Source organism: Longibaculum muris, assembly GCF_004343035.1.
In the GTDB taxonomy this organism is placed as follows: domain Bacteria; phylum Bacillota_I; class Bacilli_A; order Erysipelotrichales; family Coprobacillaceae; genus Longibaculum; species Longibaculum muris.
Window position 1 is genome coordinate 1 of the sequence record NZ_SMCQ01000027.1, and the last position, 42,341, is coordinate 42,341.

General features: G+C 28.5%; 39 protein-coding genes. 32 read left to right on the forward strand and 7 right to left on the reverse strand.

Annotated features, from left to right (window positions below; all coding sequences use genetic code 11):
* The first annotated feature begins 314 nt into the window (after positions 1-314).
* The 13 genes from EDD60_RS13680 to EDD60_RS13740 all read left to right on the forward strand — a co-directional run bounded on the left by EDD60_RS13680 (position 315) and on the right by EDD60_RS13740 (position 11,394).
* Positions 315-959, forward strand: coding sequence for an HAD family hydrolase (locus EDD60_RS13680; protein WP_066448479.1), 645 nt, complete (start codon positions 315-317; stop codon positions 957-959).
* A complete protein-coding gene (locus EDD60_RS13685; protein ID WP_066448476.1) occupies positions 952-1,641 on the forward strand; it encodes an AzlC family ABC transporter permease in 690 nt (229 codons plus the stop codon). The genes EDD60_RS13680 and EDD60_RS13685 overlap by 8 nt, the downstream gene beginning before the upstream one ends.
* Positions 1,634-1,948, forward strand: coding sequence for a branched-chain amino acid transporter permease (locus EDD60_RS13690; protein ID WP_066448472.1), 315 nt, complete (start codon positions 1,634-1,636; stop codon positions 1,946-1,948). The genes EDD60_RS13685 and EDD60_RS13690 overlap by 8 nt, the downstream gene beginning before the upstream one ends.
* Positions 1,949-1,999: 51 nt before the next feature.
* Positions 2,000-2,647: an SGNH/GDSL hydrolase family protein gene (locus EDD60_RS13695; RefSeq protein ID WP_066448469.1), complete on the forward strand. Its 648-nt coding sequence runs from the start codon at positions 2,000-2,002 to the stop codon at positions 2,645-2,647.
* 12 nt (positions 2,648-2,659) lie between these two features.
* Entirely contained in the window at positions 2,660-3,229 is a 570-nt protein-coding gene (locus tag EDD60_RS13700) for a hypothetical protein (RefSeq protein WP_066448467.1), read from the forward strand.
* 2 nt (positions 3,230-3,231) lie between these two features.
* Positions 3,232-3,783, forward strand: coding sequence for a hypothetical protein (locus EDD60_RS13705; protein ID WP_132226503.1), 552 nt, complete (start codon positions 3,232-3,234; stop codon positions 3,781-3,783).
* Between the two features lie 10 nt (positions 3,784-3,793).
* Positions 3,794-4,531, forward strand: a complete 738-nt coding sequence (locus EDD60_RS13710; protein ID WP_132226504.1) for an alpha/beta hydrolase — start codon at positions 3,794-3,796, stop codon at positions 4,529-4,531.
* A gap of 166 nt (positions 4,532-4,697) precedes the next feature.
* Positions 4,698-6,236 (forward strand): prolyl oligopeptidase family serine peptidase, encoded by a 1,539-nt coding sequence (locus EDD60_RS13715; RefSeq protein WP_132226505.1) that lies wholly within the window; start codon positions 4,698-4,700, stop codon positions 6,234-6,236.
* 148 nt (positions 6,237-6,384) lie between these two features.
* Entirely contained in the window at positions 6,385-7,149 is a 765-nt protein-coding gene (locus EDD60_RS13720; protein WP_066450034.1) for a MurR/RpiR family transcriptional regulator, read from the forward strand.
* Positions 7,139-7,846 carry a hypothetical protein gene (locus EDD60_RS13725; RefSeq protein WP_066450036.1) on the forward strand — a complete coding sequence of 236 codons (708 nt, stop codon included), beginning with the start codon at positions 7,139-7,141 and terminating at the stop codon, positions 7,844-7,846. The genes EDD60_RS13720 and EDD60_RS13725 overlap by 11 nt, the downstream gene beginning before the upstream one ends.
* 153 nt (positions 7,847-7,999) lie before the next feature.
* Positions 8,000-9,823 carry a translational GTPase TypA gene (gene typA / locus EDD60_RS13730; protein WP_066450038.1) on the forward strand — a complete coding sequence of 608 codons (1,824 nt, stop codon included), beginning with the start codon at positions 8,000-8,002 and terminating at the stop codon, positions 9,821-9,823.
* A 237-nt stretch (positions 9,824-10,060) separates the two neighbouring features.
* Positions 10,061-10,279 (forward strand): DUF6465 family protein, encoded by a 219-nt coding sequence (locus EDD60_RS13735; protein ID WP_066450040.1) that lies wholly within the window; start codon positions 10,061-10,063, stop codon positions 10,277-10,279.
* Positions 10,280-10,401: 122 nt separating this feature from the next.
* A complete protein-coding gene (locus EDD60_RS13740) occupies positions 10,402-11,394 on the forward strand; it encodes a LacI family DNA-binding transcriptional regulator (protein ID WP_066450042.1) in 993 nt (330 codons plus the stop codon).
* 15 nt (positions 11,395-11,409) lie between these two features.
* Here the strand turns inward: EDD60_RS13740 and EDD60_RS13745 are convergent, their stop codons facing one another.
* Positions 11,410-11,949, reverse strand: a complete 540-nt coding sequence (locus EDD60_RS13745; RefSeq protein ID WP_066450043.1) for a nitroreductase family protein — start codon at positions 11,947-11,949, stop codon at positions 11,410-11,412.
* 101 nt (positions 11,950-12,050) lie between these two features.
* Between EDD60_RS13745 and EDD60_RS13750 the strand changes: the two genes are divergently transcribed.
* The 7 genes from EDD60_RS13750 to EDD60_RS13780 all read left to right on the forward strand — a co-directional run bounded on the left by EDD60_RS13750 (position 12,051) and on the right by EDD60_RS13780 (position 18,456).
* Positions 12,051-13,547, forward strand: a complete 1,497-nt coding sequence (locus EDD60_RS13750; RefSeq protein ID WP_066450044.1) for a lipoprotein — start codon at positions 12,051-12,053, stop codon at positions 13,545-13,547.
* A gap of 9 nt (positions 13,548-13,556) precedes the next feature.
* Positions 13,557-14,609 (forward strand): class I SAM-dependent methyltransferase, encoded by a 1,053-nt coding sequence (locus EDD60_RS13755; protein WP_102135716.1) that lies wholly within the window; start codon positions 13,557-13,559, stop codon positions 14,607-14,609.
* A gap of 126 nt (positions 14,610-14,735) precedes the next feature.
* Positions 14,736-15,005, forward strand: coding sequence for a phosphocarrier protein HPr (locus EDD60_RS13760; RefSeq protein WP_008787146.1), 270 nt, complete (start codon positions 14,736-14,738; stop codon positions 15,003-15,005).
* A gap of 172 nt (positions 15,006-15,177) precedes the next feature.
* A complete protein-coding gene (locus EDD60_RS13765) occupies positions 15,178-15,447 on the forward strand; it encodes an autorepressor SdpR family transcription factor (RefSeq protein ID WP_066450046.1) in 270 nt (89 codons plus the stop codon).
* Positions 15,444-16,088, forward strand: coding sequence for an SdpI family protein (locus tag EDD60_RS13770; protein WP_066450047.1), 645 nt, complete (start codon positions 15,444-15,446; stop codon positions 16,086-16,088). The genes EDD60_RS13765 and EDD60_RS13770 overlap by 4 nt, the downstream gene beginning before the upstream one ends.
* A gap of 66 nt (positions 16,089-16,154) precedes the next feature.
* Complete coding sequence (locus tag EDD60_RS13775) at positions 16,155-16,868, forward strand: ABC transporter ATP-binding protein (protein ID WP_066450048.1); 714 nt, start codon at positions 16,155-16,157, stop codon at positions 16,866-16,868.
* Positions 16,861-18,456: a hypothetical protein gene (locus EDD60_RS13780; RefSeq protein ID WP_066450054.1), complete on the forward strand. Its 1,596-nt coding sequence runs from the start codon at positions 16,861-16,863 to the stop codon at positions 18,454-18,456. Before EDD60_RS13775 ends, EDD60_RS13780 begins: the two co-directional genes overlap by 8 nt.
* A 14-nt stretch (positions 18,457-18,470) precedes the next feature.
* Here EDD60_RS13780 and EDD60_RS13785 read toward each other — a convergent pair whose 3' ends face one another.
* The 4 genes from EDD60_RS13785 to EDD60_RS13800 form a co-directional block, all read right to left on the reverse strand.
* Positions 18,471-20,618 carry a sensor histidine kinase gene (locus EDD60_RS13785; protein WP_066450056.1) on the reverse strand — a complete coding sequence of 716 codons (2,148 nt, stop codon included), beginning with the start codon at positions 20,616-20,618 and terminating at the stop codon, positions 18,471-18,473.
* A gap of 3 nt (positions 20,619-20,621) precedes the next feature.
* Positions 20,622-21,332, reverse strand: coding sequence for a response regulator transcription factor (locus EDD60_RS13790; protein WP_066450058.1), 711 nt, complete (start codon positions 21,330-21,332; stop codon positions 20,622-20,624).
* A gap of 73 nt (positions 21,333-21,405) precedes the next feature.
* Positions 21,406-22,095 carry a TVP38/TMEM64 family protein gene (locus tag EDD60_RS13795; protein WP_066450060.1) on the reverse strand — a complete coding sequence of 230 codons (690 nt, stop codon included), beginning with the start codon at positions 22,093-22,095 and terminating at the stop codon, positions 21,406-21,408.
* A gap of 111 nt (positions 22,096-22,206) precedes the next feature.
* The gene (locus tag EDD60_RS13800) at positions 22,207-22,788 is read right to left on the reverse strand and encodes a hydrolase (protein WP_066450062.1); all 582 of its coding nucleotides are present in this window, start codon (positions 22,786-22,788) and stop codon (positions 22,207-22,209) included.
* Between the two features lie 234 nt (positions 22,789-23,022).
* Between EDD60_RS13800 and ybaK the strand changes: the two genes are divergently transcribed.
* The 12 genes from ybaK (at position 23,023) to EDD60_RS13860 (ending at position 35,712) form a co-directional block, all read left to right on the forward strand.
* Entirely contained in the window at positions 23,023-23,502 is a 480-nt protein-coding gene (gene ybaK, locus EDD60_RS13805; RefSeq protein ID WP_066450064.1) for a Cys-tRNA(Pro) deacylase, read from the forward strand.
* A 5-nt stretch (positions 23,503-23,507) separates the two neighbouring features.
* Positions 23,508-24,797 (forward strand): L,D-transpeptidase family protein, encoded by a 1,290-nt coding sequence (locus EDD60_RS13810; RefSeq protein WP_066450065.1) that lies wholly within the window; start codon positions 23,508-23,510, stop codon positions 24,795-24,797.
* Between the two features lie 96 nt (positions 24,798-24,893).
* Positions 24,894-26,588, forward strand: a complete 1,695-nt coding sequence (locus EDD60_RS13815; protein WP_066450066.1) for a phospho-sugar mutase — start codon at positions 24,894-24,896, stop codon at positions 26,586-26,588.
* 78 nt (positions 26,589-26,666) lie between these two features.
* Positions 26,667-27,344 carry a response regulator transcription factor gene (locus EDD60_RS13820; RefSeq protein WP_066450068.1) on the forward strand — a complete coding sequence of 226 codons (678 nt, stop codon included), beginning with the start codon at positions 26,667-26,669 and terminating at the stop codon, positions 27,342-27,344.
* Positions 27,334-29,085, forward strand: coding sequence for a sensor histidine kinase (locus tag EDD60_RS13825; protein WP_066450070.1), 1,752 nt, complete (start codon positions 27,334-27,336; stop codon positions 29,083-29,085). The genes EDD60_RS13820 and EDD60_RS13825 overlap by 11 nt, the downstream gene beginning before the upstream one ends.
* Positions 29,086-29,155: 70 nt before the next feature.
* On the forward strand, positions 29,156-29,851 hold the full coding sequence (locus EDD60_RS13830) for a response regulator transcription factor (RefSeq protein WP_066450071.1): 696 nt from the start codon (positions 29,156-29,158) through the stop codon (positions 29,849-29,851).
* Positions 29,823-31,601, forward strand: coding sequence for a HAMP domain-containing sensor histidine kinase (locus tag EDD60_RS13835; protein WP_066450073.1), 1,779 nt, complete (start codon positions 29,823-29,825; stop codon positions 31,599-31,601). Before EDD60_RS13830 ends, EDD60_RS13835 begins: the two co-directional genes overlap by 29 nt.
* Before the next feature lie 110 nt (positions 31,602-31,711).
* Complete coding sequence (locus tag EDD60_RS13840) at positions 31,712-32,251, forward strand: RNA polymerase sigma factor (RefSeq protein WP_066450075.1); 540 nt, start codon at positions 31,712-31,714, stop codon at positions 32,249-32,251.
* Positions 32,241-32,927: a hypothetical protein gene (locus EDD60_RS13845; RefSeq protein ID WP_066450077.1), complete on the forward strand. Its 687-nt coding sequence runs from the start codon at positions 32,241-32,243 to the stop codon at positions 32,925-32,927. The genes EDD60_RS13840 and EDD60_RS13845 overlap by 11 nt, the downstream gene beginning before the upstream one ends.
* Positions 32,918-33,790, forward strand: a complete 873-nt coding sequence (locus tag EDD60_RS13850; RefSeq protein WP_066450078.1) for an ATP-binding cassette domain-containing protein — start codon at positions 32,918-32,920, stop codon at positions 33,788-33,790. The genes EDD60_RS13845 and EDD60_RS13850 overlap by 10 nt, the downstream gene beginning before the upstream one ends.
* Entirely contained in the window at positions 33,783-35,243 is a 1,461-nt protein-coding gene (locus EDD60_RS13855) for a G protein-coupled receptor family protein (RefSeq protein WP_066450079.1), read from the forward strand. The genes EDD60_RS13850 and EDD60_RS13855 overlap by 8 nt, the downstream gene beginning before the upstream one ends.
* An 85-nt stretch (positions 35,244-35,328) precedes the next feature.
* The gene (locus EDD60_RS13860; protein WP_066450080.1) at positions 35,329-35,712 is read left to right on the forward strand and encodes a hypothetical protein; all 384 of its coding nucleotides are present in this window, start codon (positions 35,329-35,331) and stop codon (positions 35,710-35,712) included.
* A 25-nt stretch (positions 35,713-35,737) separates the two neighbouring features.
* Here EDD60_RS13860 and EDD60_RS13865 read toward each other — a convergent pair whose 3' ends face one another.
* Positions 35,738-39,349: a UvrD-helicase domain-containing protein gene (locus tag EDD60_RS13865; protein ID WP_066450083.1), complete on the reverse strand. Its 3,612-nt coding sequence runs from the start codon at positions 39,347-39,349 to the stop codon at positions 35,738-35,740.
* The gene (locus tag EDD60_RS13870; RefSeq protein ID WP_066450087.1) at positions 39,339-42,029 is read right to left on the reverse strand and encodes a PD-(D/E)XK nuclease family protein; all 2,691 of its coding nucleotides are present in this window, start codon (positions 42,027-42,029) and stop codon (positions 39,339-39,341) included. The genes EDD60_RS13865 and EDD60_RS13870 overlap by 11 nt, the downstream gene beginning before the upstream one ends.
* Between the last annotated feature and the right edge of the window lie 312 nt (positions 42,030-42,341).

Genomic DNA, 42,341 nt, shown 5'->3' on the forward strand with positions numbered 1-42,341 from the left:
AAAAAAGTATCTCAGATAACTAAAATACTAGATATAATCAACACATTGAGGAGATGGTCTAATTGGTTTTGCAAAATTATGCTTCGAAACTCGGGTGATATTTCATTATAAGTTCACAACAATTACAAATAATGTTCATACATGGTTCATATTGACACGGTATATTAAAAGTGTAAAGAATAATAGAATTCATAAAATCTCCCTTAAAAATATGTATTCTAAAAAAGAGTCGAAATGTTTCGATTCTTTTTTTGTACGAAGTTATATTATTATATAAAATTATGCTATAATGAATTAAAAAAAGAGGTGAGCTTATGAAAAATATATTATTTGATTTAGATGGAACAATAACGGATCCTTTTTTAGGAATTACGAAAGCTGTTGCTTATAGTTTAAATTCATTTGATATTAGAATTAATGGTTTAGATGAATTAACAGTTTTTATTGGTCCGCCATTAGATGAATCATTTCAAAAGTATTATGGAATGAATGAAGAAAAAAGTTGGCAGGCAGTAGAAAAATATCGTGAATATTATTCTCAGATAGGTTTGTTTGAAAATGAAGTTTATGAAGGAATGGAAGATTTTTTAAAATCTCTTATTGATAGTGGAAAAGATTTATATATTTGTACAAGTAAGCCTTATATTTTTGCTAAAAAAATAATTGAGCATTTTGGTTTGACGAAGTATTTTAAAGGAATATATGGGGCTGAGTTGGATGGTACGAGAAAGAATAAAAAAGATGTCATAGCTTATTGTTTACAACAAGAGCAACTTAATGTTGATGATTGTTTGATGGTAGGAGATCGTAAACATGATGTGATTGGAGCACATTTGAATCGAATACAATGTGTTGGTGTTTTATATGGTTATGGAAGTAAAGAAGAATTTGAAAATAATGATTGTGAATATATTGCAAAGAATTTAAAGGAATTAAAGGAAGTTATAGAGAATGTATAAAAAGGATATGCGAGAAGCTTTTTTGACAACTATTCCAGTAATGATGGGATATATTGTTTTAGGAATGGCGTTTGGAATGTTATTGGAGAGTAAAGGATATGGTGTGATTTATGCTTTGTTAATGAGTTGTTTTATATATGCTGGAAGTATGCAATTTGTTGCGATTAACTTATTAACTTCCGGAGCAACACTTATTAGTGGAGCGATTATGACACTACTTATTAATGCGAGACATTTGGTTTATGGTCTATCAATGATTAAGAAGTTTGAAGGAATGGGTAAATTAAAACCTTATATGATTTTTTCTTTAACAGATGAGACTTACTCACTATTGGTTGCCTCTCAAACACCGGAGGGTTGTCATGAAAAGATTTATTTATTTTTAATTTCTTTCTTTGATCAATGTTATTGGGTTGTTGGAAGTTTAGTTGGTTCATTGATTGGTTCTTTGATTACAATCAATACAACTGGATTAGATTTTGCTATGACGGCTTTGTTTGTTGTTATTGTTTTAGAACAATTTTTAACAAATGAGAAACATCTTTATACATATATTGGTTTTATCATAAGTATTTTATGTTTAATTATTTTTGGTAGTGAATCTTTTATTATTCCTTCAATGATAGGGATATTATTGAGTTTAATTATCCTTTATCAAAAAGGGGGAAAAGAAAATGCATGATTTATTATTAATTGCAGTGATTGCTTTTGTTACTTTATTAACACGTTTACTACCATTTCTTTTATTTAAAAATCATACTCACCCTATTATTGAATATTTAGGAAATGTTTTACCTTTTGCAATTATGGCAATGCTTGTTGTTTATTGTTTAAAGGGTGTTGATTTATTAAGTGGCAATCATGGTATTTGTGAGATATTAGGGGTTTTAGCTGTTATTGGTTTACATTTGTGGAAAAGAAATACTTTGTTATCTATTTTTGGTGGAACAATTGTTTATATGTTATGTGTTCAGGTTTTATTTATTTAAGTGTCTTTAGGACACTTTTTTGTTATAATAGAAACATAAGGAGTGAAGCTTGTGAGAGAAAATATGAAATATGATACAAATCAGTATCAATTAAGAGAGTCAATTCTTAAAAGAATGTTACAAATTATAGCTGGACATAAATATATTGAACCTCATGGAATTGTTTTTTATGGAGATTCTATTACTGAATATTGTCATCTTAAAAAATGGTTTGGTGAGTTTGAGAATACCCATAACTGTGGGATTGGTGGAATCACATCAGATATGTTATTGCATTTCATTGATGAAGGGGTTATCAAATATCAGCCAAGTCAAGTCTTTTTAATGATTGGAACAAATGACTTAGGAAATACAGTTATGTCAAGTCCAAGAGATATAGCATTAAATGTTAAAGAAATGGTAGAGATTATTCATTATAATTTACCAGAATGTCAAATTCATTTGGTAGGTTGTATACCATGTTTAGAAAATGTTCATGGTTATCAGGTATTAAAACAAGGAATCCGTAGTAATGATATATTAAAGATGATTGAACAGGAGTATCAACGTGTTATTCCTTATGAATATGTTCATTTTATATCAGTTTATCAAGCATTATGTGAAAATGGACAACCATTGGAAAAATATTATATCGATGGATTACATATCAATGATGATGGTTATAAAGCTTTAAGTGATGAAGTAAAAAAACAATTGTAAGGGGTGTTTGAGATGGGAAAATGGATAAAAGTTGTTATTGCGTTGGTAATGGCAATTGGATTGATTGGTGCAGGTGTTTATATGAAACTTGAATCAGGATATACATTAGATACTGATGAAAATATAAAGAAAGCAATTCAAGAAGTTTTTCATGTTAATGTGGATGATGAAGAAATTTCATATTCTGCTGCAATTGATAGTGATAAGTCGTTATATTTTATAATTACTTTTTATAAAAATACATATAAGCTATTTACTTTTGAACAAAATAGTAAAGGTAAATATGAGAGTGATTTTCATTATGTATCTTTTCCTGATAGTTCAGAAAATGCATATGTGATTTCATTATCACCAATGGATAACATTGTTTGTATTCCTAATGTGTTTGGGATGATTAATAGTATTGATATAACAGCAGGTAATTATGAAATAGGAGGAGAGGTCGTGTCAAATCAAAAATTTATTATTGAATATTTGGGAGAAAATCAGGATGTTCAAATAGAAGCTTACGATTCATTTGGCGATCATGTTGATTTGAATCCGGAATTAATTAATATTGTATATAATTACACGACTCAATAATTATGAAGAAAAATTTAAAAATAATAATATATCTATCAGCTGCATTATTTATTTTAGGTGCTGGTTTATATATGAAGCAACAGACTGGATATGTTTTTGATACACAACAACAAGTTTTAGATACAATTGCCGATATCAAAAAGACTTCATCAAATAAGATAACAATTGTTGCATGGGATAAACTTGAATGCAAGAATCATAGTTATTGTATGGTTGTTGGAAATTATGAAAATGATAAGTTTTTATATATTTTTAAACAAATAAGAAATACGTCTAGATTTGAAGATTATTATGAAACTTCTATAAATAATAGTGAAAATGAATGTATAAGTATTCATGCAGATAAAGATTTGCTTCAATTTATTTTTGTAGATAATACATTACAAAAAATTGATCTATTACGTTCTAGTCATCATGTTATTGATGATATCCCAATCAATAATGAACAATATATTTTTAAAATTATTGATAGTGACACGGTTAATTTTAGTCCATTTGATAAAAATGGAGAATATTTAGATGATTGTATGATGCAATCCATATCTTTTTCTTAAAGGAGTTATTATGCAAAAATATTATGAAATACCCACATCTAAAGGAATAATGAGAGGATTTATTCATATTCCTAATGTACCTAAATATCCAATATGCATTATTTTTCATGGTTTTACTGGCTGTAATACAGGAACAAAGTTTTCTTATACAACTTTATCCAGAATTTTAGAAAAACACTCAGTTGCAAGTATAAGAATGGATTTTCTAGGAAGCGGAGAATCTGATTTGAGTTTTAAAGATATGACTTTCCAAGATGAGCTAACATGTGCCAAAATGATTTTAAATGAAGTGAAAGCATTAGATGCTGTTACTGATATTTATTTATTAGGTCATTCAATGGGTGGAGCAATTGCTAGTGAATTGGCAAAACTTTATCCTCAAGATATTTCTAAGATGTGTTTATGGGCACCTGCATTTAATCTGCCACAAGCTGTAGAATATTTAAAAGGGAATGTTGTAGAAGCTGATTTTTATGATCATAATGGATTTGAAATATCTCATGAGTTTGTGGAGGATATAACAGCAAGAGATTTTTATCAGAATTTAGATACTTATCAAAATCAATTAATGATTATTCATGGTACAAATGATACAACGGTGCCTTTTGAAATATCAAAAAAGTATTTAAAAGGTTTTCATCAAGCAGCTTTTTATCCTATTCAAGGAGCTACTCATAATTTTGATAAGTTAGAACATATTCAAGAAGTTATAGATTTATCTTATCATTTTTTGACAGATACAAAATAGTATCTGTTTTTTTTAATGGATATACCCTTATGGTTGGAAAAAGAATCATTTTGTGACACTTTTTATAGAAATTTAAGTTATATATCTAAATGAGAAACGAGATATCAATTATGGAATAATCAATATCTGTAAAAACTGATATACTTTTATCAGGAGGAGAAAGGTCATGAAAAGATTGAAGAAATTATTTGCATTGGTTGTTAGTACAGCAATTGCATTAACAACATTTTTAAGTGTTCCTGTTAAAGCTGATAATAGCTATAAAGCCCAATTATACGCTAGAATTACAGATGCAGGTCAAGTCGTTAATAAAATGATTATTGATTTTGGAGCAGACAAACGTGTATCAGGTGTTGATAAGGATACATTCACAGTTCATGCAAAATCAATTGTTCAAATTGGAGAAAACAAAGGAAATGCTTATTACGATTTAGATCGTAAAATTGTTAAGGTAGAAACAAAAGGAAGTCAAGTGACTGTTTACTTCGATGAATCTGAAGGAGCAACATTGACTTGGTTAAGTGAAGGTAGAAACTATCCAGCTAAACTTGAGTATACAATCACTCAAAACAAACCAATCAAAGCAACAGCTGTTGATGGTAGAGATTTAGCTGATATCAATGCTACATACACTTGTGATAACAGTGTCAAGGATGCAGAAACAGAAAAATTCAAATCAGTTAAAGTCAAAGATGGTATCAACTATCAATTCTATGAAGCAAAAGATTCTGATAAGTTAATCGTTTGGTTCCATGGAAATGGTGAAGGAGATTTAAACGGTACTGGGAATAACGTTGCACAAATGTTAGCCAACCGAGGAACTGTTGCATGGGCAAGCGATGAAGCACAAGAAATCTTTGGTGGTGCAAATGTCATGGCATTCCAAGCACCAGAAACATGGTATTATGCACAAAGCGATAAATTATTAGAGAAAGCTTACAATGAAATCAAGGATGTTATGAAAGCATATAACATCGATCCAGAAAAAGTTGTCGTATCAGGATGTTCAGCAGGAGGATACATGACAACAAGAATGTTAATTGCATATCCAAATTTATTCCAAGCAGCAATGATTAACTGTCCAGCATTGGATGTTGCAAGATTAAGAGGTGGAGAAACACCAACAGATAAAGAACTTGCAGGAATCAGAGACTCAAAGACAGCTATCTGGCTAGTTCAAGGAGAAACAGATGGAAGTGTAGAATCAGAAGCATGTTCACAACGTATGTTCAAGATTCTTACAGAAGGACAAAAATTAACAACAACAAAAGTAGCACAAAAATTAAATTCAGATTTCACAACTCAAGAAACAGCAGATGGAAAATATAAATTATCATTATATAAGACAGTTGATCAAGAAAACAAAGCAGATTCATTTGGTGTAGAAAGACCAGTCGGAAAATTAGAATTTGCTGAAGATTATGATCAAGACGGAGTAGAAACAGTAGTAAAATATAGTGATCACTGGTCATGGATTTATACATTAAACAACAATCCAAAAGATGCCAAAGGTCAACATATCATGAATTGGGCAGCAACTTATGTTCAAGATAAAAAAGCTGAAAACAATCAAAAACCAACTGATAATGTGAAACCTGGAAAAGTAGAAACAAGCGATAACAATTCAATTGCTATGTATGGTTTATTACTTGTTGTAGCTATGGGTGGATTCGTAGCAGTTAAAAGAAAAAGTAAAGAAAATTAATGTAGAAAACTTAGGAGAAAAATCCTAAGTTTTTTAGTAAGGAAAACAAACATATTGTCGAATGCTGTCAAAATAAATATATCTTGAAATAAATATGTGAAAATGTATATAATGTATACATATTAAAGGGATAGTAGAGGACAATATTATGAATAACTTTATAACAACACTTTTGCAATTTGTTAATAATCCAGATGAACGTGATACAAATTATAATATAGCTTATTGTTTAATTTCACATTGCCATGAATTAGATAAAATGAGTGTTCAAGATTTAGCTGATGAATGTTATGTATCTGTTTCTACTTTTAATCGTTTTTTTAAACTTTTTGGGTTTAAAAAGTTTGTTATTTTTAAACAATTAATTGCTAGTCATGTTGTGATTAGATTGAGTCAAATGCAATATCGTATTAAATTGAAAGATTATAAACAAGTTGAATCAACATTTTATTCATTTTTAAGTTCAAATGACTATCAAACAGTTGTGAATGCATCAGCTTTTATTATTCAACAATGTTGTGAAACAATTTTAAAATCAAAAAGAATTGTATTAATTGGTTCTGATGAAATGATTTCTAATGCATTAAGATTTCAAGGTGATTTTTGTGTAATGAAAAAAATGACAATTAAAGATTCTATTTATTTAGAAAGATTTTTTGTTCCTAATGAAGATGATTTTGTTATTATTATGACAATGAGTGGGAGGATTGTAGATCTTAATGATGATTTAATGGAACATATAATGGCTCGTCATCCCAAAGCATTAATGATTGGAAATAAAGATTATATAAAAGAAAATGGGATGTTTTTACAAATACCAATGGGACTTGATGAAGTTTTAGAAAATATGATTTTAGATTATTATTTACAAGAAATTGTCTATACATATGCGAGGGATTATTATGATTGTTGAGCAATTAAATACTTTACTAACAATTAGTGATCATGATAGTAATGAATATTTGATTAGTACTTATTTATTGAATAATTGGAAGAATATTGTGAATTATAAAATGAATGAGGTTCTCATGGAAATTCCAGTTTCCAAATCGACTTTATCAAGGTTTTGTAAAACTTTAGGATATCGTAATTTTACTGATGTTCAATATCAGTTGTTTTTTGAAATGTCAAAAGTTCATCCTTATAAGAATAATGTGGAATTAGAAGAAGTTATTCATTTAAAACCGGTTTTAAAGAATAAAAAGAGAATTGTTGTTATTGGAGATGAAAATTCTATGACACCTTTATTGATATATAAACAAATCTTTTTTAATATTGGTATAGAATTTGTTATGAAATTTAAAAATAGTAGACCGATTGATGTTTTACAAGAGTTTTGTGTTTCACAAGAGGATATTGTTATTTATGTTTCTTTATATAAAACAAATTTAGAATTGCTTGCAAATATTTTTGAACATTATATTGAGGTTATAGATTATTTAAGAAAGCAGGATATTTCTTATATTTATATAGGACAGATGGTAGATAAGAAAGAAAATGAGGAATATTTTCTACAAATTAAACCATCAAGTAATGTAAGTGATCTTATTTTTCAATTATGTCAAGCCTTTGAAAAAATCTATGCTCTTTTAAGTGTAGAGAATAACTAAGAAGATTTGTAACCGCTCACGATAAAATGTTATGAAAGAGATTTTAAATAAATTTATAAATAATAATAAAACGTTGATTACAGCGATATATTTATTGTTGTGTTTTGGTATAATTGTGTTATAATCTAAAAGTCGAAAAGGAGTGCGAAATTGATGAATAACATTAGAAATATAGCTATTATTGCACACGTTGACCATGGAAAAACAACATTGGTTGACCAATTATTAAAATTATCTGGAACATTAAAAGATAATGAACAGATTGCTGATAGAGCAATGGATTCAAATGCCATTGAAAGAGAAAGAGGAATTACTATCTTAGCTAAAAATACAGCAATTAATTATAAAGATTATAGAATTAATATTATGGATACACCAGGCCATGCAGACTTTGGTGGAGAAGTAGAACGTATCATGAACATGGTAGATGGTGTTTTACTTGTTGTTGATGCTTATGAAGGAACAATGCCTCAAACTCGTTTTGTTTTAAAGAAAGCATTAGAAGCAAAGGTTAAACCTATTGTTGTTATTAATAAAGTTGATAGACCAGTTGTTCGTATTAATGAAGTTATGGATGAAATTCTAGAATTATTTATGGAATTAGGAGCTGATGATAATCAATTAGATTTCCCAACAGTTTTTGTTTCAGCATTAATGGGAACCTCAAGCTTAGATCCTGATTTATCAACACAAGTTAATAATATGGATTGTTTATTTGATATGATTATTAAAGAAATTCCAGCACCATTAGTTGATGAAGAAGGTGGATTACAATTCCAACCAGCTTTATTAGATTATAATGATTATGTTGGACGTATTGGAGTTGGCCGTGTACAAAGAGGAAAGATTAGAGTTAATGAATCTGTTGTATGCTTACGTGCTGATGGAACAAAAACACAATTTAGAATTCAAAAATTATTTGGATTCTTAGGATTGCATAGAATTGAAATTGAAGAAGCAGGAGCGGGAGATATTGTTGCGATTGCTGGTCTTTCTGATATTGGAGTTGGAGAAACTGTTTGTACAATTGGGCAAGAAGAACCTTTACCATTATTACGGATTGATGAACCAACAATTCAAATGGTGTTTGGAACAAATACTTCACCTTTTGCAGGAAAAGAAGGTAAATTTGTAACTGCAAGTAAAGTAGAAGAAAGATTATTTAAAGAAACAAATAAAGATGTTTCTTTAAAGATTGAAAGAATTCCAAATAGTGAAGAATGGATTGTTTCAGGTCGTGGAGAATTACATTTATCTATTTTAATTGAAAATATGCGTAGAGAAGGTTTTGAATTACAAGTTTCTAAACCAAAAGTTATTATTAAAGAAATTGATGGGGTAAAATGTGAACCATATGAAGAAGTCTTTATTGAAGCACCTGATGAATGTATTGGTAGTGTTATTGAATCATTAGGATTTAGACGTGGTACATTAGAAAATATGGAATCTGATAATGGGATGACAAAAGTTCATTATATTATTCCATCACGTGGATTAATTGGTTTCATGACAAATTTCTTAACAATGACAAAAGGATATGGAATTATTAACCATTCTTATTTAGATTATCGTCCAATGGAAGGTGATACTGTTGGTGAAAGACAATTAGGTGTCTTAGTATCTATTGATTCAGGACAAACAACTGCATATGCTTTAGGTAGTGTAGAAGATCGTGGAGTTATGTTTGTTGGTCCTGGTGTTGATGTTTATGAAGGAATGATTGTTGGTGAACATAGTCGTGATAATGACTTAGTTGTTAATGTTACAAAAGGTAAACAATTAACAAATACACGTTCATCTACAAAAGACTCAACAGTTGTATTAAAGAAACCTCGTTTCTTTAACTTGGAATCATGCTTAGATTATATTAATGATGATGAATTAGTAGAAGTTACACCTGTCAATATTCGTTTAAGAAAACGTTTATTAACAGAAAATGAAAGAAGAAAAGCTTATACGAAAAAGATGAATGGATAGCCAAATGGCTATCCATTTCAATAAGAAGTGTTGATAAAATACCCTAAAAAATGACAAAGTTATTGGAAATATAACGTTATAACCTAAAAATATCACATAATTGTATAGGAAAATAACAAAATATGGAATAAAGTTTGTGTTTTGAATAAAAAGGTGGTATATTATCAGTAATAAATGGGGGTAATATCTTGAAAAAGTAATCGCTTTCATTTATAATATGATTAAGGAGGACAGATAGTGAAACTAAAATTACAAGTACAATTTAATAATAAAAACGTTGAAGCGACTGATATTGAAAAATTAGTCAAAGAGGATGTTAAATCAAAAGGTGTTAAAATGACAACTATTGATACATTAGAGGTTTACTATAAACCAGAAGATCGTTCAATTTATTATGTTGCAACAACAAAAACTGGTGATGTTGTGGGAAATAAAGAACCACTATTCATCGATTAATTCTTAATATTACTTAAAACAAATATACCCACAAAAAGAAGCTATCGTAATGATGGTTTCTTTTGTTTTATCACTTGCAAGGGAAAAGTTTTCTTGTATAATGAATACATGAGGATAGAAATATGGAAAATAAGAAATTAACAATGAGTGATATAGCCAAAATGGCTGGAGTTGGAAAAAGTACTGTTTCAAGGTATTTTAATGGTGGTTATGTCAAAGATGAAACAAGAGAAAAATTAAAGAAAATTATAGATGAGTATCATTATGAGCCAAATGCTGTGGCACAAAGTTTGAAAGCAAAGCATAGTCATATGATAGGAATTGTTGCACCTTGTCTAGATTCAATTACTTCATCAAGAATGTTAATGGCAATTGATGAGTATTTAAAAAATAGTGGGTATACAACAATTATCATGAATACAAATCATAATGAAATAAGAGAACTTGCCTTTATAGAACATTTGTGGCGTATGAATGTAGATGGTATTATTTTACTTGCGACAACTCTCACTATGACACATCAACAGATTGCTGCTAAATTAGATATTCCTATATTAACAGTTGCGCAATTGTTTAAAGGGGGTATTTCAATCATTTATGATGATTATCATGCAGGCTATGATGTTGGAGAATATGGAGCAAGTATGAATCATCAAAATGTTTTATATTTAGGTGTTAATCAAAAAGATGAAGCTGTTGGTGTTCAAAGGAAAAAAGGTGTTTTAGATGCATTGAAAGATCATCAAGTAAAACATGTAACAGTGAAAGAAACAAACTTCTCTTTTACTGATTCTCGTCGTATTATTCATGAGTATTTAACAAATCATCAACCAAGTTTAATTATTTGTGCTACTGATAATATTGCATTAGCATGTTATAAAGAAATTATGGAAAGAGGATTAAAGATTCCAGATGATATTTCATTGATTGGTTTTGGAGGATATGAAGTGTCATCACTTGTTACACCAAGTTTATGTACAATTCGTTATGATAATGAATTGGCTGGACAAATGGCCGGAAAAACAATGATTCAATTGATTCATAAAGAACCAGTTGCGCAAACACAATTAATTGGCTATCAATTAATCAAAGGAGAAAGTGTAAAAAAGCTGTGATTAAATCACAGCTTTTTATTTTATAATATGATATCTATTGAGTTTTTTCTCTTTACGTGGACCTTCGTTTCTAACGTAGCCTAATGCCGCACATCCAACAACTTGATGATTGACAGGTAATCCTATCTTCGTTAAAACGTTTCTCACTTCTTCTACATTTTGCGTATCTCTTAATTGATTAATCCAGCAGCTACCAACATTTAAACTTGTTGCTGCAAGAAAAATGTTTTCAAGCAAACAACTACCATCTTCAATCCGACGGCTTTCATACTCTGGACCACTTACAATCACTAGCACAGGCGCATGATAGGCACAATGATAATTCTCAGGTTTCTTTTCGCCTCTTTCGGCAAAGACAACATTTAATTCATGGACTAATTCATCAATTAGCTCTTTATTTGTGACAGCAAAAGCCTCACATTGTTGTCTGTTCATCGCACTAGGTGCTTGAATACCTGCTTCTAAGATAGCTTTTAAAGTTTCTTCATCAAGTGGATCTGGTAAATAATCACGACAACTTTTACGTTTATATATTGTTTCTAATGTTTCATTCATTCTTAATCACCTCTACCCATATTATAGTCTTATTCATTGAAAAAACAATGCTAAATACAATGATTTGTGGTATACTAATGTCGATATAAAGGAGGGCATGTATGAAAAAACTACTAGTAGGATTATTAGCTATTGTCTTATTAACAGGTTGTTCACACAAAAATAAAGACACAACTTTTATGTTAACACGAGATGATCAATTCTATGCTTTATATAATCAAAAAGGAAAACAACTTACAAATTATAATTATAAAACATTTCAAGAAGTTAAAGGTGTTGGATATTTAGTTACTGATAGAGATGATAAAAAAAGTGTTATTTCATTTGAGGGTGAACCAATCATCGAAGCAGGTGTCTATGAGACATTAGAAGCTGTTGACCAAATGTTTTATGCGACTAAGAAAGTAGAAGTCAAAAAAGAGGATAAAGATACGAAAAAAGCAACTGTTGATCCTTATCTTAAAAGTAATTTATATGTTTTAAATGGTGAAGGAAAGGTATTATATCAAGCTGATAGTCAAACGGCTATTTTAAAGAGTGAATTACCTGTTATCTTTAAAGATAATGAGTATATTGTTTTGTATCATGAAGGAGAAGAATTATATCGTGGAAAAGAGGCTGTTAAATATGTCAGTCGTTATAAATATAGTTCTTCAGTTGTGATTGGTTTTAATGAGACAAATCATTTTTATCATTTTACAACGAAAGAAGATCAAAAAGATATAGATGTAGATTTAAAACAAAAAGGAACTTATAAAATATTAGCTCAAAATCAAGATGGAATTATTTTAAATGATGAAAAATTAAAGAGTATGATTTATGTTGATTTCAATCGTCAACAAGTTTTCCAAAATACAATTGGAATCAATGATGCTTATTTTGATGAAGAACAAAATATTATCTTAACAAGTCAACATAAAATGTATGCTTATCCAATTGGTGGGGTACCAGTTTTATTAAATAGTTATTATTTAAAATCAGTGACTTATGTAAATCGTTCTTCTGATATTTATGGTCCTCATCAAGTTTACAACAAAGGGAAATTAACAGGAGAATTAGAAAATTGTCAATTATATCCTGAAGCTAAACTTGTTTATTCAGAAATTTTCCCTGTTTATGTAAGAAATAAAGGATATCAATATTATAATTTCAATAGTAAAAAAGTTATTGATAAAACATATATGGAAGCAGAACCATTTAACTCTGATAAGTGTGCAGTGGTTAAAATAAATGATAAAGGTTATTCTTTGATTAATGATAAGGGCGATGTTTTGACAAAATCTTATTATTACCAAATTAAGTACATAGGCAGTTCATATTATGCAGTCTATAATGAAAGTGGAACTTTTGGGATTATAGATTCAACAGGAGAAAAGATTTTACCTGTTGAGTATATTGATTTACCAGAAAAACCTATTGTAAGTTATGATGATCATAATTATTTGATTTTAGGTAAAAATGGAAGATCTTATGTTTATGATATTGATGATGAAATGAAAGAAATCTTTTCTAAAGAAGGGCAAGTGACTTTAAATTCAAAGGGATATTTTGAGGTAGGTCATGACTATTATAGAATTGATGGTGAAGTAATTAAGTAAGGAGACATTATGGAATATTTATTTATTTTATTAGCAACATTTATAGGAATGTTATTTTTGATGCAATTGGTATTTTTTGAAATAACGAGAAGTAAGATGGCAAAAGCAGAAAATGTCAATTGGTATTTATCATTAGATAAATCGTTTAGTTATAATCGTGTAGGTTATATGTTATTTATTTGTTTTATTTGTTATTTGATATCTTCACCAGAAGATATGTTTACAGCTTCTTGGTTTATCTACTTTATTTTATTTCTTGCGATGGGAGTTGTAGCCGATGCAATTGTTCAATATCTAATTCTTGTTTATAGCAAAAAAAGATGTCGCAAGGAAATAGAAGATGCTAAATTATTAAAAAATGAGCTTTTACAGATAGCTCAAACAATTTCTGGAGAAGCTGAAGAACCAGAACAATCAACACCACAATATGATGATGAAGCTATTTTAAAACAATACCTTTTACCAGAAGATCATTTAGCTTTTTTAAGTGTTGATAATGGTGAGTTTGCCAAGAACTTTACTCCACAACCAGAAGCAACATTTTTAATTGAACCTTATGCTGATGAGAAAGTTCTTGAACAAAAGTTTGCCGATACATCAATGAAAATCACTACTTTAACACCAGCAGGGCAGTTACCATTTAAAGATGAAAAAATTGATGTCTTTATGTGTCGTTATTCAAATTATGATAAAGCTGAAGTACAAAGAGTCTTAAAACCAAATGGATACTTCATTGTTCAACAAAATGGTACTGCAAATCTTAAGGAATTTGTATCTTTATATATGCCATTTCGTATGAAAGGGTCTTGGGATGCTTATTCTTGTGCAGGAACTTTAGAAGGAATTGGAATGCGTATTATTAATAAGTTTGAAGATTATGGAACATTACGTTTCCATAGTATTGAATCTTTACATCAATTCTTTAAAAGAGAGTCACCTGATTTAGCTAATATTAATAAATATCAAGTTTTCTATTTAAAGGCTTTAAAGGCAATTAAGGACCATCATTATTTTGAAATGACAACACATAAATTCTTGGTTATTGCACAAAAAGTGTCATAAAAATATTTATAAAATCACTTGACAAAAAAATATTATGAAAGCGCATAAAATCTTTTCAAAATATATGGAAATGTAAATTAATTGTGTTATAATAGTACTATAAATTATTAAGGAGGAGTCAATAAAATGGCAGAAAAATTATCTTTCGTAGTTTCAGATCCAGTTGGATTACATGCTAGACCTGCAACTATCTTAGTAAACCAAGCTAGTAAGTTCACTAGTAATATTAAATTAAGTTACAACGGTAAAGAAGTTAACTTAAAATCTATTATGGGTGTTATGTCTTTAGGTGTACCTACTAAAGCTACAGTTGAAATTATTGCTGAAGGTGAAGACGAAAAAGACGTAATCGCTTCAATTGCAAAAGTTATCAAAGAACAAAAAGTTGCTGAATAATATATAGCAACATAAAATACAGGACCACTTCATAGTGGTCCTATTTTTCTTTATAGGCTTATTTTATGCATAAGAGGTATCTTTTATGCTTTTTCTTTACTTTCATTAGTCTAAGTGATATGATTTATTTAGATACTTAGACAAATATCTAAATAATAGAGGAGGTCAAAATATGGGTGATGCATTTAAAGCGTTAAGTGATCCAACAAGACGAAAGATTTTAGAGCTTTTACAAGAAAAACCTTTAAATGCTGGAGAGATTGCAGATTATTTTCAAATAACAAAACCATCTATTTCACATCATTTATCTATTTTAAAGAATAGTGGATTGATTATTGATGAAAGACAAGGACAAAATATTGTTTATAGTATTGATATGACGGTCTTTCAAGATATGATGAAATGGTTTATGAATTTTATGGATATGGGGGATAAGAAATGAAAAAGAAGATATTTGATATTGTTCTTTGGATAATCACGTTGTTTTTTATTGGTGGTGTTTTTTTGATGCCTGAAACAGTTCCTATTCATTGGGATATAAATTGGAAGGTAGATGGATATGGGAGTCGTTATTATTTAATTATTTTAGCATTATTTCCTATTCTTGTGCATTATGGAATGTTTTTTGCAAAGAAGATTGATCCAAGGAAAAGAAATATTGAAAAAAGAGAAAAGACATATGAAATCTTTAGATATGGTTTGACTTGTTTCTTTATTGTATTGGTTGTCATTTTCTATTATTTAACATTGAATCCACAGGGAAATATTAAAGTTATTTTACTGAGTGTTTTAGGTTTGTTGTTGATTGGAATGGGAAATTATATGCCAAAAGTTCCACAAAATTATTTTTTAGGAATTAAAACCCCATGGACATTAGCTAATGAATATGTATGGAAGAAAACACATAAATTAGGTGGGTATTCATATATTGTTGTTGGACTGATTATTCTTATCTATGCTTTGTTGGATTTACCATATGAATATATTGTGATTATGGTGTTGTTGATTGGTGATGTGATTTTATGTTATGGATATTCGTATTTTGTTTTTAGAAAGATAGATACGAAAAATATTGATTTATAAAAAATTAAAATATATAATTATAATATAAATAATTTTAATAATTATTTATAGGAAAAGAGGGATATTATGTTAAAGATTGAACATTTAACAAAGAAGTATGATCAATATAAAGCTGTAGATGATTTGTCATTAGAAATTGATGATGGTTTGATTTATGGATTTATTGGTCATAATGGTGCTGGTAAAACAACAACATTAAAATCTGTGGTTGGAATTTTACCGTTTGATGAAGGAGATATTTTTATTGATGGAAAATCAATTAAAAAGAATCCTTTGGAATGTAAAAAAGAAATGGCTTATATTCCAGATAATCCAGATTTATATGAGTATTTAACAGGAATCCAGTACTTAAATTTTGTGGCTGATGTTTATCAGGTCTCAAAGAATGATAGAGAAGCACGTATAGCAAAATTTGCTGATATGCTTGAATTAACAGATGATTTAGCTCAGCCAATTAGTGCTTATTCTCATGGTATGAAACAAAAGTTAGCAGTTATTTCAGCATTTATTCATAATCCTAAACTTATTATTATGGATGAACCTTTTGTTGGATTGGACCCTAAAGCTTCACATTTATTAAAACAATTAATGAAAGAGCATTGTCAACAAGGTGGGGCCATCTTCTTTTCTACACATGTCTTAGAAGTTGCTGAGAAGTTATGTGATAGGATTGCAATTATTAAACAAGGAAAACTTATTATCAGTGGTCGTACTCAAGATGTGACTCAAAATGAATCACTTGAGGATGTATTCTTAGAATTGGAGAATGACAATGCTTAAGACATTGATTAAAATAAGATTACAAGGAATCTTATTAAGACAAACAAAAAGCAGTAAGAATAGCAAGAGTAGTATTGGTAAAATTATTTTAATGATTTTTCTCTTTGCATATGTTGCTGTGGTCTTTATTGGCATGTTTGGATTACTCTTTTCTACATTAATTGAACCACTGCATTTAATGGGAATAGATTGGATGTATTTTTCTGTAATGAGTATTATCATTATTATGCTTTGTTTTATTGGTAGTATCTTTTTAACACATCATGAAATATATGAAGCAAAAGATAATGAACTCTTATTAGCAATGCCGATTTCTAATCGTGATATATTATTAAGTCGTGTTTTTACTATTTTGATTTTAAATTATGTCTATGAAATTCTTGTTGCAGCACCAGCCTTTTATATTTATATAACTCGTGTTGGAATGGGAATTGTTGAGATTTTCATGTTTATTGGTGTCTTTTTAACTTTACCTTTATTTGTTTTAGCTTTATCTTGCTTGTTTAGCTGGTTATTAGCACACGTTATGGTAAGAGTTAAAATGAAGAATGTCATTGCAATTGTATTATTTATGGTCTTTATGTTTGTTTATTTCTATGCTGTTAATTCAATAGAAGAATATATTAATTGGTTAATTATGCATGGACAAAGTATTGCTTCAGCAATTGAAAAGGGAATTTTCCCACTTTATCATTTAAGTATTGCTTTAGAAAGTGGTAACATTATAAGTTTCCTTATTTATTTAGCTTGTGCAATCATTCCATTTGCAATCGTTATCTATATTCTTTCAACAAACTTTATCAAGATGGCAACAACAAAAGCAAAGGTTAAAAAAGTTCAATATGTTGCCAAACCAATGAAAGCCAATTCTGTTAAAAAAGCATTATTAGTAAGAGAAGTGAAACATTTTACTTCTAATGCAATGGTGGTTTTAAATGGCGCTATGGGAACGATATTATGTATCTTAGCATGTGTTGGTGTTGTTTTCTACGCTGATAGCTTAAAAATGATACTTAAAGAAGTTCCTGAATTAAAAGAGATGATGACTCCGATTTTATGTTTAGTTGTTATTTCTGCTTCATCACTTAATATGATTAGTGCTTCATCTATTTCATTAGAAGGAGATCGCTTTTGGATTATTAAATCATTACCTGTATCATCTAAAGATATTTTGGATATTAAATTAGCATTACATGGTGTTTTATGTATACCAGCAGGAATTTTATTATCAATTGTCTTGATTGTTACTTTTCAAACATCAATATTTGATAGTTTATTTATTCTTCTTGCTCCAATTATCTTTACATTATTAATAGACTTTATTGGTTTATTACTTAACTTATGGAAACCTAAATTTGATTGGGTTAATGAAACTGTATGTGTAAAACAAAGTATGCCAGTTGTTATTACAATGTTTGTATCAATGGGATTAGCAGTCGCTATTGCAATGCTTTATGGTATATTACTGGTTGATATCATGTCTATATACACTTATATGTATATTGTTATTGCCGTAACTTTACTTTTAGATATCGCATTATATTATCTCATTTGTACATGGGGTGTACGTCAATTTGATGCATTATAAAAAAAGAGACTTCGCTATGAAGTCTCTTTAATGTTAAAGGTTAGAATAGATTTAAATAAATCACCATCAACTTCAACTTTAAATTGTCCTTTTTGTAATTCAGTAAAGCTTTTAACAATTGCTAAACCTAATCCAGAACCACTTGTATTTCTAGATTTATCACCTTGAACAAATCTTTCAACAATTTCATTTTCATTAAAAGTCATTTCTGCTTCAGAAATATTCTTAAAAGTAATCTGAATTTGATGATCTATTTGTATTAAATCAATATATACTCTTGTATTAGCTAAAGCATACTTACTAATATTAATAAACAGATTTTCAAAAATACGATATGTTTTAGAACTATCCAAATAACAAATAATCTTTTCTTCACTACAATTCATTCTTACATCTAAATTCTTTTCATCTAGCTTATCTTGACTCTCTAATTGAGCTTGCTTAATTAAAGAAACAATATCTACATCAACAAGATCTAAATGAACATTCCCACTATTAACCTTACTCACTTCAAATAAATCATCAATAAGATTTTTAAGCCTCAATGAATTTCTTTCCAATATTTCAATATATTTCTTTCTATCTTCATCAATCAACTGATCATTCTTTAATAAATCAATATAAGTAATAATAGAAGTTAATGGTGTTTTTAAATCATGAGAAACATTAGAAATGAGTTCGGTTTTCATTTTTTGTGATTTTACTTCTTCATTGACTGCTTTTTCAAAGCCATCTTTAATATGTGTAAATTCATCTTTCAAAGGATTAAATACACCAACATCTTCATTAATCTTAACTCCAAAGTTTCCATTTGATAATTGTCTTGTCGCATTTAATAAGACTTGATAATCATTTTGAATATCTTCAAATTTTTTCTTTAAAAGAATAAAGATAATAAATGAATAGACTAATGAAAAGAAAATTCCAAAGACAAAAAAGACACTAATTATAGAAATAATAACAAAATTAAAGAGAACAATTTTTAATACTGAACGATTGATATTATCATTAAAATCAAAATCAACAATCTTATTAAGAATAATTTGACTGTTTGTAATAATCCAACCTAGACAAGTATTTTCTTTACAATAATTCTTAAATCCTTTATGAAATAAATATTTTATCATATAAGCAAAAATAACAAATAACATAAAGAAGATAAACCAAAATCCTATATTGATAATAGGAGTTAAGATTTTATCAAGATTTTGAATACCAAATTCTTGATAAAAATCAATCATGTGTTTTTGACTAGTGGCTGCGATTAAATACGGACTAAATACATAGAGAGTTCCAGTAACCAAACACCACATAAAAGCTAATATTCCAAATTTAATACGAGAAATAACATCTAATAATTTTTGTTCTTTAAATAATTGATAAGGTGTTATCAGTGTTATAAGCATAATAATTGCTATTGCAAAAACAACATAAGGCATTGAATATTTCAGATAATCTGAGGTACTATAGTTTGTTAAATAGACTGATAGATTACTATTAGCAGCTAATTTTTCAGGAACAGCATAAGTAATAGTTAAGTTTTTAGGATTTTTAAAATTAATATAAGCTTCAGAAGTTATCTCATGATTACTTTCATTATATTCGCTATAAGTTTGAGATTGATGAATCATATAATTATTTAACTCACGAGATTGAATTTTATCATTGTGAGAATAATTCACAAATAAAATTCCATCTTGATCAAATTGTATTTGTACATACCACTGATATTTTTTTTGCAATGCTTGATCATTTTGAATAGAATTTAAACGATCATTTGTATTAGAGATTTGTTTTTTGGTTGTCATATCTGTAGCTTGATAATAGATATCTGTTTCTTTTTCAAGCTCTCTTTGGGATTGTTTAATACCATATTTGAAATCTTCAATTTCACTTGTAATACCTTCTATATTAGAATTTCCAACGATTTCTAAATACTGATGGGTATCTATATTTGAATTTTCTTTAGATTTTAATGAACAATCAATAGCGTAATTATATTGTGCAATTTGACTTGCAACATATTCAGTAATCAGTGATTGACTGGGTGTTTCTTTACTGATTGTTGATTGAATTGCTGGATAACTTAAATATATCCCAATACTCGTTGCAAGTAATATAACAACAATCATAAAACTTACAAGATATTTTTTCTTTTTCATAATTTATTCCCTGCCTTGTTTTTCAATTTTATATCCAACGCCCCAAACAACTTTTAAATAGCGTGGATTCTTAGGATCAATTTCTATTTTCTCTCTTAGATTACGAATATGAACCATGACAGTATCAGTACTAATAGCATCTTCTTGCCAAACACTTTCATAAATATTGTCGGCTGAAAAGACTTTGCCAGGGTATGACATTAATAATTCTAAGATTTTAAATTCGATAGGAGTCACTTTAACAGCTTTTCCTTCAACTGTTACTGTTTTTGTATCTAAATTTAATTCTAATCCTCCAACAATATAACTATTTTCATTTTGTTGATGATCTTGAACCATATTTAAATATTTACTATAACGTCTAAGCTGTGAAGAAACACGTGCTAAAAGTTCCATTGGTACAAATGGTTTTGTGACATAATCATCTGCCCCAATATTAAGTCCAGTAATTTTATCAATATCTTCTGATTTAGCCGATAACATAATAATTGGAAAATCATATTTTTCTCTTATTTTCATTGTCATTTGAATACCATCCATAACAGGCATCATAATATCAACAATCGCTAAATGAATTGTCTCATGTGATACGATATCTAATCCAGCTTGTCCATTATGTGCCTTTAAGACACGATAACCCTGTGTCTTTAAATAAATCTCAATCGCATTACATATTTCTACCTCATCTTCAACAATTAATATTGTATATTCCATGTTTATCCCTCACTTTTCCCATACATTATACTGAAATTTGAAAAAGAAAAGTAGAGATAAATCTAAAGAATTTCTAAAGATTATAATTCATGACTTTCTTTTGATTTATTTTCTTATAAACATAAAGACCAACTAAAGAAATGATTCCAGTAATCACAAATACTAAGATAGAAAAAATATAATTTTCTACTCCAATCGCATGTCCTCCAATTGTACTTGTAATAATAGATGGGATTCTAGCAATAGTAGTAATGAACAAGAAAGTAGATAATTTCATATCGGTTAAGGGAATAAAATAAGTCAAAGCATCTTTTGGAGTACCAGGAATAAAGAAAATAAGAAAACATAACATATTTCTTTTCTCCTTATTCTTCAAAAAAGAGACTTCTTCAATCTTCTTAGTATCAATAAAACGTTGAATAAAAGAAAGTCCAAACTTTTTGACAAATACATAAATGAGACTACTACCAATAGCACTACCAATCAAACAAGCTATCATACCACCAATTGGTCCATACAAATAACCAGACATAATTTCAATAATTTCACCTGGTAAGAAAACAAAGACAACTTGTAAAGCCATTAGTAAACTCATCATGAAATAACCTAAAATACCAAATTCTTGTAATTGATGTCTTAATAACTGAGGATCATGAAATAGACTCATCATAGGTTTATATAATAATAAACATGCGATTGCCATAATCAGAAAACATAGACCAATTCCTTTTATTTCTTTTTGATGTTGCTTTAAAAACTTCATAATTATCACTCCTATCAACAATTCATAGTATGAACGTTAAATAGAAAAAACAGCTCGCTAAATTTATAAAGAAATTCTAAAGAAAATAAAAACAAGAGCTTAAACTCTTGCTTATTTCTTTCCTTCAATAAAATATGTTGCTTCCATATCAGCTGTTGATAAGGCAAATGCAAGTGGAAACATTTCAAAGGCAGCCCCGACATTTCTAGCATCTTCACTACCAGAAAATCCCATATGATAACGAATCGCAAAAGCTTCTTCTCTCGTTAAACGCATATACCCACTAATCATATAGACACTTTTTTCTCCATGACCATAAGGTAAAGTATCATTATATTCATAAGTAGGAACTTGAACCCATTGACCATTTTCTTTAACATTTCTAAATCCTTTTTTATAGCAGTTAATTTTACATAAATCGTGAAGCAAGGCAACAATCGCAATACTTTCTTCGTTATATTTTAATCCATAAGTAGATTGCACACGCTCACGTGATAAATAATCTTTTAAACAATCATAAACATTTAAACTATGTTCAACCAATCCACCATCATAATTTCCATGAAATCTAGCACTTGCAGGAGCATCAAAGAAATCCGAGTTCTTCGATAACAAAAATTCTAAAAGCTTTTCACTACCATCACGATGGATCGTTTGTTTATAAATTTCAATAAATCTTTCTTTATTATTCATGTTTTCACATCCTTTTTTACTATTGTATCAAAAAATAAATGAATTGAAACATTTTTGTTTTAAAAAGAGCATCTTTATTCTTATAAAACAAAATCTGTTTTAAAAACAAAGATTTATTTAAATATAGATATTAATATGATTTTTTTTGTGATATCTATTGTCTGAGTTTTTGCTTTTTCTTTTTAAAAATATTATAATAATGATAGAAAAATTGTGATAAAAAAGAGGGATATGATGAAGAAAGTGAAAACAAATGCTTTACGCATTTTAGATCAAAAACATATTGATTATCAGACAAGAGAATACAATTATGATGAAGATCATTTAAGTGGAGAACATATTGTAGGACAAGTTGATTTAAGTGAAGATGAGATATATAAAACATTGGTATTAAAATATAAAGAGGGGTATCTGGTTTGTTGTATACCTGTGATGGCAGAGATAGATTTAAAGAAACTTGCTAAAGAGAGTGGACATAAGAGTGTAGAGATGTTACATCAAAAAGATTTACTTGGTTTAACAGGATATATCAGAGGGGGATGTTCGCCAATAGGCATGAAGAAATTGTTTCCAACTTATTTTCAAGAAGATATCTTGTTGTTAGAAAAGGTTGCTGTGAGTGCTGGGAAAAGAGGATTGCAAGTTATCTTAAAACCAGATGATTTAATTAGTAGTGTACAAGGGAAATGTGTAGATGTTATAAGAAGGGGATAGGAAAGATGAAAAAACAGGCAATTATGGGATTGGCTTTAATGTTGTTGATGGGGTGTTCTTCACAAAAGATTGAGACTGAGAAGAAGGAACCTATGTTAACGTTTCAAGATATCAAAGAGGTTGAATATGGAGATTCGTTTGAAGTATCAAATTTAGTAAAGGATGTACAAGGCGTTATTAAAGATTATCCTAAATTAGATACATTAAAAGTAGGAAAACAAAGTTTGACATTTGTTGTTGAATTGGATCAAACAAAGAAAGATTTTCAGTTTGATATAGAGGTTAAGGATACAAAACATCCAATTATTGAACTTAAAAAAGATAAAATAACAATCAATACTAAAGAGAAGATAGATGTTTTAAAATATGTTCAAAAAATTAAAGATCCCGTGGATGGAGATTTAAAATATATAAAAGAAAATCAAGTTAAAAAAGAAAGTTTAGCTTATTATACTTATCATGAATCTATAGATTATTCAAAACCAGGTACATATAAAATTCATTTTACTGCAATCGATAATCATCAAAATAAAACAGAAAAAGATTTATTAGTTGTTGTTAAAGAGGAAAAACCAATACAAAAAACAACTTCAACAGTTCATCAAAAAGAACAAGAAACAACTTCTCAAAATAATAATACAACAAAACCCCAAAAAGAAACAAAGAAAGAGCTAGATCAAAAAGATTATCAATATGTTTTAACAAGTACAGTTGATAAGATGAAAGCAGCTCAGGGTAAAAATAAAATGGTTATTGTGACTGCGAAAGCAAAGGCAAGAAAATGTGTTGTTCAATATTTTGAAAAGCAGAATAATCAATGGGTTGAAAAAATGAAAACAAATGGATTGGTGGGAAAAGCTGGAATAGGAGTTGGAAGTGAAAATTCAACAAGAACACCGATGGGCGTTTTTCATTTTACTCATGCTTATGGAATTAAAGCAAATCCAGGTAGTGTCTTAGCATATACGCAAATTAATCAACATCATTATTGGTGTGGAGATCAATATTATAATCAATTTGTTGATGAAACTCAGATGGATCATAGTCAATGTAGTCATGTTAATGATGAACATTTAATAGATTATCCAGGTAGTTATAATTATTTTTTATCTTATAATTATAATAGTAGTTGTATTAAAGGAAAAGGTTTTGCATATTTCTTACATTGTGCAAGAGGAAATTATACTATGGGATGTGTTGGGGTCAATCAATCAAATATGGTTTATCTTATGCAAAGGGTTGACTCATCAACGGGGTTTGTTGTGAGTTTAATAAATCAGATAGAGAATTATTAAATCGAAGATAATTTCAAAATTTGTTATAAAATATCATGTGGTTTTAGTGGCTTTCAATTTATGGATTTGGTATAATAAAAACAAGAGGTGAACAATATGGATTATAATACAAATTATGAAAGATGGCTTAATCATCCTGCTGTAGATGAAGCCATGAAAGCAGAACTTGCAAGTATGGGAGAAAAGGAAAAAGAAGATGCCTTCTATACGAATGTTGAATTTGGGACAGCTGGAATGAGAGGAATCTTAGGACCAGGAACAAATCGTATGAATATCTACACAATTAGAAAGGCTAATGTTGGTTTTGCTAAATATGTGTTAGGATTGGAAAATGGAAAAGAAAGAGGAGTTGCAATTGGATATGACAATCGTCATATGTCTTATCGTTTTGCAATTGAAAGCGCTAAGGTTTTAGCAACTTATGGGATTAAATCATTTATTTTTGAAAGTTTAAGACCAACACCTGAATTATCTTTTGCTGTGAGATATTTAAAATGTGCTGGGGGAATTATGATTACAGCTTCTCATAACCCAAAAGAATATAATGGATATAAGGTTTATGATGATACTGGATGTCAATTGATTCCTGAATGGGGAGATTTAGTTGTTAAATATGTTAATGAAGTAGAAGATGAATTAGATGTAAAAGTATGTAGTGATGAAGAAGCTTATCCATATATGACATGGATTGGACATGAAGTTGATGAAGCTTACTATAAAGAAGTTATGGGAATTGAAATTAATCCTGGTATGGATAAGAGTGGATTTAAGATTGTATTCTCACCACAACATGGAACAAGTAATATTCCAGTTAGAGAATGTTTAGGTCGTTTAGGATATGATGTTGTGCCAGTATTAGCACAATGTGCACCAGATCCTGATTATACAAATACAAAATCACCAAACCCTGAAGTACCTGCTTCTTATGAATTAGCAATTAAAAAAGCAAAAGAAGTGGATGCTGATGTTGTGGTTATCTGTGACCCTGATGGAGATAGATTAGGAGTTGTTGCTAAACATGATGGTGAATATGTATTAATGAGTGGTAACCAATCTGCAGCTGTTTATTTGGAATATATTTTAAGTCAAATGAAAGAAAAGGGAACTTTACCTAATAATGCCGTTATGTATAATACAATTGTAACTTCTGATTTAGGTGAATTAGTTGCAAGAAGTTATGGTGTTGATGTTGAAAAGACATTAACTGGATTTAAATTTATTGGGGATAAGATTAGAAAATATGAAAAGACTGGTGAAAAGACATTTGTCTTTGGATATGAAGAATCTTATGGATGTGTTGTTAAGGATTTCGTAAGAGATAAAGATGCTGTTCAAGCTGTTTTAACAGCTGCTGAAGCTGGTAACTACTATAAGAAACAAGGTAAAGATTTAGTTGATATCTTAAATGAATTATATGCAAAACATGGTACATTTAAGGAAACTCAAATTGCTTTATCTAAAGCAGGAGCTGCAGGAGCTGCTAGAATTAAAGAAATTATGGATAATTTAAGAAAAGATGCTCCTACAGAAATTGGTGGTGTCAAAGTTGTTGCAAGTGAAGATTATCAAACAAGTGTAAGATATGAAAATGGTAGTGAAACAACAATTGATTTACCAAAATCTAATGTACTCAAATATTACTTAGAAGATGGTTCTTGGATTGCTGCTAGACCAAGTGGTACTGAACCAAAATGTAAGTTCTATTTCTCTATTAAAGGAACAACTGCTGATGATGCAGCAAGTAAAACTGAAGTTTTCCATAAAGCAATGATGGAAATTATTGGTGAATAAGGATTGATATTTCAATCCTTTTCTTTTACACAAAATTTACACAAGTGATTTATAAAATAAAGATAGAAGGTGATTGGTATGTATAAAATATTATTAATAGAAGATGATTTAGATATTAGAAATATTATTGTGAAATATTTTGATAAACGGCATATTCAAGTGATTGAAGCAAGTGATGGACATATGGGGTTATCATTAATGAATAAAGATATTCAGCTTGTTTTATTAGATATCATGATGCCTGGTATTGATGGATATGAGGTTTGTCAACAAATACGTTATCATTATCAATCACCTATTATTTTTATTAGTGCTTTAAGTGATGAGGATAATCAATTAAAAGCTTTTGAACTTGGGGCTGATGATTTCATAACAAAACCATTTCTACCTTCAGTTTTGTATGCAAAGTGTTTAGCAATATGTAAAAGACAAGATTCAAATTCATCCAACTATAAGACTTTTTCCCATATTCAAATTGATTATAATAATCATGAAGTCTTATTAGATGGACAAGTTTTAGAATTAACCCATAAAGAATATCTGTTATTAGAATATTTTACTAAACATCCTCATCAATTATTAGAAAGAGAACAAATTTTAGATGCGATATGGGGATATGATTACTATGGACAAGCAAGAGCTGTTGATACTTATGTTAAAAAACTAAGAAAGAAGTTAGGGAAATATGGAAATTATATTGAAACAGTTTTTAAGGTAGGATATGTCTTTAAAGAGGGTGAAAATCATGAAACATAGGATAAGTGCTAAAATCTTTATTATTTTAATGGTTGGATTTATGTTGATTTTAGGTATTTCTGCTAAGTTGAATATTGAAGCACAGAAGAATTTATATTTATCTTGGATTAGAGAACAATATAATTATAAGCAAATAACAGAAAGTATTACTGATTTATTGGATGAATATGGGATAAATCAAAAAGATATCTTTCAGTTATTAAAAAATAAAGATTTTCAAAAAAAGATACAAACGATTTGTCCAGGATATTGGAATTATATTTTTATCTGCCAAAAAGATAATGAAAATCAAAATCAAAAAATACAATATTATACATTGGGTCAAGATTTTGTGAATAATTATCTTGTCTTATATTCTAATCAAACAAAAGAAAGCCAATGTATATCAATTGAATCTTTAAACGATAATCAAAAAGCAGAGTTACTTTCATTATTAAAATCAGGTCTATATACAAATGATGCTGATGATTATTCGAATATAGATGTAAAATATACAATAGAGAATAGTCATTTAGTCTATTTTGAATGTCAAAATATTTTATATGGTCAAAAAACAAAGAATTATCAAGAGGGTAGAATAACTTCGTTTTGTATCAATAATCAACTACAAACTGTTGATCCACTAAAACAAATTCCAATACTTGTCGATGTTGATTCAATGAAAGAAAGTATCCTAACTCCACCTTATTATTATGGTGCTGATGGAAGCTATGTTTCCTACATGCGAGAAATTGGTCAACAAACATTCTTTTTAACAAACATAGGAGATGATAATGCATCAATCTATATTGTTAGTGTAGTAGAGAATGTTCAAGATTATGTTCTTGCAAGATATATAGAAGAAAATAATATGCTATATTTTATTGCCTTAATATGTGCAATTCTTATTTCCCTTATTCTTTCTTATATGATTGCTAAACCTATTAAAAAGGTAGAAAAAGTTGCTTTAAAGATTGCTCATAATGATTTTGATGAAACATTGCATATCAAGTCTAAAGATGAAATTGGCAGTTTAGCAAAAAGTGTCAATCACATGAGTCATCAGCTTAAACAAACAATTCAACAATTAAATGATGAAATAGAACATGTTAAAAAACTAGAATCACTAAGAAAAGATTTCATTAATCAATTTACACATGAAATGAAAACACCTTTAGGAATTATTAATGGTTATGGAGAATTGATTGAAGAAGCAGAAAGTGATGAAGAAAGAGAAAAATATATAGCGATTATTCATCGAGAGACAAAACGTATCAATCAGCTGATTCAGTCAATGTTAAGTTTGTCTCGTCTAGAAGCAGGAAAAGTAGAGATGAATATTGAAGAATTTGACTTAGAAGATAGTGTAACTGAGATTATAGATGAATATGAAGTCTTGTTTATGAAAAAGAACATTGTCGTTAAAGTCAATAATATACAATCAAGAATCAAAGGAGATAAGAAGTTACTAGAAACAGTAATTCATAACTTCTTGTCAAACGCTATCAAGCATACCCCAGATAATGGACAGATCGAAGTCACGATAGATAAAGGATGTGCAGTCTATAATAGTGGAAGTTTAATAGATGAAGAAGAAATAGAGGATATTTGGTATACATTTGTGACGCATGATCATCAAGGAAGTGGATTAGGCTTAGCAATATGTCAATCGATATTAGAAATGCATGGTTATGATTATGGAGTAAAGAATTTAGAAACGGGTGTACAATTTTATTTTCAAATGAAAAAGGAATGCGAATAGGCATTCCTTTTTTAATCATTCCACCTCGATTACACAGATATGTGATAAGATGATATTAGGGAGTGATAGGATGTATAGAATATTGATAGTTGAAGATGAATATCATATTCGTCATATTATTAAAGAATATTTTTCATTAAAGGATATTGAGGTGGTAGAAGCATGTAATGGATATGAGGCTATAGAATTAATGAATGAATCGATTGATTTAGTTTTATTAGATATTATGATGCCTGGTATTGATGGTTATGAAACGTGCAAACAATTAAGGATAAAAACCAAAAGACCTATTATTTTTATAAGTGCTTTATCTGAAGATCAAAATCAAGTGATGGCATATGAGTTAGGTGCTGATGATTATATAACGAAACCATTTAAACCATCTATTCTTTATTTAAAGTGCTTAGCAATGATGAAAAGAGATCAAAAAATAGAAGAAATGTATTTAGAATTTGGTCATGTGAAATTAGACAAAATGAATCATGTTTTGATTATTGATGGACAGTCTATTATTTTAGCTCATAAGGAATATGAATTACTTCTTTATTTGTGTAATCATCATAATCAATTGTTAACACGTCAACAGATTTTAGATAAAATTTGGGGTTATGATTATTATGGTGATGGACGAGCAGTTGATACGTATATTAAGAAGTTAAGAAAGAAATTAGGAAAGTATTCTGTTTATATTCAAACAGTCATTAAGACAGGATATATATTTAAGGTGGTGAATATTGATGAAAGTATTGAAACTAACATTATTTAAAAAAATATTTTTAGTTATTTTTATAGGGTTCTTTCTTGTTGAAACAATTAATGTTTATATGGATTATCAAAATAATTGTGCAAGCATAGCAAACAATATGGTGAATAATGATATCGTTGACAAACTTGATTTATTAGCACGAAAATATGAGGATAAAACATATCAAGCAACAAGTTCTCAGATAGTCGAAAGTGTAGAAAAATTGTTTGAGGATCAAAATGGGTATTGTGTAATATTAGATGAACAAAATCAAGTTATTTATGAAACAATGAAAAATGAAAACTTTTCCCAAAAACCATATATGATTGTTGTGCCAAAAACTGATGAATATATTGACTATATTCCCGTTCGTATTAACCTTGATAAACTTTCTCAAGAACAAAGAGATGCGATTGAAAAAAATATTCAAAATCAATATAAAGATCAAGCTATTGTTGTAGAATATGCTGGAAAAACTATCAATGTAGAAAATGGAGGAGAGGAGATAGAGCCAACTTATTTATCAGTGGATGGTCAAATCTATTTAGAAGATAAAACCCAAAATAGACAGACTAGTTGTGTTCATATATATTCTAGTCCTCATCTCTTTTATAGAGATTACTATAGTTCATCCAATGAAGAAGCTTATGTTATGAATGATAAAGAGTTTAGTCAAATATTATATCAATCAGCCTTAAAATTAAATCATGATATGGGCGGTGTTGGAATGGTTAAGATTGATTATGAAAAAATGGATAATAATCTTGTCTTAACACAAAGAATCTATATAACTTTAAATGATCAAAAGACACTAAGTGTTGTTTTTGTTGATTATTATTTTGATGTCTTTACTTATGCTTTTTCACAAGCTATATATGATAATATAAAGGTCTATATCTTTTCTCTCATTTTATCTTTCTTAATGAGTTTAGGTATATCTTATATGGTAACAAGACGTATTAAAAAAATAGATAACATAACAAGGCAGATTGCAGATAATCATTTTGATCTTTCTTTATCAGAAAAACCACGGGATGAATTAGGGACATTATCACATAATATTAATCATATGAGTCAACGTTTAAAACTAACTATCCAACAGCTTAATGATGAAATAGAACATGTCAAACAATTAGAATCAGTAAGAAAAGAATTTATAGCTAATTTTACTCATGAAATAAAAACCCCTCTAGCAATCATTAATGGATATATAGAGTTGATAGAAGAAACAAAAGATGATCAGAAGAAATCTATATATCTAGAAGCCATTAATCAAGAAACAGATAAGATTAACCAATTAATTTTAGCTATGTTAGATTTATCAAGATTAGAGTCTGGACAAGTAGAACTTCATATTCAAGAATTAGATTTAGAAGATATATTAACAACAATCATTGAATCTTTTGCTTCACTTTTAGAAAAGAAACAAATACAGGTCGTAATAACTGGTGAATATTCTACGATTGAAGCAGATTTATTTGAAATGGAATTGGTTATCAAGAATTTAATCAGTAATGCAATTAAACATACACCACAAAATGGTCATATTTATATTTGTTATGAAAATCAAACATTATTCATTGAAAATGAAGGTGAACATTTGAGTGATAAACAAAAAGAGAAAATATGGGATACTTATGTATCAAGTGATAGAGAAGGAACAGGATTAGGTTTAGCAATTTGTAAGACAGTTTTAGATTTGCATGGTTTTTCATATGATGTTCATAATACAGAAAGAGGCGTTTCGTTCCAAGTGAATTTAAAACATTAAAGACAGATATTAATATTATATTTGTCTTTTTTTTATTTTCTTTTATAATTTTTATTAAAAAGTCAAACTTTTTTTGTTTTTAAACAGTTATAAGGGTGAGGAGGGAGAAAATGAACGAGAAATATTATATAAGACGTATTCAAAAAGGTGATCATAGGGCCCTTGATCACTTTATAGAATTACTCTATCCTCAAGTTTATTGTTTTATTTGCCATAAAATTAAGGATGAAAATATAGCAAAAGATATAACTCAAGATACGTTTGTTAGGTTTATACGAGCATTGCCAACATATCATAGTGAAGGCAAAGCATTAAATTATTTATACAAGATTGCAAGTCATGTTTGTTATGACTATTATAAGAAAGAAAAAAATTATTTAATGTTAGAAGATGAATTAATAGCTGATGAAACAATAGATGTACATGAAACGATTATAAAGAATATGACAAGTACACAATTACAAGAAGTGATATATGAATTAAAACCAGCTATGCAAGATATTATTATTTTAAAATATTATCATCAATATACTTTTAAAGAAATTTCAGAGATTTATCATATACCTATTTCAACAGTAAAAACAAGGCATTATCAAGCTTTAATTCAGCTCAAAAAACAAATGGAAGGAGAGCATATAGATGAATATTGATTATACAGCATTACAAAAAACAAAAGAAGCTTGTCATGAAGAATTAGATATGATTGTGAATAAATATAATACTCATCATTTACAAACAATTTATCAATATATGAAAGTAGAAATGAAAAATCAAATGATTATATCAGTAATAGGAATGTTACTGATTACACTTGTCAGTTATTTTATGAATGATGCAACAACTGTATGTATTATGCTTTATTTTTTAGTTCTAGGAAGTCAGGCAATATTGGAATATATGAAAAATCAAATTTATAGGGTTAAGGAACTTTTATCTGTTTCTTATATAAATGAAGGAAGAAGTTTTTTATATAAAAGTGTAGGTATAGCGATTTTGCAACTAGGCATGTTTGGTTTTATATGCATATTGATACCATTTAATCAAATCACATTTATCAAAACTATTTTTTATGCTTTATTACCAGTTTATATATCACAAATGTTATCATTACAATTTATGAAGTTCATAACAAATATTTTTGGTGTGTTAATGAGTTATTTTATGATTTATTTAAGTTTGATTTTTGTGATTGATTATTTAAATATTGTTTCGTATATATCAGTATCAACATGTTATATCGCTATAATAGTTATGGTTTTTATTTATATTGGAAATATCACATTCCTATATAAAGAAAAGAAAGGAAGAAATTTGATATGGAATTAACATTAGAACACGTATCTAAAAAATATAAAGAAAATGATGTTGTTAAAGATGTGAATGTGTCTTTAAAGCCAGGGGTTCATGCATTGTTAGGTGCTAATGGAAGTGGTAAAACAACTTTGATGAGATTGATTTGTGGGCTTTTAAAGGGGGAGGGGTCAATTCATTTTGACGATATAGATGCTTCACTAGAATATGAAAACTTTGCTTCACATATTGGCTATATGCCACAAAATTTTGGCTATTATCCACATTATACACTTAAAGAATTTCTGGATTATATGGCAATTGTAAAAAACTTAAATAAAGATTATAGTGAAAAAAGAATCTTAAGTTTAGTCAAAGAATTAGGTTTAGAGAATCAACTGAATAAGAAAATGAAAACTTTATCTGGGGGGATGTTGAGGAGAGTAGGAATTATTCAAGCGTTATTAAGTGAACCAGAGATTTTAATTCTTGATGAACCTACAGCTGGATTAGATCCAAAAGAGCGTATTGTTTTTAGAAATCTCATTGCTTCTTTATCCCAATCTACAATTATTTTGTTGTCAACACATATTGTAAGTGATATTGAAAGTATTGCCGATGATATTCTGATTATGAAAGAAGGAGAGATTATTATGCATGGAATTTATGAAGATTTGATAAAAGTGATTAAAGGCAAGGTTTGGGAAGTATTGGTTCCTAAGCAAGATGCTTCATCACTTATGAAAAGATATCGTGTTGTAAAAAATCATAATCAAAATAATGGAGTTTATATGAGAATTGTATCTGATTTAAAACCACATGATGAAGCAATTGCGGTTATTCCTGATTTAGATGATTTATATTTATATTATTTTGTTGAGGAAGTTGCTTATGATTAGGTTAATAAAAAGTGAGTTTCAAAAGCTTTTAAAGGGAAAATTTATAAGACTATTTATATTGATAAGTATATTGGTAAGTATAGGGATTTGTTATAAAGTTTATTATGGAAGTGATAATTATAAAAATGTAGGCTATAATTTAACAAATCTTGAAGGAAAACAGTTAAGTGATCTTGAGTTTTGTAAAGCGAAAGATGCTGTTATGCATAGTTATTCAGGAGAATGGTCACAAGCAAAACAAAAACAAATTATTCAAGATTTAAAAAATGAATTGAAAAAATATCCAAGAGATCAAATAGATGAAAAAGCAATGACTAAAGCTTATGGGAAGAATTGGAAGTATTATTTAGAAAAACAAAAAAAGACAGGACTATCTCAAAAGGATATTCAAGAAATAACTAATGAAATAGGTCAAAGTCCAGAATATTTGACACAAGAAGATGATACAATTGAATTAGAAACAATTTATACAAATGACTCAAAAAGAGAATATTTATCAGAATTATATACTCATAATAAACATATACATCAAAGCATTGATAATAATATTGATACCAGTCATTTGATTTCATCAGAATGGAATACTTATTTATTGAATCCTCAATTAAAAAATGTTTGGGAAGTTGATTATTTAGCAAGTACACTTACACAAAATGAAAAACTAACAAAGGAAGAAACAACAAGTTTTCAGAAGTACTTAATGTCAGAAGTAGAATCGTTACCTCATCAATTTGAAAGTGGTTTACCTAATCAATTTATGCTTCAAGCTTTATCCATGGTTTATATTTTACCTATATTTGTTATTATGATAGCATTAGCTAATATCTTTGCGATTGAAAGAGAATACCAAATGGATCAGATTATTTATCCTACTCAATCAAATCGTCATCGTATAACAATAGCAAAACTGATAACAGGATATCTTTTCTCAATTGGATTAATCATCTTACAATTGATTATTGTTTATTTATTTGGAAGTCTTGCTTTTCCTATCCACGGTTGGAATTTTCTCGTTACAAGTATAGATTTCTTTAGTGTAATCCCAATTATTCCAACCACTTATTTAACACTTCTCATCTATGCAATTGTATTACCTCTATTTGGGGCAATTGCAATGGCAACTCTTTCTATGGGATTATCCTATGTATTAAAAAAGAAATTTATAGTTATTATTCCTTTATTTATTCTTGTTATTGTAGGAATGTTTTTTCAAATGATTTACATTCCAAGTTTTATGAAAACATTCTTTGAATTTTGTCTACCTATAAATATGATACAATTCTATAATTATTTTTTAGAAAATAACATCTTAGGAATTGGTTCACCTTATATCATTAGTGAAGCATTTGTTATACCTATGAGATGGATTGTTATTGGATTATGGGGATTTATAACAATTTTAGTGATAAGTATTATATATAAACAATCCTATAAACAGTATATTCGTTATTGAAATAGCAAAAGTGCTATTTCTTTTTATTTATCTTGAAAGAGCAGGTTTTGTCGATTATAATTAAATATCATGGAGGTCATTTGATATGAATAAAATTTTTGGAATAATTTTACCCTATATTATGCTTGCTTTTGTTGGAATTATAAATACTATTGAGTTTGAATATAAAGTTATTGTGGCTGCACTTATTTTAGGCTTTCTAATTGGAATTTGGTTTTATTGTTTACATAAGAGTGAAGGAACGGTAATGATGAAATTAGGAATTATTTTTAGTCTTATCATTTTTGTTGTTGCACTTGTTTTAGGAATGTTGAATTTACATTTAGAAATGTTATCACAATTGTCATCAATGTTTGCTATGTTAATTGGTATGGAGTGTATGGGGTTATATATTGTTTCAAAAAATAAACCAAGATTAAATATGACTTATAAATATTCATATAGAAATAAAAGAAGAAGATATTTTTAATATAAGAAATGAAAAGGAGTAGATTTTAAAATTCTACTCCTTTTGCAATATTTAAATAATAAACAATCGCATGAATATCTTGCTGATACATATCTTTTAAAACTTTTTGATAATAATTTAATTGAACTTGATGTTTTTGAATTAACGATTCATCACTATTTTTTATAGAGACACGATCTGTTTTATAATCTAAAACATAAATTTCGTTTTGGTAGACAAAGACTAAGTCGAATATACCATGAATAATTTGCTTTCTTTCTTGGTCATTATATGAGAAAGCTTTTTCTTTGTAGACATGTTGAGCATTTTGAATCATGTGATAATAAGGACTATCAATAAAACCCTGTATTTTATCTTGATATTCTTCAAGAATTGTTTTCCCTTGTTCATCAATCACTTCTTCATCGTATAATTGTTGAATCAGTGAAGGTATATCATCATTTTGAAATGATAAATAACTTAATAGGAGATGGACTAATGTTCCTTTATCACTTGCTGCTATTTGTGTTGCTTCATCAGGTGATGTTAATGATAGATAGTGATCATCTTCTATTTTTTGTAATTGTGTTACAGCCATTGTAAGGGGCTCTTGTATGTCATAAGGATAAACATAATCACGATAATGAGATTGGATAGTGCCATCAATGACTTTGTTTTCATAAGTAACTTGTGGAATGGCTTGTTCAATTTCATGATCTGTTGTAAGAGTTAATGAAAACATAGCATGTTCGGTTGAATCAAATGTCATATGTTTTTCAAAATGATATTTTTCTAATTGTTGCGCTTTTGGTTTTAAGGCTTCAATGTTTTGACACTGTTGTATAATCATTGGATGACGTAACACAGCTGATAATACCCAAGTTAAATAGTTGTTTGTTTTTCTTAGGCGATCATATAATAAAATATGTTGAGCATTTTCACGATGATATATATCAGGATCTTCGTTGACTAAAAGTTTCTCTTGGATTGCAGTGATTTCATCAATATTCTTTATAACACCAGTTAAAATGAGTTTTTGTGAAGCACGTGTTAATGCAACGTACAAAATACGCATTTCTTCATTCACTGATTCATCAAGTTGACGTCTTGCTATCATATTACGATAACAGTTTTCATATTCAACCGTTATATCTTCTATTTCATTAGTTGAGACTTTCACTCTTGGTTTCATTGCAATTCCAAGACGTTTATCAATCATAAGACGTTCTTTGCTATCTTGGGTATTAAATTGCTTATGCATGTTACAAACAAAAACAATAGGAAATTCTAGACCTTTGGATTTATGAATTGTCATAAACTCGACGTAATTATCACTTCCTGAAGATGAATTGGCAGGAGCATAATCAGATGAGTTGCTCAAAGCCTCTATCAATTCATCAAGATAAGGTGCTTGTTCTTGGGTTTGTAAAATAATATCTAAGAATAATTCTAGATTTGCTTTTCTTTGAGCACCATTAATCATTTGAGCAACAAACAATGGGTAGTCTGTCACTTCATAAATTTTTTTCATCAATTCATAAGGAGAATGTGAATAACTATAGTTTCTTAGTTCTTCATAGACTTCTAAAAATTGAAGAATAGAAGGCTCACTGGAAACTTTTAAACATTCATAAAGTGGCGATTCTTTATCATCCTGACGAAGCCTAGCAATTATATCTAAAGGAATACAAGAGATACTATAAGGTTGTCTAAGAATACTCAGTAAAGCAACATCATCATAAGGATTATTGATGGCTTTTAGAAAAGTCATCATATTTTCTATTTCATTAGAATTCATAAACCCTTGTGATAAAACAATATGGTTAGGAATTTGATACAAGTCAAAGACTTTTTTGAAAGTTAAGAAAGAAACAGTTGAACGCATTAAAACAACCATATCTTTATAATCAACAGGTTTTTGATTAATTTTCATTTCATTTTTTAACTTCAATATCTTTTGCGCTACCATATGAGCTTCATACTGTTCTTTATCTAAAGAAGAAGCAGGATTATAAATATCAATTAAAATTTCAGTTGTAAGATTTTCATCTTGAAAGAAACGTGCTCTTGCTTCTTCTTTACGACCATTTTCTTTCCCCATATAGTCATAGTTTAAACGTGCGCTATCATCCAAATAGTATTCTAAACCACCAATCTCTTTATCCATAATTTGATTGAAAATATAGTTAATAGAATCTAAAACAACCTTAGAAGAACGATAATTAAAAACCAAATCAATTCTTCTTGTTTGACTCTTTTGGCAATCTTCATCAGTTAAAGAAAAGGTATCATATTTATCAGAAAAGATTTGTGGATCTGCTTGTCTAAAACGATAAATAGATTGTTTCATATCTCCTACCATAAATAAAGGGATATGTGGGTCTTGATAATTGGCGATTTTAAGTAATAAAGATTCCTGTATTTGATTCGTATCTTGATATTCATCAACCATAATTTCTTTTAAACGATGATATAAGATATTAATAATCCCATGTTCTGGTTCTAAAAGCTCATGAGCATATCTTTCAAGATCAGAGAAATCTAATTGATTGAGTTCTTTCTTTTTTGCCTGATAAGCCATTTGAAACTGATAAAGCAGTTTCCCTTTAGACAATAACATATCAATGGCTTCATAGCTTACCTTTAGTTTCTTTACGAAATCCTCTGGATTATCTTCTAAATAAGATTGAGCAGCTTTATTATAAGATGAGAAAATATCACCTTTCATCTTTGTAAAAGTTTTTTTGTATTCAGGTTCAATATCCTTCCAAGACATATTATATGATTTAGGTAATGGTGCTTTTACCATTGAAACAAGCGTATCATATGTTAATTGTTGTTTAAAAATTTTGATTCGCTCATCTAAATAATCATAATAAGCTTCAAAAGGCACGGGTAAGACTTGATTCTTTTCAGTTTGTTCATCAGGTCTTTCATAGAAGTCAATTAAGTCATGTGTTTCACAATAATACTTTAATTCTATAAGTTTATTCATTGCTAGCACAGTTTCGTTATAAAAAATCTGTTGAAGATAGGAAAAGAGTGGCCAATCTTCTAATGATGATGAGAGGGTATCGTAATTTTGAGTTTTGATTGTATCAATAAAACTATAAAAATTATCAATGGAGTGTGACATCTCATCAACTGATAAAAGTAAACTTTCAAATCCACTTAAAGAATAACCCGGAAAATATAATTCTAAGAATTGTTTAATTTCATCATTCTCAATCCATTTTTCTTCACATTCTTTTAAGACTTCTCTTTTAATAGCAGTTGGATCACTATTAATTTCAAAACCAGGCATAACATTAACAAGATATCCATATTTCATTAGCAATAAGTTACAGAAACCATGGAAGTTCGTTATATAGGCGTGAGGAAGATGGAGAATTTGATTTTGAAGATGAGCTTTTAATTCTTCATCAATATCTGATGAGACAATCTCATTCAATTCTTCACTTAATCTTTGTTTCATTTCATTTCCTGCAGCTTGAGTAAAAGTTAAAACAAGAAAATCAAAGATTTCATAGCCTTCTTTGAGTAGTTCAACAATACGACTAACAAGAATCTTTGTTTTTCCGCTACCCGCCGGAGCACTAACAAGAATTGAGGAATGTCTTTGTTGAATCGCTTTTAATTGTCCTTCATTAAACGGCATCTTCTTCACCTCCTAATATCTTTTTAACATCTAAAAATTCAACCAAGTGATAGTCATTATAGAAAACATCAAAACTACAAACACTATGATATGGACAATAATGACAAGGATTGACTAAAGTATGTGTAGCATTTTGATCACTGCCTTTAGGATCAATTGCAATATTTCCATTCAACATATTTTGATATAATTCATAAATATGTTTTTCTATTTCTTCTAGTAATTTTTCAAGTTGTAAAGAAGTCAATATTTGTCCTTTATATTCATTTCTTGATTTTACATAAGAAACATTAATAATATCTGAACGTCTATCAAAAGTTGGATCCATTGCCTGAATAACACTATGACTTTCATCATCAATCACATATCCACCATAACGATATTGTTTATAGAATTCTGATTCATCAATCGGCTCACTCATTGGTTGATTGATTGATAGAATACGTTTTTTAGTATTGAAATAAAGAACTGCCCCTGGATCTTTTTGATATAATTCTGTGACCATCTTTAAATACAATAACATCTGAATGTTAAAACCTTGCATAGCAAGATTTAAATCAATATCTTTTGCGCTTGATTTATAATCAATAATCGAAACATAATTTTCATATTGATCAATACGATCAACAAATCCTTTAAAATGCATTCCTTGTATATCACTTTGAACTTTCTTTTCTTTGTCATGAACAGCAAAAGATGAAATGTTTAATTGTCTTTTTAGAACTGTTAAAGTGATTTTTAAGTCTTTTTTTAATTGTTCAATGAAGTATTGATTGACTTTTGATGTCGCAATCTTTTGAGATAGGACTTCATTTTCAGCTATATATTGATCAACCAGTTGTGAGATATCTTGCTGATCGTTAATATTGATTGATAAGACATAGTGGACAAGACTTCCTAACTCATTAGGCATCAATTGTTGTTCTTTTAAAGGATAAATGCCTAAACCATATTGAATAAAGTAAAGAAAAGGACATTTGTTGTAAGTTTCAATTTGACTCACTGATAATGTTGGACTATAAAGATTCGCAACAATATTTTGAGATAAGGTAACAGGTTGATTTTTTGAAGATTTATAATCATGAATATGATGATTTAAAATTGTCTTGTTTTGATCTAAACCACCCATTAAATAATAATCATCTAATGATAAAAATTGATTTGTCATAAATGGCTTGAGATGAAACATGTCATTTAATTGTTTATAGAGCGAAGAAGGTAAACGTGCTTCTCCTGATAAGGTTTGAAGGGCATATGAAAAAGTCATGCTATAAGATGGTTGTAAGAACGCTTTAAGAATGTCATTATGATGAACCCCTAATTGTTCTGTTGTAGAAAGTGGGGTAGGAATTTGGTGCTTTCTCAACAACTCAATATCTTCATCTAAAAGCAAAGATGTATCTTTTATTAAATGTGGAAAAATTGTTTCATTCATTCCTAAAAAGAAGATATGTTTTGGTTGACTAAGTGAAAGTTTATCAATTGTACAAACTTCAACATGATCTTTATAAAGATTGAGTTCTTGAGTTTGCTTTGGATATGTTGATTTAAAGAAATCGATAAATTCATGAGGTGTTATTGTTTCGTGATAATCTAATATTTGCTTAAGATAATCTTGATATGTTGCATCAAGTTCTTCTAATAAAAGATTTTTTGCAATCTCATGAAAAGTTGTCTGAGTTGATGCTTGTAAAGCTTTAAGAATCTTTTGGTAACTATAATCATATTGTGTTAAATGTGTTTGGGGTAAAGAATGAGGAATATGTAATTGTTCTAGAGCATCAATTAAATCGTTCACATAACTACTATCTGGATAAATAATCACAAAATCTTGAAAACGTAATCCTTCATCAACAACTTTTTGATAAAGACTATAAACAACACGTTTGATTTCTTGTTTAGGTGTTGAAGCAGTCAATGTATAGTAAGGGTGGTCCTCTTGGCAAGGTGTTGTAGATTGTAAAAATAAGGATTGTGTTAAATAAGTAGGTTGATCAATTTCCATTGCATCTTTACAGAAAAGATGATAAGGCATATTGAAAATTCTTTGATCATTATGATAAGTGTAACTCATTATTATCTCATGATTTTGAGCTAGACGCTTGATAATATTTTGTCTTTTGTTTTCATAAAGATGATCTCCATCAATATAAATATGCATTTTTTCTAATGGTGAAAAATCAATACAGTCAAAGAAACTTTCTAATGTTATATGGGTATATTGATTAAGACATGATAAAAGCGAATGATAAAGATGGGCAAAATCTTTTAATTTTATACTTTCAAATTCATCTTCTTGATAAAATGTTTGATTGATATCAAAATCTTTGATTAAAGGAATAAATTCTTGAATTAAGGGGTAAGGTGTAGCACTTTCAAAACAATGAAAAGATTCATTTTTTAAAATATTTCTTAAATGATAAGTTAATTCTACAGTACTAGCAATATGATGTTTAGTAAGATGTAAATTAATTTGTAGTTGTTTTAAAAATTGATTCCAAGTTATAACTTCAATATTAACAAGATAATGTGTGTATTGAAAAAAGCGTTGTTCAACAACTCTTGGATTATCACAGATAATTATATATTTTTCAAAAGGATGTAATTTTGCATTTTCACAGCATTCTTTTATCATAATTTCCCATTTTTGGTAATGATTGAGGCCCTTAATTATTTTCATATCTTTTCCTCCTTAAACATCAAAGATTATATCATAATTGTTTAAATTTTCCGAATTTTAAAATCATATTTTTTTAAATAAAAGTGTTTATCAAAGTACTGTCAATCAATTTATTCAAGGCATTCATAATGAATTTTTATAAATAGAGATATAAAAAAGGAAGTCTCTTTTACTAAAAACTTCCTTTTTATTCCAAGTTTACCCTTTTATACAATCCGCAGCTTCATATATCTTTTCTAGACTTGCTTTTTCAATAAGTAAGTCAAATATCTTTTCGTACTGCTCTACGGATAGATTTTCCAGAAATCCTGT

Bases quoted from the DNA above. Each gene is read 5' to 3' on its own strand.
- EDD60_RS13690 (WP_066448472.1), top strand. From the start codon at position 1,634: ATGCATGATTTATTATTAATTGCAGTGATTGCTTTTGTTACTTTATTA.
- EDD60_RS13685 (WP_066448476.1), top strand. From the start codon at position 952: ATGTATAAAAAGGATATGCGAGAAGCTTTTTTGACAACTATTCCAGTA.
- EDD60_RS13865 (WP_066450083.1), bottom strand. From the start codon at position 39,349: ATGCCGTTTAATGAAGGACAATTAAAAGCGATTCAACAAAGACATTCC.
- EDD60_RS13760 (WP_008787146.1), top strand. From the start codon at position 14,736: ATGGCAGAAAAATTATCTTTCGTAGTTTCAGATCCAGTTGGATTACAT.
- EDD60_RS13775 (WP_066450048.1), top strand. From the start codon at position 16,155: ATGTTAAAGATTGAACATTTAACAAAGAAGTATGATCAATATAAAGCT.
- EDD60_RS13860 (WP_066450080.1), top strand. From the start codon at position 35,329: ATGAATAAAATTTTTGGAATAATTTTACCCTATATTATGCTTGCTTTT.
- EDD60_RS13855 (WP_066450079.1), top strand. From the start codon at position 33,783: ATGATTAGGTTAATAAAAAGTGAGTTTCAAAAGCTTTTAAAGGGAAAA.
- EDD60_RS13770 (WP_066450047.1), top strand. From the start codon at position 15,444: ATGAAAAAGAAGATATTTGATATTGTTCTTTGGATAATCACGTTGTTT.
- EDD60_RS13825 (WP_066450070.1), top strand. From the start codon at position 27,334: ATGAAACATAGGATAAGTGCTAAAATCTTTATTATTTTAATGGTTGGA.
- EDD60_RS13700 (WP_066448467.1), top strand. From the start codon at position 2,660: ATGGGAAAATGGATAAAAGTTGTTATTGCGTTGGTAATGGCAATTGGA.
- EDD60_RS13705 (WP_132226503.1), top strand. From the start codon at position 3,232: ATGAAGAAAAATTTAAAAATAATAATATATCTATCAGCTGCATTATTT.
- ybaK (WP_066450064.1), top strand. From the start codon at position 23,023: ATGAAGAAAGTGAAAACAAATGCTTTACGCATTTTAGATCAAAAACAT.
- EDD60_RS13765 (WP_066450046.1), top strand. From the start codon at position 15,178: ATGGGTGATGCATTTAAAGCGTTAAGTGATCCAACAAGACGAAAGATT.
- EDD60_RS13725 (WP_066450036.1), top strand. From the start codon at position 7,139: ATGATTGTTGAGCAATTAAATACTTTACTAACAATTAGTGATCATGAT.
- EDD60_RS13680 (WP_066448479.1), top strand. From the start codon at position 315: ATGAAAAATATATTATTTGATTTAGATGGAACAATAACGGATCCTTTT.
- EDD60_RS13850 (WP_066450078.1), top strand. From the start codon at position 32,918: ATGGAATTAACATTAGAACACGTATCTAAAAAATATAAAGAAAATGAT.
- EDD60_RS13715 (WP_132226505.1), top strand. From the start codon at position 4,698: ATGAAAAGATTGAAGAAATTATTTGCATTGGTTGTTAGTACAGCAATT.
- EDD60_RS13790 (WP_066450058.1), bottom strand. From the start codon at position 21,332: ATGGAATATACAATATTAATTGTTGAAGATGAGGTAGAAATATGTAAT.
- EDD60_RS13845 (WP_066450077.1), top strand. From the start codon at position 32,241: ATGAATATTGATTATACAGCATTACAAAAAACAAAAGAAGCTTGTCAT.
- EDD60_RS13840 (WP_066450075.1), top strand. From the start codon at position 31,712: ATGAACGAGAAATATTATATAAGACGTATTCAAAAAGGTGATCATAGG.
- EDD60_RS13755 (WP_102135716.1), top strand. From the start codon at position 13,557: ATGGAATATTTATTTATTTTATTAGCAACATTTATAGGAATGTTATTT.
- EDD60_RS13820 (WP_066450068.1), top strand. From the start codon at position 26,667: ATGTATAAAATATTATTAATAGAAGATGATTTAGATATTAGAAATATT.
- EDD60_RS13745 (WP_066450043.1), bottom strand. From the start codon at position 11,949: ATGAATGAAACATTAGAAACAATATATAAACGTAAAAGTTGTCGTGAT.
- typA (WP_066450038.1), top strand. From the start codon at position 8,000: ATGAATAACATTAGAAATATAGCTATTATTGCACACGTTGACCATGGA.
- EDD60_RS13870 (WP_066450087.1), bottom strand. From the start codon at position 42,029: ATGAAAATAATTAAGGGCCTCAATCATTACCAAAAATGGGAAATTATG.
- EDD60_RS13750 (WP_066450044.1), top strand. From the start codon at position 12,051: ATGAAAAAACTACTAGTAGGATTATTAGCTATTGTCTTATTAACAGGT.
- EDD60_RS13800 (WP_066450062.1), bottom strand. From the start codon at position 22,788: ATGAATAATAAAGAAAGATTTATTGAAATTTATAAACAAACGATCCAT.
- EDD60_RS13810 (WP_066450065.1), top strand. From the start codon at position 23,508: ATGAAAAAACAGGCAATTATGGGATTGGCTTTAATGTTGTTGATGGGG.
- EDD60_RS13815 (WP_066450066.1), top strand. From the start codon at position 24,894: ATGGATTATAATACAAATTATGAAAGATGGCTTAATCATCCTGCTGTA.
- EDD60_RS13780 (WP_066450054.1), top strand. From the start codon at position 16,861: ATGCTTAAGACATTGATTAAAATAAGATTACAAGGAATCTTATTAAGA.
- EDD60_RS13795 (WP_066450060.1), bottom strand. From the start codon at position 22,095: ATGAAGTTTTTAAAGCAACATCAAAAAGAAATAAAAGGAATTGGTCTA.
- EDD60_RS13710 (WP_132226504.1), top strand. From the start codon at position 3,794: ATGCAAAAATATTATGAAATACCCACATCTAAAGGAATAATGAGAGGA.
- EDD60_RS13830 (WP_066450071.1), top strand. From the start codon at position 29,156: ATGTATAGAATATTGATAGTTGAAGATGAATATCATATTCGTCATATT.
- EDD60_RS13785 (WP_066450056.1), bottom strand. From the start codon at position 20,618: ATGAAAAAGAAAAAATATCTTGTAAGTTTTATGATTGTTGTTATATTA.
- EDD60_RS13740 (WP_066450042.1), top strand. From the start codon at position 10,402: ATGGAAAATAAGAAATTAACAATGAGTGATATAGCCAAAATGGCTGGA.
- EDD60_RS13720 (WP_066450034.1), top strand. From the start codon at position 6,385: ATGAATAACTTTATAACAACACTTTTGCAATTTGTTAATAATCCAGAT.
- EDD60_RS13835 (WP_066450073.1), top strand. From the start codon at position 29,823: ATGAAAGTATTGAAACTAACATTATTTAAAAAAATATTTTTAGTTATT.